The organism is Clostridium sp., assembly GCF_036569345.1.
GTDB lineage: Bacteria > Bacillota > Clostridia > Clostridiales > Clostridiaceae > Clostridium_AD.
In genome coordinates this window covers 1-54,301 of record NZ_DATCQT010000047.1, presented here as the reverse complement: position 1 = coordinate 54,301, position 54,301 = coordinate 1, and the positions used below count along the sequence as shown (strand labels likewise).

48 protein-coding genes and 2 pseudogenes are annotated in these 54,301 nt (G+C 31.6%); 44 read left to right on the top strand and 6 right to left on the bottom strand.

Annotated features, from left to right (window positions below):
* Positions 1-376: pseudogene (locus VIM70_RS04575) on the top strand (pyruvate:ferredoxin (flavodoxin) oxidoreductase); the annotation flags it as partial.
* Positions 377-579: 203 nt separating this feature from the next.
* On the opposite strand, the gene hcp (VIM70_RS04570) reads toward VIM70_RS04575, so the two are convergent.
* Complete coding sequence (gene hcp, locus VIM70_RS04570) at positions 580-2,226, bottom strand: hydroxylamine reductase (protein WP_331944549.1); 1,647 nt, start codon at positions 2,224-2,226, stop codon at positions 580-582.
* A 301-nt stretch (positions 2,227-2,527) separates the two neighbouring features.
* Between hcp (VIM70_RS04570) and VIM70_RS04565 the strand changes: the two genes are divergently transcribed.
* The 9 genes from VIM70_RS04565 to asrC all read left to right on the top strand — a co-directional run bounded on the left by VIM70_RS04565 (position 2,528) and on the right by asrC (position 11,806).
* On the top strand, positions 2,528-3,751 hold the full coding sequence (locus VIM70_RS04565) for an NAD(P)/FAD-dependent oxidoreductase (protein ID WP_331944548.1): 1,224 nt from the start codon (positions 2,528-2,530) through the stop codon (positions 3,749-3,751).
* Between the two features lie 108 nt (positions 3,752-3,859).
* Complete coding sequence (locus tag VIM70_RS04560) at positions 3,860-5,047, top strand: anaerobic nitric oxide reductase flavorubredoxin (protein WP_331944547.1); 1,188 nt, start codon at positions 3,860-3,862, stop codon at positions 5,045-5,047.
* A gap of 24 nt (positions 5,048-5,071) precedes the next feature.
* On the top strand, positions 5,072-5,260 hold the full coding sequence (locus VIM70_RS04555; protein ID WP_331944546.1) for a ferredoxin: 189 nt from the start codon (positions 5,072-5,074) through the stop codon (positions 5,258-5,260).
* Positions 5,261-5,444: 184 nt separating this feature from the next.
* A complete protein-coding gene (gene hcp / locus VIM70_RS04550; RefSeq protein ID WP_331944545.1) occupies positions 5,445-7,163 on the top strand; it encodes a hydroxylamine reductase in 1,719 nt (572 codons plus the stop codon).
* A 134-nt stretch (positions 7,164-7,297) separates the two neighbouring features.
* Complete coding sequence (locus VIM70_RS04545) at positions 7,298-8,065, top strand: formate/nitrite transporter family protein (protein WP_331944544.1); 768 nt, start codon at positions 7,298-7,300, stop codon at positions 8,063-8,065.
* Positions 8,066-8,253: 188 nt separating this feature from the next.
* Positions 8,254-8,940: a Crp/Fnr family transcriptional regulator gene (locus VIM70_RS04540; RefSeq protein WP_331944543.1), complete on the top strand. Its 687-nt coding sequence runs from the start codon at positions 8,254-8,256 to the stop codon at positions 8,938-8,940.
* Between the two features lie 105 nt (positions 8,941-9,045).
* Complete coding sequence (gene asrA, locus VIM70_RS04535) at positions 9,046-10,053, top strand: anaerobic sulfite reductase subunit AsrA (RefSeq protein WP_331944542.1); 1,008 nt, start codon at positions 9,046-9,048, stop codon at positions 10,051-10,053.
* A complete protein-coding gene (gene asrB, locus VIM70_RS04530) occupies positions 10,054-10,845 on the top strand; it encodes an anaerobic sulfite reductase subunit AsrB (protein WP_331944541.1) in 792 nt (263 codons plus the stop codon).
* A gap of 13 nt (positions 10,846-10,858) precedes the next feature.
* Entirely contained in the window at positions 10,859-11,806 is a 948-nt protein-coding gene (gene asrC, locus VIM70_RS04525) for a sulfite reductase subunit C (protein ID WP_331944540.1), read from the top strand.
* A 173-nt stretch (positions 11,807-11,979) separates the two neighbouring features.
* Here the strand turns inward: asrC and VIM70_RS04520 are convergent, their stop codons facing one another.
* Positions 11,980-12,735: a DUF438 domain-containing protein gene (locus VIM70_RS04520; protein ID WP_331944539.1), complete on the bottom strand. Its 756-nt coding sequence runs from the start codon at positions 12,733-12,735 to the stop codon at positions 11,980-11,982.
* 192 nt (positions 12,736-12,927) lie between these two features.
* Positions 12,928-13,638 (bottom strand): Crp/Fnr family transcriptional regulator, encoded by a 711-nt coding sequence (locus tag VIM70_RS04515; RefSeq protein ID WP_331944538.1) that lies wholly within the window; start codon positions 13,636-13,638, stop codon positions 12,928-12,930.
* A gap of 96 nt (positions 13,639-13,734) precedes the next feature.
* Between VIM70_RS04515 and VIM70_RS04510 the strand changes: the two genes are divergently transcribed.
* From VIM70_RS04510 to ilvD, 4 genes are all read left to right on the top strand, one after another.
* Positions 13,735-14,058: an ice-binding family protein gene (locus VIM70_RS04510; RefSeq protein WP_331944536.1), complete on the top strand. Its 324-nt coding sequence runs from the start codon at positions 13,735-13,737 to the stop codon at positions 14,056-14,058.
* Between the two features lie 281 nt (positions 14,059-14,339).
* A complete protein-coding gene (locus VIM70_RS04505) occupies positions 14,340-15,203 on the top strand; it encodes a YitT family protein (RefSeq protein WP_331944534.1) in 864 nt (287 codons plus the stop codon).
* A gap of 102 nt (positions 15,204-15,305) precedes the next feature.
* Positions 15,306-15,992: a FadR/GntR family transcriptional regulator gene (locus tag VIM70_RS04500; RefSeq protein WP_331944532.1), complete on the top strand. Its 687-nt coding sequence runs from the start codon at positions 15,306-15,308 to the stop codon at positions 15,990-15,992.
* A 141-nt stretch (positions 15,993-16,133) separates the two neighbouring features.
* A complete protein-coding gene (ilvD, locus tag VIM70_RS04495; protein ID WP_331944530.1) occupies positions 16,134-17,804 on the top strand; it encodes a dihydroxy-acid dehydratase in 1,671 nt (556 codons plus the stop codon).
* Between the two features lie 101 nt (positions 17,805-17,905).
* On the opposite strand, the gene VIM70_RS04490 is transcribed toward ilvD, so the two are convergent.
* The gene (locus tag VIM70_RS04490; RefSeq protein ID WP_331944528.1) at positions 17,906-18,460 is read right to left on the bottom strand and encodes a flavodoxin family protein; all 555 of its coding nucleotides are present in this window, start codon (positions 18,458-18,460) and stop codon (positions 17,906-17,908) included.
* Positions 18,461-18,768: 308 nt separating this feature from the next.
* Here VIM70_RS04490 and VIM70_RS04485 point away from each other — a divergent pair, with 308 nt between their 5' ends.
* The 23 genes from VIM70_RS04485 to VIM70_RS04375 all read left to right on the top strand — a co-directional run bounded on the left by VIM70_RS04485 (position 18,769) and on the right by VIM70_RS04375 (position 42,973).
* Positions 18,769-19,056, top strand: a complete 288-nt coding sequence (locus VIM70_RS04485) for a SoxR reducing system RseC family protein (RefSeq protein ID WP_331944526.1) — start codon at positions 18,769-18,771, stop codon at positions 19,054-19,056.
* Between the two features lie 62 nt (positions 19,057-19,118).
* A complete protein-coding gene (locus VIM70_RS04480; protein WP_331944524.1) occupies positions 19,119-20,036 on the top strand; it encodes an LD-carboxypeptidase in 918 nt (305 codons plus the stop codon).
* Between the two features lie 400 nt (positions 20,037-20,436).
* Entirely contained in the window at positions 20,437-22,221 is a 1,785-nt protein-coding gene (locus tag VIM70_RS04475; RefSeq protein ID WP_331944522.1) for an N-acetylmuramoyl-L-alanine amidase, read from the top strand.
* Positions 22,222-22,353: 132 nt separating this feature from the next.
* Positions 22,354-23,718 carry an FAD-dependent oxidoreductase gene (locus VIM70_RS04470; RefSeq protein ID WP_331944520.1) on the top strand — a complete coding sequence of 455 codons (1,365 nt, stop codon included), beginning with the start codon at positions 22,354-22,356 and terminating at the stop codon, positions 23,716-23,718.
* A 202-nt stretch (positions 23,719-23,920) separates the two neighbouring features.
* Entirely contained in the window at positions 23,921-24,886 is a 966-nt protein-coding gene (locus VIM70_RS04465) for a helix-turn-helix transcriptional regulator (RefSeq protein WP_331944518.1), read from the top strand.
* Positions 24,887-25,109: 223 nt separating this feature from the next.
* On the top strand, positions 25,110-25,928 hold the full coding sequence (gene modA / locus VIM70_RS04460) for a molybdate ABC transporter substrate-binding protein (protein ID WP_331944516.1): 819 nt from the start codon (positions 25,110-25,112) through the stop codon (positions 25,926-25,928).
* Between the two features lie 17 nt (positions 25,929-25,945).
* Positions 25,946-26,629 carry a molybdate ABC transporter permease subunit gene (modB, locus tag VIM70_RS04455; RefSeq protein WP_331944514.1) on the top strand — a complete coding sequence of 228 codons (684 nt, stop codon included), beginning with the start codon at positions 25,946-25,948 and terminating at the stop codon, positions 26,627-26,629.
* 2 nt (positions 26,630-26,631) lie between these two features.
* Complete coding sequence (locus VIM70_RS04450) at positions 26,632-27,705, top strand: sulfate/molybdate ABC transporter ATP-binding protein (RefSeq protein ID WP_331944512.1); 1,074 nt, start codon at positions 26,632-26,634, stop codon at positions 27,703-27,705.
* A 193-nt stretch (positions 27,706-27,898) separates the two neighbouring features.
* Positions 27,899-28,084, top strand: coding sequence for a hypothetical protein (locus VIM70_RS04445; protein ID WP_331944510.1), 186 nt, complete (start codon positions 27,899-27,901; stop codon positions 28,082-28,084).
* A gap of 775 nt (positions 28,085-28,859) precedes the next feature.
* On the top strand, positions 28,860-29,681 hold the full coding sequence (gene nifH, locus VIM70_RS04440; protein WP_331944508.1) for a nitrogenase iron protein: 822 nt from the start codon (positions 28,860-28,862) through the stop codon (positions 29,679-29,681).
* Between the two features lie 158 nt (positions 29,682-29,839).
* Positions 29,840-30,166 carry a P-II family nitrogen regulator gene (locus VIM70_RS04435; RefSeq protein WP_331944506.1) on the top strand — a complete coding sequence of 109 codons (327 nt, stop codon included), beginning with the start codon at positions 29,840-29,842 and terminating at the stop codon, positions 30,164-30,166.
* A 14-nt stretch (positions 30,167-30,180) separates the two neighbouring features.
* On the top strand, positions 30,181-30,564 hold the full coding sequence (locus VIM70_RS04430; RefSeq protein ID WP_331944504.1) for a P-II family nitrogen regulator: 384 nt from the start codon (positions 30,181-30,183) through the stop codon (positions 30,562-30,564).
* Between the two features lie 23 nt (positions 30,565-30,587).
* Positions 30,588-32,183, top strand: a complete 1,596-nt coding sequence (nifD, locus tag VIM70_RS04425) for a nitrogenase molybdenum-iron protein alpha chain (protein WP_331944502.1) — start codon at positions 30,588-30,590, stop codon at positions 32,181-32,183.
* Positions 32,183-33,553, top strand: a complete 1,371-nt coding sequence (gene nifK / locus VIM70_RS04420; protein WP_331944500.1) for a nitrogenase molybdenum-iron protein subunit beta — start codon at positions 32,183-32,185, stop codon at positions 33,551-33,553. Before nifD ends, nifK begins: the two co-directional genes overlap by 1 nt.
* 24 nt (positions 33,554-33,577) lie before the next feature.
* Positions 33,578-34,903 (top strand): nitrogenase iron-molybdenum cofactor biosynthesis protein NifE, encoded by a 1,326-nt coding sequence (nifE, locus tag VIM70_RS04415; RefSeq protein WP_331944498.1) that lies wholly within the window; start codon positions 33,578-33,580, stop codon positions 34,901-34,903.
* A gap of 16 nt (positions 34,904-34,919) precedes the next feature.
* Positions 34,920-37,544 carry a nitrogenase cofactor biosynthesis protein NifB gene (gene nifB, locus VIM70_RS04410; RefSeq protein ID WP_331944496.1) on the top strand — a complete coding sequence of 875 codons (2,625 nt, stop codon included), beginning with the start codon at positions 34,920-34,922 and terminating at the stop codon, positions 37,542-37,544.
* On the top strand, positions 37,541-37,849 hold the full coding sequence (locus tag VIM70_RS04405) for a 2Fe-2S ferredoxin (protein ID WP_331944494.1): 309 nt from the start codon (positions 37,541-37,543) through the stop codon (positions 37,847-37,849). The genes nifB and VIM70_RS04405 overlap by 4 nt, the downstream gene beginning before the upstream one ends.
* A gap of 38 nt (positions 37,850-37,887) precedes the next feature.
* Positions 37,888-38,937: a homocitrate synthase/isopropylmalate synthase family protein gene (locus tag VIM70_RS04400; RefSeq protein WP_331944492.1), complete on the top strand. Its 1,050-nt coding sequence runs from the start codon at positions 37,888-37,890 to the stop codon at positions 38,935-38,937.
* Complete coding sequence (locus tag VIM70_RS04395; protein WP_331944490.1) at positions 38,921-39,655, top strand: homocitrate synthase; 735 nt, start codon at positions 38,921-38,923, stop codon at positions 39,653-39,655. The genes VIM70_RS04400 and VIM70_RS04395 overlap by 17 nt, the downstream gene beginning before the upstream one ends.
* An 88-nt stretch (positions 39,656-39,743) precedes the next feature.
* On the top strand, positions 39,744-40,370 hold the full coding sequence (gene anfO / locus VIM70_RS04390; protein WP_331944488.1) for a Fe-only nitrogenase accessory protein AnfO: 627 nt from the start codon (positions 39,744-39,746) through the stop codon (positions 40,368-40,370).
* A 36-nt stretch (positions 40,371-40,406) separates the two neighbouring features.
* Positions 40,407-41,234: a hypothetical protein gene (locus VIM70_RS04385; protein ID WP_331944486.1), complete on the top strand. Its 828-nt coding sequence runs from the start codon at positions 40,407-40,409 to the stop codon at positions 41,232-41,234.
* A 126-nt stretch (positions 41,235-41,360) separates the two neighbouring features.
* Positions 41,361-42,332, top strand: coding sequence for an aromatic acid exporter family protein (locus VIM70_RS04380; RefSeq protein ID WP_331944484.1), 972 nt, complete (start codon positions 41,361-41,363; stop codon positions 42,330-42,332).
* A 182-nt stretch (positions 42,333-42,514) separates the two neighbouring features.
* Positions 42,515-42,973: a hypothetical protein gene (locus VIM70_RS04375; RefSeq protein WP_331944482.1), complete on the top strand. Its 459-nt coding sequence runs from the start codon at positions 42,515-42,517 to the stop codon at positions 42,971-42,973.
* Between the two features lie 37 nt (positions 42,974-43,010).
* Here VIM70_RS04375 and VIM70_RS04370 read toward each other — a convergent pair whose 3' ends face one another.
* Positions 43,011-44,360, bottom strand: a complete 1,350-nt coding sequence (locus VIM70_RS04370) for a hypothetical protein (RefSeq protein WP_331944480.1) — start codon at positions 44,358-44,360, stop codon at positions 43,011-43,013.
* A 101-nt stretch (positions 44,361-44,461) separates the two neighbouring features.
* On the bottom strand, positions 44,462-45,364 hold the full coding sequence (locus VIM70_RS04365) for a glycyl-radical enzyme activating protein (RefSeq protein WP_331944478.1): 903 nt from the start codon (positions 45,362-45,364) through the stop codon (positions 44,462-44,464).
* A gap of 253 nt (positions 45,365-45,617) precedes the next feature.
* On the opposite strand from VIM70_RS04365, the gene VIM70_RS04360 reads away from it, so the two are divergent.
* The 7 genes and pseudogenes from VIM70_RS04360 (at position 45,618) to VIM70_RS04330 (ending at position 54,132) form a co-directional block, all read left to right on the top strand.
* Positions 45,618-46,367: a DeoR/GlpR family DNA-binding transcription regulator gene (locus tag VIM70_RS04360; RefSeq protein WP_331944476.1), complete on the top strand. Its 750-nt coding sequence runs from the start codon at positions 45,618-45,620 to the stop codon at positions 46,365-46,367.
* A gap of 14 nt (positions 46,368-46,381) precedes the next feature.
* Positions 46,382-48,450: pseudogene (locus tag VIM70_RS04355) on the top strand (formate C-acetyltransferase/glycerol dehydratase family glycyl radical enzyme).
* 20 nt (positions 48,451-48,470) lie between these two features.
* Positions 48,471-49,151, top strand: a complete 681-nt coding sequence (locus VIM70_RS04350) for a fructose-6-phosphate aldolase (RefSeq protein ID WP_331944474.1) — start codon at positions 48,471-48,473, stop codon at positions 49,149-49,151.
* Positions 49,152-49,368: 217 nt separating this feature from the next.
* Complete coding sequence (zwf, locus tag VIM70_RS04345) at positions 49,369-50,895, top strand: glucose-6-phosphate dehydrogenase (RefSeq protein WP_331944472.1); 1,527 nt, start codon at positions 49,369-49,371, stop codon at positions 50,893-50,895.
* 11 nt (positions 50,896-50,906) lie between these two features.
* A complete protein-coding gene (locus tag VIM70_RS04340) occupies positions 50,907-51,533 on the top strand; it encodes a cyclase family protein (protein ID WP_331944470.1) in 627 nt (208 codons plus the stop codon).
* Positions 51,534-51,581: 48 nt separating this feature from the next.
* The gene (locus tag VIM70_RS04335) at positions 51,582-52,235 is read left to right on the top strand and encodes an aspartate/glutamate racemase family protein (protein ID WP_331944468.1); all 654 of its coding nucleotides are present in this window, start codon (positions 51,582-51,584) and stop codon (positions 52,233-52,235) included.
* A gap of 124 nt (positions 52,236-52,359) precedes the next feature.
* The gene (locus tag VIM70_RS04330) at positions 52,360-54,132 is read left to right on the top strand and encodes an aminopeptidase P family protein (RefSeq protein ID WP_331944466.1); all 1,773 of its coding nucleotides are present in this window, start codon (positions 52,360-52,362) and stop codon (positions 54,130-54,132) included.
* Positions 54,133-54,301 lie beyond the last annotated feature (169 nt).

Sequence of the window (54,301 nt, the reverse complement as noted above, 5' to 3'; positions counted from 1 at the left end):
AGCTCAAACATTAAAAGCTATAAAAGAAGCAGAAGCATATAAAGGACCATCACTTATAATAGCATATGCTCCATGTATCAATCACGGTCTTAAAGTTGGAATGGGTTGTACACAACTTGAAACTAAGAGAGCTGTTGAATCAGGATATTGGGCTATGTATAGATTTAATCCAGCTTTAAAAGAAGCAGGAAAAAATCCATTTACATTAGACTCTAAAGAACCAACTACTTCATTTAGAGAATATCTAATGGGTGAAGTAAGATATTCTTCACTAGCAAAAACATTCCCAGAAATAGCAGAAGAATTATTTGTTAAAACAGAAAAAGATGCTACGGAAAGATTAGCTGGATACAAAAAACTAGCTAACCAAGAATAATTAAAAGAAATAAAAAATAGTTAAAAGTAAAAGGGACTCCTTCAAGGGGTTCCTTTTGTTTGTGCTGGGACTTCAAGTAACTTTACTTCAAAATAAAAGATAGTAGAAATAAAAATTATAAATATAAAGGCTAATTCTAAAGGCATTTAACTACCTTTAGAATTAGCCTATGTTTTAAACTATAATTTTGATATCTATATCGTTTATCCGAGTATTTGTTTTAAATCAGCTTCTGGTGTACTTATAGGTTTAATATCAAAATTATCAACTAGGAATTGTAATACATTAGGGCTTAAGAAAGCTGGTAGTGTTGGTCCTAGGTAAATTCCTTTTACACCTAGTGATAGTAAGGCCAACAAGTCTGCAACAGCCTTTTGTTCATACCAAGTTATAATCAGTGTTAGTGGTAGATCATTAATGGTGCATTTAAATGCATCAGCTAGTGCGGAAGCTATTCTAACAGCAGAATATGCATCGTTGCATTGACCTATATCTAGCAATCTTGGGAGTCCAGCTACTTCACCAAACTCTAATTTGTTAAAACGGTATTTTCCACAAGCTAAAGTTAGAATAATACAATCTTTTGGAACTAGCTGAGCAAATTCAGTATAATAATTTCTTCCTGTTTTTGCTCCGTCACATCCTCCAATCAAGAAAAAGTGCTTAATTTTTCCTTCCTTAACTGCATTAATGATTGTATCAGCATGACTTAAAGTTGCTTTATGACCAAATCCAACTAGTATTTCCTTAACTTCTTCATCTTTTTCAAAGCCACCAAGTGCTAGAGCTTTCTTTATTATTTCAGAGAAGTCTTTATGACCATTAACATCAGCAGGTATATGTTTTATACCATCCCAGCCAACAACACTTGTTGAGAAAATTCTATCTTTATAAGAATCTTTTGGTTTTATTAAGCAGTTTGTTGTCATTAAAATGCACCCAGGAATACCATCAAATTCCTTTTGTTGATTTTGCCAAGCTCCTCCAAAGTTACCTACTAAATGTGCATATTTATTTAACTTAGGATATCCATGAGAAGGGAGCATCTCGCCGTGGGTATAAATATTTATTCCCTTTCCTTCTGTTTGTTCAAGGAGCATTTGAAGGTCCCTTAAATCATGACCAGAAATCACGATAAATGGTCCTTTTTTAATGTTTACATTAACCTTTTGAGGTGACGGAGAGCTATATTTTTCAGTATTAGCTTTATCTAATACCTCCATAACTTTAACACTCATCTCTCCAGTTTTAAGTAAGTACTTGATAAGATCTTGAAGATTTAAACTATTATCAGTTAATGCTGCAAGAGCTATAAAATAAAACTCATCTACTTCATCACTGTTATATTCTATAAATCTAGCTTGGTGTGCATAAGCAGCAATACCCTTTAATCCATATTTTATAGTTTCTCTTACGGAACGGATATCAGCATCTAATTTTTCATCATACATAATGCCTGCTTTTTTAGCATCTTCAAGAATTTGTTCTTTAGAATCACTTAAATTATATAAAGCCTCTGCAGTATTTACTTTTTCATTTGAAGTTTTCTTCCTAATTTCTTCTTTGATTACTTGAGATTTTTTAAGCATATCAATATGGGCATTAGGATCAAAGTTTACATTAGTTAATGTCATAAACAATGAATTTTCCATAAATGATACCCAAGATTTAGGTAGTTTCTCACCTTTGGTTAAAAGTTCAGTAGCATAACAACTTATTCCTTTTAGCTGATAGATTAACAAATCTTGCATTGCTGCAATCTCTGGTGTTTTTCCACAGACGCCTATGTTAGTGCAACCTTTTCCACCTGCAGTTTGTTCGCATTGAAAACAAAACATTTTTCCTTGCATAAGTAACCCTCCTAAATTTTATAAATATTTGAATATCTAAATACTTGTTGAAAATTTAAATTGATAATGAATCAATTTTTAAGAAAATTATGGTATGCTTACACCTTACCATTACAATAAATATCTTTCAACAGTTTTAGAAAGTTAACCTTTTGTACATTTTTAATGTGTTTATATTTGACTTAAATCACATTAAAAACAGGTCGTAATGGATATAATATTATTTAAAGGATGATTAAATGATTTTGTAATTAAAATTAAAGTTATGAAATTAGCTGAGAAGTTAACAATTATAGTGGGGGTGGTTAGACTGAGTAATAATATAGTTATAATAGGTGGTGGCGTTGCAGCTATAAGTGCAATAAAGGCAATTCGAGAGACCGACATCGACACAAATATATTCATATTTCAAAATGAAAGATATTATCCGTATTACAGGATAAAGTTAACAAAAGGCTTATTGGATAGCCTTGAAGAGGAAAAGATAATGCTTCAGAAAAAAGATTGGTACGAATTAAATAATGTAAAGTTATTTCTTAACAAAGAAGTTATTGGGATTGACACAACTAAGAGTGAAATTATTTTGGATGATGGAAATAGATTTGGTTATAATAAGTTATTATTGGCTAATGGTTCAAAAAACTTTATGCCATCTATTGATGGTATTGATAAGGAAAATGTTTATACAATAAGAAAATTGGATAATATACGAGATATAAAAGATAATATTTACGATAAAAAAACTATATTGAATGTGGGAGGCGGAGTGCAAGGAATAGAAACCGCGTGGAGTCTTAATCAGCATGGTAAAGATGCTATTATAGCCGAGTTTCAAGAAAGATTAATGCCTCGCCAGCTAGATAAAAGGGCATCTGAGATTCTTAAAACTGCAATTGAAGGTTTTAAAACTAAAGTACTTTTAAAGACACAGATAGTAAAAATTCTTGGAGGAAACAAGGTAAAAGGCGTAAAAACAATGGATGAAAAAACTATTGACTGTGATATGGTAATTTTTTCTGTTGGTATAAGAGCTAATAAGGAATTATTAGAGAGTACACCAATAAAAACCAATAATGGGATTGTAGTTAATGAGAGGATGGAAACTAATATAGAGAATGTGTATGCAGCAGGGGATGTAGCAGAGTTAAATGGAAAAATAGTGGGACTTTGGAACATTGCTATAGAGCAAGGGAAGACAGCTGGATATAATATTGTTGGTAGACATGCAGTATACAATGGTATTGTGCCAGTTACAATATTAAATGCATTTAATACTGCCCTTTTCTCCATGGGTGAGATTGATGAGAAGCTATGCGATAGGGCAATAACAGATGAGAGCTCTGATAGTTTGTCTTATAAGAGATTATTTATTAGAGATAATAAAATAATAGGTGCCATTGTAATAGGTGATAATAAGTATTCTGCCCTATTAAAGAATGCCATAGAAAAGAGGATTGTATTTTTAAGCATAGATTTATTAAATGCAGGAGTAAATGATTTACTAATGAAATTAAAAAATAACTGAAGGAAATGAAGCAATATATGTTACTGAAATTATATTTGCGAAGCACTATCATAAACTTATAAACAATCGTAAATAGCACTTATATATGCAAAAGATGGAGGGAATTAAATGAGTTTTAAAATAAGTGATACTGTAACCTGGGTTGGAAAGATTGATTGGGAGTTAAGAACATTCCATGGTGAAGAATACTCTACACATAAAGGTTCTTCATATAATTCATATTTAATTAAAGATGAAAAGACAGTGCTAATTGATACTGTTTGGCAACCATTCTCTAAAGAATTTATAACCAATCTAAAAAATGAGGTTGATTTAAACAAAATTGATTATATAATTATGAACCACTCGGAAAGTGATCATAGTGGTGCCCTTACAGATTTAATGAAAGAGATACCTAACACCCCGATTTATTGTACAAAAAGTGGTGCGAAAATAATAAAGGGACATTATCATCAAGAGTGGAACTTTGTAGAAGTAAAAACTGGAGATACGTTAGATATAGGTAAAAACAAACTGACATTTGTAGAAGCAAAGATGCTTCATTGGCCTGATACTATGTTTACCTATTTATCCGGTGAAAACATTCTATTTAGTAACGATGCATTTGGACAGCATTATGCCTCAGAGTTTATGTATAATGATAAAGTTGATCAGGCAGAATTATATCAAGAAGCAACAAAATATTATGCAAATATTTTAACCCCATTTAGCAAATTCGTTGTAAGAAAAATAGAAGAGATATTAAGTTTTAATTTATCCGTTGATATGATATGTCCTAGTCATGGCATAATATGGAGAGATAATCCACTACAAATAGTAAATAAATATATGGAATGGGCAAAGGGTTATCAGGAAAATCAGATCACAATAATTTATGATACTATGTGGAATGATACAAGAAGGATGGCTGAAGCCATAGCAGAAGGTGTAAAAAGTTCAAATAATGATATTACAATTAAGATTTTCAATTCATCTAAAAGTGATAAAAATGATATTATTACAGAAGTGTTTAAATCAAAGATGGTGATTGTTGGTTCATCAACAATAAATAAAGGTATATTATCTTCAACAGCGGCAATACTAGAAATGATTAAAGGACTTGAATTTAAAGGAAAGAAAGCAGCAGCCTTTGGTAGTTATGGATGGAGTGGAGAGTCTACAAAATTAATTACTGAGGAATTAAATAAGTCAGGATTTGAAATATTAAATGAAGGAATAAGAGAATTGTGGAATCCAGATGAAGATGGATTAAACAGATGCAGAGATTTTGGAAGGAATGTTATAGAAAAAATCTAATTAATTTAAAGGAGGTTAATTTTTATGAAAGGTTTTGTTGATAAGGATACATGTATAGGGTGTGGATTATGTCCTGCTGTATGCCCTGAAATTTTTGAGATGGATGATGATGGAAAGGCTGTAGCTTCGGAAAATGAAATTGAAGAAAAACTAATTGAGAGCGCTAAAGATGCTGAAGAACAGTGTCCAGTGAATGCCATAACAATTGAATAACCATTAGCATTATTTTTATTTGGTAGCACCGGCGTAAGCTGGTGCTACTTTTTATATTAAACATATTTAAAGAAAATCAATCTAGTAACATATGTTACCGACAATATAAAAACAAACTAGTATACTAATCTCATAACACAAGCACAAGTAGTGCTTATAAAAGAAAAAATGGAGGATGATTTATATGGCTATGTTTTGTTTTCAATGTCAAGAAGCAGCTAATTGCAAAGGATGTACGGTAAAGGGAGTTTGTGGTAAAACTGAAGACCTTGCAAAGGCTCAGGACTTACTAATTTATATAACTAAAGGAATATCAATATACAGTGTACGTGCTAGAGAGAATGGTATAGTCAATAAGGAAGTAGATAATTTCATAATGGAAAGTTTATTTGCAACTATAACAAATGCAAATTTTGATAGAAATGTATTTATAACAAGAATAAGAAAAGGCTTAAGTTTAAGGGAAGAAGTAAAACAGCAACTTCTTAAAGCTGGAATTAAATTAAGTGATAAAGGTGAAAATTCTAATTGGCTTAAGAAAATATTTAATACATTTGGATTTGGAAAGGAAGAAGAATTGAATTTACCTGATGCGGCGGTTTGGTTTTCTAATGACTTAAAAGAATTTGATGAAAAAGCAGGAAAAGTAGGTGTATTATCAACTCAGAATGAGGATGTAAGATCTTTAAGAGAACTACTTATATACGGACTCAAAGGCATGGCTGCATATGCTAAGCATGCCAATAACCTTGGATATGACGACGAAGGACTTCATGCATTCACTCAAAAGGGGTTAGCTTCTACTTTAAACGATACTTTGAGTGTTGATGAACTTGTGGCTTTAGTACTTGAATGTGGTAAGTACGGTGTTGATGCAATGGCATTACTCGACAAGGCTAATACTTCTAGTTACGGGAATCCTGAAATAACAAAAGTTAATATAGGAGTTAAAACTAATCCTGGTATATTAATTAGTGGACATGATTTAAAAGATATGGAAGAGTTATTAAAACAAACGGAAGGCACTGGAATAGATATTTATACTCATAGTGAAATGCTCCCAGCTAATTATTATCCTGCTTTTAAAAAGTACAAGCACTTGGTAGGTAATTATGGAAATGCATGGTGGAAGCAAAATGAAGAATTTGAAAGCTTCAACGGACCAATACTTATGACTACAAACTGTATTGTAACTCCAAAAGCATCTTATAAAGATAGAATATACACCACAGGAGTGACAGGCTTTCCAGGTGTTAAACACATAGCAGATGGAATAAATGGAAATGCAAAAGATTTTTCTTCAATAATTAAACAAGCTAAAAAATGTGCAGCTCCTGTTGAGATTGAAAAGGGTGAAATAGTAGGAGGTTTTGCTCATAACCAAGTAATAGCTCTTGCGGACAAGATTGTAGACGCCGTTAAAAGTGGAGCAATAAAAAGATTTTTCGTAATGGCTGGCTGTGATGGAAGAATGAAGAGCCGCGATTACTACACAGAATTTGCTAAGAAATTACCAAAAGATGCAGTTATACTTACAGCAGGTTGCGCAAAATATAAATATAATAAATTGAATTTAGGAGATATCGGTGGAATTCCAAGAGTATTAGATGCAGGTCAATGTAATGATTCATATTCATTAGTAGTGATAGCACTTAAATTAAAAGAAGTATTTGGATTAGATGATATAAATGAACTTCCAATTTCTTATAATATTGCATGGTACGAGCAAAAGGCTGTTATAGTTTTACTTGCACTATTACATTTAGGGGTTAAAAATATTCATCTAGGACCAACATTGCCAGCATTTTTATCGCCAAACGTTGTAAAAGTATTGGTTGACAGTTTCGGCATTGGTGGAATAAGTAATGTGGATGATGATATAAAGATGTTCATGGGAGAATAACCATTAAGACAAAAACTGTATTGAAATTTATAATACAGTTTTTGTTTTTTAGACAATATGTGATATTAGTCACATACTTTCTTTTTTTATATTGATAAAGTGTGAATATACTTTATTTAAGGAGATGATATATTTTGTTTAGTGAAGAAATTAACAAAGTTTCTATATCAGCAGTAAAAAAGTCTGAACTCTTAAAGAAAAGCAAAATGAGGTACCTCATTGCGTCGGCTTTGGCTGGTGTTTATGTGGGATTTGGAATTTTATTGATATTTACTATTGGTGGATTATTATCACAAGCTGAGTCTCCTGCCACAAAAATTATTATGGGGGCATCCTTCGGTATTGCATTAAGTCTTGTAATAATGGCGGGTTCTGAACTTTTTACTGGAAATAACATGATTATGACTATAGGATCTCTAGAAAAGAAAGTTTCATGGTTAGATTCAATGAATATTTGGATTTATAGCTTTATAGGTAATTTTGTAGGGTCGGTAATGCTCGCGGTAATATTTGTGGGTGCTGGACTTGCAAAAGGAAGTACAGGATCCTTCATTTTGAAAACATCAGCATTGAAAATGGCAACTCCAAGTATGGAGTTATTCTTAAAAGGTTTACTTTGTAATATGTTAGTCTGTTTAGCCGTATGGTGTGCTATTAAATTAAAGGACGAGACGGCTAAACTTATAATGATTTTCTGGTGCCTTTTCGCATTTATAACTACAGGCTTTGAACATAGCATTGCAAATATGACTTTGCTTTCTACAGCACTTATGATTCCTCACACAACAGCTATAACTATAGGGGGATTAGCACACAATTTAATTTGGGTAACATTAGGCAATTTTGTAGGTGGTGCTGTATTTATTGGAGCGGCATATTGGTTTATATCAAAAGAAAAATAAAATAATAAAAGTATATATTACTAATTATGTTTAATTGAGCAGGACTTAATAAACTTAGAGATATATACTTTCTTTTTTGTATAATTTTATAATTCATTGTTATATAATAAGAATATTAGTTATAAAAATATAATTTAGGTTCTTACAACAATGAGATCTTAAAATGAAATCATAAGGAGAAGTTAAAAATGCCACAAGTGACGTTTAGGCAATTAAAAGATCTTCCTTTACTAGAAAGTATCGAGGATAAAACTCTAGAGCTCATGAGAGAGAAAGTTCTCGTAAAAAAATTAAAAAAGTCACAGATGTTGTTTGCAGAAAGAGAATGTATAAACAATATATATATAGTACTAGAAGGCAAGGTTACCATGTACAGGTTATCGGAAAAAGGTCAAAAGAGAGTTGTCTATATCTTAAACAAAGGTGAGATGATAAATGAGGTAATTTTCGATAATTATTCTAGCTCTATTAATTGTGAAGGTTTTGAGGACAATAAAGTTATAAGCATATCAAAAGTAGACTTATTAAATATCATGCAACATGATTTTAAGCTAACAGAAGTTATATTGTACTCTATGAGTAAAAAAATAAGAAGATTGTATAGACAAATTAAAAATACAGTGCCTACTAAAATGGACAAAAGGGTGGCCGCCAAGCTTTGGAAATTGTCTAAAGACTATGGAGTGGAAACTGAAGAGGGCGTTTTAATAGATGTTAAGATAAGCATAACCTATTTAGCGGATATGTTAGGTAGTTCTAGGGAAACCATTTCAAGGGCAGTAAAAGAGCTTGAAGGAATGGGCATGGTTAAAATCTATCATAGGAATTTCATAGTGAATAGAGAAAAGTTAAATCAATATTTTAAGAGTGTGTGATGAAAATCACATGCTCTTTTTGTTATTTAAAATACAATGTAAGTAGAAAGTTTTAAATCCGGTTTTTATAGGGGCAAAATTTATTATATAAAGGAGGATGCATTTATGAGCTTTAAATTAAAAATAGAGAAGTTTGATGAATACCTTGAAACATTAAGTCAGGAATATAAGGTATATGCACCAGTAATAATTAAGGGTAAAGGAACCTTTGCAGACACAGATACTATTAGGTACAAGGAAATAGAGAGTATAAAGGAGGTTGAGTTTGATTTAAAATCTACTTTTTCTCCTAAAGAAATATTACTTCCGATTACTCAAACATTATTTTACTTTACTGAAAACGAATGCACAGAGCCGAAATGTCATGAAAAGAAAATATTAATATTTTTAAGAAGTTGTGATATTCATGCAATGAGGCGGCTAGATGAAATTTATTTAAAAAATGGAAATGAGGATTATTATTATAAAGTTATAAGAGATAAAGTTAAATATGTACTTATGGGTTGTAGTGAAAGTTTCGAAAATTGTTTTTGCGTTAGTATGGGATCAAATAAAACAGAAGATTACGATATGTATACTAAAATACAAGATGATGAGGTTTTTGTAAATTGTAAATCCGAAGAATTAATGAATTACTTTAATTCAAATAAATTAAGTGCCCAGGATGTAAAACCTGAATTTGTTTCAGAAAATGAAATAAAGGTTACCATCCCTGAAAATCTAGATCAAAGAGTTTTTAAGTCGAAGATGTGGGATGAATACTCCTCAAGATGCATTGCCTGTGGTAGGTGCAATTTTGTCTGTGGTACATGTGGTTGTTTTACTATGCAAGATATTTTCTATAAGGAAAATAAAAATGCAGGAGAAAGAAGACGTGTATGGTCATCTTGTCAAGTAGACGGATTTAGTGACATGGCAGGTGGACATGGTTTTAGAAAGGATAAAAAGGATAGAATGAGATTCAAAATTATGCACAAGGTATATGATTTTAAAAAGAGAGCTGGATATCATATGTGTATAGGTTGTGGTAGATGCGATGATATATGCCCTGAATATATTTCTTTCTCTAGTTGTGTTAATAAATTAAATAAAGCTATGGATGAGGTGGAGTAAATGAAAAATATATATATACCTTTTAAATCAAAGATACTTAATATAAAAAAACATACAGAGACTGATTATACTTTTAGAATGGAGTTCAAAGGTTATGTAAAACCAGGTCAATTCTTTGAAGTATCTATACCGAAATTTGGGGAATCACCTATATCTGTTAGTGAAATAGGTGAAGGGTATGTGGATCTTACAATAAGACGTGTTGGCACTGTTACAGATGTGATTCATAGCTTTTTTGTAGGAGGGACATTGTTTTTAAGAGGACCGTACGGAAATTGGTTTGACGTTAATATATATAAAAATAAAGAAATTATTGTAGCAGCAGGTGGAACAGGGCTTGCACCTGTTAAAGGTGTAGTAGATTATTTTGTGAAAAATCCAAAAGAGTGTAAAGACTTCAATTTAATGGCGGGGTTTAAGTCACCAAGTGATATTTTATTTAAAGAAAATTTTAAAGTCTGGGAGAAAAGTATAAATGTAACATTAACTGTAGATAGTGCGGATCAGGGTTACCTTGGTACTGTGGGGCTCATAACAAAATATATTGATGGCATTCCAGTTGATAATATGGATGAAGTACAAGTTATAGTAGTAGGACCTCCAATGATGCTTAAATTCACTGTAGCTGGGTTTATAAAAAAAGGCGTAAAAGAAAAAAATATATGGGTATCATATGAGAGAAAGATGTGTTGTGGGGTTGGTAAATGTGGTCACTGCAAAATTGATGATACGTATATATGTTTAGATGGACCTGTTTTTAACTATTTGGATGCAGTTCATCTAGTAGATTAAGGGGGAGTAAATTATGGATATAAATACTAAATTGCTTAAAAAGAATGCATTTAGAATAACTAAAAAAAGAGGTAAAACTGCAATAAGAATAAGAGTACCAGGTGGTCATATTGAAGCTAAACATTTAGCGGTGATTCAAGAGGTAGCAGAAACTTACGGAGATGGAAATATTCATATATCTATAAGGCAGGGTTTCGAGATAGCTAACATTGATATAGATAAAATACCAGAGGTTAATAAGATGATTCAACCGGTTATAGATGGTCTTGAAATAAATCAGATATCACCAAATACAGGATACTCAGCTGCAGGTACTAGAAATGTATCAGCATGCATTGGGTCAAATGTTTGTCCATTCGCGAATTATAATACTACTGAGTTTGCAAAAAAGATTGAAAAAGAAATCTTTCCTAATGATTATCATGTGAAGGTAGCTTTAACAGGTTGTCCTAATGACTGTATTAAAGCTAGAATGCAGGATTTTGGAATTATAGGGATGACTGAGCCTCAATACGAATCCTACAGATGCATAAGTTGTAAAACTTGCGTAACTAACTGTAAACTAAGAGCTGGTGATGCACTTAAAATTGAAAATTTTAAAGTAGTACGTGATCATGATAAATGTATTGGTTGTGGAGAATGCGTTGGGAAATGCCCAACAGGGGCCTGGAGTAGAAGTCATGAGAAATATTATAAACTTGTTATAATGGGAAGAACAGGTAAGAAAAGCCCTAGACTTGCACAAGATTTCATAAAGTGGGTGGATGAGGAAAGTATAATTAAAATAATAAAAAACACTTATTCATACATTGAAAAATATATAAATAGTGATGCTCCTGGGGGAAAAGAACACATAGGGTATATTGTGGATAGAACAGGATACCCAGTATTTAAGGAATGGGTTTTAAAAGATGTAACGCTTGGAGATAAAGCTGAAGTTAAACAATACATTAATTGGTAATAAAAAAAGTATTCAGTAGAATTTCTCTGCATACTTTTTATTTTACAATATTTTAACTCAATAATAAAGGACGTAAAAATGTCAGGGTTTAACTTATGTCCACAAAAAAATCACTCGTGAATTTTAATTCAGAAGTGATTTTTTTCGCATTAATATCCTTATGAAAAATTTTCCTATACTTTAGGTGTGAATCCACAATATCCTATTTCATCACATCTTCGCTTCATATCCTGCCATATCTCTTTTCCTTTAATAGATTCTATTGCTGTAGGGTATAGAATATAGTTTTCCTTAAATATGTGATCTCTTAAGTTAAATATAATATATTTCGCTGTCTCATCTACTTTTTCTTTAAATTCATTGAAGTTTAATTTAGAAACCTCTTCGGCCGCAACTTTTAACAAATTTTTCTTGACTCTCAAATCCTCATGTTCCATTCTCATAATTCTAGTTGGGCCAGTAATCTCTCTGTTTTCCATCTCAGTAAACAACACTTTCTCTTCCCTTTGGTGGTGATTTTCTGCATCCAATATATTACTTGCGACAGTCTTTAATTTTTCAATTTCGTCTAAAGCGTTATCATAGTTTTCAGCCTTTTGAATTTTTAAATTAATCTCTTCAAGTTGTGTCAAGAATTCAAGAATTTTATCATGCTCAGCAATAAGGGTATACACAACATGCCCTGGCTCTATTTTTGTTTTAATTTTATCAAGTTCGCCTTTTAAAACTTCCATGTGAATATCACAAAGATGTCTTAAATCTTGAGGCTTCATTCCTGTTTCTATTAAATTTTGTTCTGCAATTGAAAGTTCGATAGGGCTTATATTTGAAACAATGTCTAAAGCTTCTTTTCTTAAAGATTCTGTTACACCTTCTTGATTTAATTTTTGCAAAACTTGGGTCAATTTTTCTATTTTTTTATTATTCATCCTTAAAATCTCCTCTATAAATTTATTTTTTTAAATTTAATATTCTTATGCCATAATTCTACTCGGTTTTGCCTAATAGAAATATGATTTAAATCAAAGTTTAAAAATAAATACATAAGTTTCAATTAGTGGCCCTATAAATAAAAAAAACCTAAAAGCTTATATAATAAACTCTAGGTTGATTTGTAATTCTTATTCTACATATGACTTTAATACATCTAACTGCTTTATAATTAGTACTTTATTACCCTTAAGGCTGATAATACCTAATTCTTCAAATATACTGAGCTTTCTACTCACAGTTTCTCTTGTTACTCCAGCATAACTCGCCATCTCTTCCCTATTTATAGGTAATTTAATTTGCAAGCCTTGACTTGAAGAAGTGCCATACTTTTCAGCAAATTCTAAGAGCATAGATGCAATTCTTATTTCTGCATCATTAGTTGCTAGATTTTGGGCAAGGTTCTCAGTCTGAGCTAGACGTTTTGTAATAACTTGCAATAATTTTAAAGATATTTCTGGATTATTCATGATAATTTTATTTATATCTTGTTTGGTCAATGTGCATATTTTAACATCTGATATAGCATAAGCATCAAAATTATATGTTTCATCACTACTGAACAAACTTAATTCTCCAAAGAAATCTCCATTAGAGAAGATATGGACTATTTGTTCTTTACCATCTTTTGTTAACTTAGATATTTTTACTTGGCCTTCATTAATAATAAATAATGTATCTGATTTTTCTCCTTGGCTACACAACATATCTCCTTTTTTATAGAGTTTATGTCCTGTCATATCAATGATTTTTATAAGTTCTTCTTCGGAGAGAAATGAAAATATGGGTACTTTCTTAGCACATAGGTTATGACTACAATTTCCACAACTACATTCTTTCATATATTTATCACCTACCATTTATTATCATAACATCTTTAATTTAGTTCGGTCAAATAAGAATAAGGAAAAATAAAAAAACTTATTCTAAGACGTACATTGACTCCAGGTACTTATGATGTAGATGGTACATTTCAGATAACAGGCAAACTTACTCTAGATGCTAAAGGTGACCCAAATGGGGTATTTGTGTCTACTATTTCAAAAGAAAACCCAATGTTTGGAAAGGGTAAACAACTGGGTAAAGACTATTTCGAGATAATGGAAGGGGTAAAAATGTTTTTTTATGATTCTGACTCGATAAAACAAGAATTTGGAAAATATGGACTGATAGAATTTTCAGAAATTGATGAGCCACATAAGAATAAGGAAAATAAACCTCCATTTAAATTTATAATGGTAAAATGTCAAAAAGAACTATAAAAACAATTATCTAAAAAATCAAATATTGGAAATCAAAAAATACCTCAAATCGTAGGATACAAAAACTATGTTTTGGGGTATTTTTCTGTACCCGTTTAATCTTCTTTAAAGATGAAGCTAAATATATCTTTAATGGTGGGCGGTACAAAATAACAATATGACTGTATATTGATATAAAGAAGTATTAGTTGTATTTAGAAGGGAAATTGGATATAGGCCATTTATTAGCATATTTAAAATAATAGTAAAGTTAATAAAACAATAAAAAGGGGCATGTTAGTATGGAAGTTACCACAACACGTAATAAGCAAAATATAAAGAATGCAATTTTTGTGATTGTAGGGTGCTTAATATCGGCTATTGGTGTAAATATGTTTTTAGTTAATGCGAAACTATTTAGTGGAGGGGTATCGGGTTTAGCAATTTTAATACAATATGCCTTTAAGATTCCAGCAGGATATACTGTACTATTAGCTAATATACCTTTATTAATATTAAGTTATATGAAATTAAACAAAAGATTTACCATATATAGTCTGATTGGGACTGTTTCATTATCATTGTTTTTAGTATTGACTAAAAATTTAAGCAGTATTCTTATAGTACACGATGCAATTCTATTTTGCGTATATGGAGGGGTACTTATTGGCGTAGGAGCAGGACTTGCATACTCAAACCACGGTTCAGAGGGTGGCATGAACATTATAGTGATGTTGGTTAAAAAAAAATATGATAGTTTCGATGTAGGGCAATTAGGCTTTATAGTAAACTGTATTATAGTATTTTTAGGAATGCTAATAAATGGAATAACCATTGCTTTATACACATTGATGAGCATGTATATAACAGCTTTTGTTACTGATAAGATAATTCATGGTTTATCAAGAAAAAAGGTGTTACTTATAATTACAGAAAAAGAAGCTGAGGTTTGTGGGTATATAACAAATTCTAAACACCGTGGAGCTACAATATTAAATGGTAATGATCTTTCAGGTAAAGAAAGAAAAGTTATTTACTGCATAGTTCATGTATCAAAATTACCAGAGTTTAAATATTCGGTTCAGAAAATAGACGAGGATGCTTTGATTTCAATATTAGATGCTTCAGAAGTTGATGGTAAAGGATTTAATTCAAATATTTTATAGTTACTATAAAAATATGGATTTATTTTAGACATCAGACATCTCTATTGAAAAACTATATCTTTTATTATATGATATAAGAATAGTTTTAAAGGAGGTTGCTGTATGATAAGGAAAGATAAAAGTTTATCACAAAGCGTTGCTGATGATATTCTTGCAATGATTAATATAGATAAAAAGTATGATATTGGAGATAAATTACCAAATGAAAATGAACTATCTAATGAACTAAAAGTAAGTAGAACCACTCTGCGAGAGGGTATTCGTATTTTAACTACCCACAATATACTTGAAATTAAGAGAGGTAAAGGAACATTTGTAACAAACAATGAGAAGCTCAATGGGGATTTTGGATTAGAAGAGTTTTCAACTTTTAAGATGAATGTTAAAGATCTGTATGAAATGAGATTAATATTCGAACCGCAAACTGCATACTATGCAGCAATTCGTGCAACAGATAAAGAACTTGAGAGAATTCTATATTACGGTAAATTAGAAGAAGAAAAAATTTTAAATAAAGTTGATCGTACTGAGGCTGAGCAAGCATTTCACAAATCTATTGCAAAAGCAACTCATAATGAGTTCATGAATAAGTTAATGCCCATACTTTATAAAGCCATTGATAAGGGCGTCATTTTATCCTATGAAAATGAAACTATAATTGGAGATACACTAAATGACCATCATATGATTATGGAATTTTTAGAGGCCCGAGATTCAGAGGGAGCAAAAACAGCCATGAAACTTCATATTTTACGTGCTATGCGAGGTTTAGGAATATATAATGAATAAAATTAAGTGCTAATTCTTTATAATATAAGAGTTGGCATTTATTTTTTAGAAAAAGCAAATTACAATATTGACAATAGACATCATACAACATACAATTAAAATATACAACTAACTATTATAATAAAAAAAGGTGGTAATGTTATGAGAAGTGATGTAGTAACAAAAGGGACAAGCAGAGCACCTCAACGTGCACTATTTAATGCTTTAGGTTTCACAAAAGAAGAAATGGAGAGACCTCTTGTAGGTATTGTTAGTTCAAAAAATGATATCGTGCCAGGTCATATGAATTTAGATAAAATCGTAGAAGCTGTAAAAATTGGTGTAGCAATGGCGGGAGGCACTCCAATTGTTTTCCCTGCAATTGCTGTATGTGATGGAATTGCCATGGGACATCAAGGGATGAAGTATTCACTTGCTACAAGAGATTTAATTGCGGACTCAACAGAAGCAATGGCTATGGCACATGCTTTTGATGCATTAGTGATGGTACCTAACTGTGATAAAAATGTACCAGGACTTTTGATGGCAGCTGCAAGAGTTAATGTGCCTTGTATTTTTGTAAGTGGTGGGCCTATGCTTGCAGGGAAAATTGATGGATGTAAAACAAGCTTTTCGAGCATTGCTGAGGCAGTTGGCGAGTTTAATGTTGGTAAAATTACTGAGGAAAAATTAGAAGAATTTGAAAATAAGTGTTGTCCTACCTGTGGTTCTTGCTCTGGTATGTATACAGCAAATAGTATGAATTGCTTAACAGAAGTTCTAGGAATGGGACTTGGTGGTAATGGAACTATCCCAGCAGTTTATTCTGAGAGAATAAGACTTGCAAAACATGCTGGCATGAAAATCATGGAATTAATAGACAAGAATATAAGACCAAGAGATATAATGACAGAAGGGGCATTTAAAAATGCTTTAACTATGGATATGGCCCTTGGGTGTAGTACAAACAGTATGCTTCATCTTCCAGCAATTGCGCATGAGGTTGGTATTGAATTAAATGTTGATATGGCAAATGCTATTAGTGATAAGACGCCGAATCTTTGTCACCTTGCACCCGCAGGACATACCTATGTTGAGGATTTAAATGAGGCAGGTGGCGTTTACGCTGTTATGAATGAGATAAATAAATTAAATTTATTAAACACAGATTTGATTACATGCACAGGTAAAACTGTTGCAGAAAATATTAAAGGATGCGAAATAAAAGATACAGCGGTAATTAGACCTATAACAAATCCTTATAGTGTTACTGGCGGTATTGCAGTACTTAAAGGAAATCTTGCTCCAGATTCATGCGTTGTAAAACGTTCTGCGGTTTCACCTGAAATGCTAAAACATGAAGGACCAGCAAGAGTGTTTGAGTGTGAAGAGGATGCTATAAGCGCTATAAATTCGGATGAAATTGTTCCAGGAGACGTTATAGTTATTCGCTATGAAGGTCCTAAGGGTGGCCCTGGAATGAGAGAAATGCTTAATCCAACATCTGCAATTATGGGACGTGGGCTCGGTAATAGCGTAGCTCTTATAACAGATGGACGTTTTAGTGGCGCGACCCGTGGTGCTGCAATTGGGCATGTTTCTCCGGAAGCTGCAGTTGGTGGAAACATCGCTTTAATTGAAGAGGGTGATATTATATCAATAGATATAGATGCTAATTCTATTAACTTTAAAGTTAGTGATGAAGAACTTAAAATAAGAAAAGCAAACTGGAAACCAAGACTTCCTAAAATTACAACAGGTTATCTTGCAAGGTATGCTGCTTTGGTTTCATCTGGCAACAAAGGTGCTATTTTAGAAATTCCTAAGGGTTAACATTAAAAATGATATACTTATAAAAAAAATGGCTAGTACCATTAAGAACAAGCAATATAATATTGCATTTAATGGTACTAGCTATTATTTTTTATTTATTTTTAAATATTTAGGCTTTTGACCATACTTTTTGCAGCTTCTCTTATGGTAGTTAGCTTGTAATCTCTGTTTCTTTGAGTTACCCCTATAAAATCATATTTTATACCTTTTATATGATCTACGAACCTCTCAAAGGAAGCAAGGGTGGAAATGCATCCGTTACCAGTTCCTCCAGGAGCAGCGACACATATAAAGGGTTTGCCAGCTAAATTATTTTTAGCTCCACTTGTTGCTTCGCAACGCCTAAGCCTATCAATAAATGCCTTTAGTGACTCACTCATATCACCCCAATAAACTGGTGTAATAATTATGTAACCATCTGCCTGGGACATTGCTCCATGTAGCTTTTGAAAATCATCTTGTACCTGACATGTATGGGTGGATTTGCATGTACCCCATCCGCTTCCACAAGCATGACAGGATGGAATGTTTAATGTGTTAAGACTTACTATTGATGAATTAGCTGTGCTCATTTCTACGCCTACTTTAGCTTCATTGCCACACGCAGCTGTTAAACCATCATTGTTAGGACTAGAAGTAATTATCATTATTTTCATTTAAACCCCTCCATAATAAGATTAATAGTGTAAAACTATCTTTGATTTATTTTTCTTTTACCTCCTTATTTTAGTACATTAGGTGATTAGTAGCAAATAAAACGTCATTTTGAGGGTATATGTATACATTATGTATCATGTTTTTTGAACGACTTAATTTAATGTTTTTAAGTTGTTGTTTTTTCATCGTATAGCATATATACTTAAAGGAGATTATAGTAAATATTTTAATTCTTTTTACTAATAATAAAAATAATTTTTTAAAATATATTTTTAATAAACAAACTTTTATTTGAAAGGAGATTGTTATGCAAACAAATCAATCGGAAAATAGTAAAGAAAAAACGACTTTGAAAAAGAAAAAGACTAATATGTTATTAGCATCTTTTATGTTATTTGTTTTCCCAATAATAGCTGTGTTTATTGGAGTGTTTTTAGGGCAATATGTAGGAAAATTAATTGGAGCACCTATTCAGATTTCTCGTATTGTTGGAGGGATAATTGGTTTTGGATTAGCAATTGTATCAATTAAATTATTTGATAAACATGCTGTAATAGATGATGAAGAAGAGAAACTTGAGTGGGAAGATTTATAGGTCTTAATTAAATGAAATAAAATTTTAAATGTCTATTATATTAATTCAAGGAAGTGTTGATAATGCTGGGAAAAAGACTATGTCTAGGAGATACTATTGGGCTTATTTCTCCTGCTAGCCCAGAAAATATTGAAGCAATAAAAAAAGGAATTTTATTTTTAAAAAATCAAGGGTTCAACGTAATAGAGGGAACTCACATAAATGATAAATGGGGATATCTAGCTGGCAAGGACACAGATAGAGCAGCTGATGTTATGGAAATGTTTAAAAACGATTCAGTAGATATGATACTTTGTATAAGAGGTGGATATGGAACAAGTCGAATACTCCCATATTTAGATTTTGATGTGATAAAAAAGCATCCAAAAATATTTGCAGGTTTTAGTGATATAACTGTATTTCTAAATTCATTTTATCAAAAATGTGGTCTTACAACCTTTCATAGCCCAATGGGTACTTCTAATTTAGAAGATAATGAAACATTTAAAAGTTTTATGTTCACATTAATGGAAGGATATAAACCTTATACAATTAAAAATCCAGTTGAATTTAAAACTAATTGTATAACTCCAGGAATAGCTGAGGGTAATCTTATAGGTGGTAATCTTGCATTAATATGCAACTCACTTGGGACTCCCTATAAAATTGATATGAAAGATAAAATACTTTTTATAGAGGATGTCGGTGAAGCACCGTATAGAATTGATAGAATGCTAACACAACTCCTTTTAGCTGAAAAACTTCAACAATGCAAGGGAATTATTTTAGGTCAATTTAAAGATTGCAATTTACCACACTATGAAAGAAGTCTTACCTTAGAGGAAGTTTTAAGTGATAGATTATATGATTTAAACATTCCTATGTTTTCTGGATTCTGTTCAGGTCATGACTATCCAAAGCTCACACTTCCAATTGGAGCAAGGGTGAAAATGGATGCTCAAAAGGGAATAATTTATGTAATGGAAGCTGTAGTGGAGTAATTTGAAAAACTGTATATTAAAAACTTTGATAGGATGGGGTTTCGCAAAATTATAACATTGTGAGACTGTGTATAAGATAGATTTTCTAAAAATGTAATCACTATAGTAGTTAGATTCTAAGCTGCTATAGTGATTTTTTTATGTCGCCATAAATACAGTTAAAACAAGTGGTTTTGCTAGTTTAAGCAAGTTACCATACCATCTATAAAGTAGATACTTAGAACTTAAATGTATTTTTGAAAAACATTAAAAAATATTTATAATTTATTGTGGTGAGAATAAAAATAGAGTATAATTAATTGAGAATTAATACCATAATATACATGTATACTTAAATTAATCTAAAAAACGATATAAATAACAAATAGATATAAAATTATAAAAATTTAGGGGGGGTAATATGAAAAATATATTTAAAGCATTTATGATTATATGTTTAGCTTTCGCGTTTTGTATTCCTATGCAAACAATAGTAAAGGCAAGTACATATACAAATGTGGATTCAAAAGAAAATGTGGTACTTAGTAAACCTTGGACAGTGAGTTTTAATAAGTCGTTAAGTGCAACCACTGTGAATACAACAAATATCAAGGTTGTAGGAGAAGATAATAATGACGTAGATATTAAAGTTAGTCTAGCTAATGACAATAAAAATGTAATAGTTCAATCTATCAAAAACTATGAAGCTGACAAGACATATACATTAATAGTGGGTGAAAATGTTAAGTCTTCCGATGGAAAATTTCTTCCTAGTGAAGTTCGAATGGATTTTATTACTGAAAGTGCACCTACAAAACCCAGTGAGTTAACTGTATGCATTGATCCAGGTCAATACTATAAAGTAATTACTGGTTCAACTGGCATTAAGGCTAAAGATATAAATTTAAGTGTGGCGTTAAAACTAGGTAATATACTTAAAACAAGAGGATTTAATGTAGTATATACAAGAAGTACTGATTCAGTACCTTGGACCGTAAGTGGTGAGGATGATGCAAAAGCACTAATAGCTAAAAATGCAAAGGCTGATGTACTTTTAAGTATAAATACTAATTCATATTCAACAGACACTACTGCAAACGGAATTGAAACATATTACGCATCTGATGTAAGTAATAATGAGCTGTTAGCAAATTCTATGCAAACTGAGCTAATTAAAGCAACACAGGCTAGTGATAGGGGAATAAAAGTAGGAAGTACTGAAATATTAAATAAGACAAGCTGTCCGGCGGTAGTTATGGATTTAGGATTTATAAGCAATCCACAAGAAGAAATATTATTAAGTAGTGATAAGTATCAAAACAATCTTGCAAAGGCTATGGCTAATGGGTTAATGAACTATGCTGGATTTGCGAATACAGATACTAATTATGCCTCTTTCGTAACAATATCTTCAGTACCAGATATAACAGCAAGTTTAGTGGTGGGGGGTACTTATTTATTACCTTCAACTGTAACTGCAACTATGAATGATGGTTCAAAACAAGCCGTTTCAGTAGTATGGCCTACAACAGTTAATACAACCAAGGCAGGAACTATTACTTATTATGGAACTATGAGTGGAACGACCACGACGGTTAAAGCTATAATTACTGTAAAGGCGGCAACGACCACAGCAAAGTACAAAATAGTACTTGACGCAGGGCATGGAGGATATGATGCTGGAGCAGTAGGACCAACAGGTGTTTTGGAGAAAACTGTAAATCTTGCAATTACTTTAAAAGTGGGAGCAGTATTAACCAAAAATGGTGTTCAAACCATATACACAAGAACAAGTGACACTGTAAGTTGGACCAGCAATGTAACCCAAAATCTTCAAGCAATATGTGATATATCTAATAATGCTAAACCAGATTATTTTGTAAGTATTCATGCGAATAGTGGCGTTTCTTCAGCTAGTGGCACCGAGACTTATACTTATGTGGGGAGTGCGGCTGCAACGAAGCTTGCTCAGGCTGTTCAAACTGAAATAGTTAAAGCAACTGGATCAACAGATAGGGGTCTTAAAACTGCAAATTATTATGTTTTGAAAAATACAGATGCAACGGCAATACTTATAGAAACAGGATTTATATCAAATCCTGCACAAGAAAAACTATTAAATAACGCAGCATACCAAACTAAAGTAGCTAATGCAATTGCAAAGGGTATTCTTAATACTTTAGGAATAACTAATATAGTATATTAAAGGATAGGGTTATTCATGTAATGTACGCTAATCTATGGTAAAATAAAAGCTTGTAAATTAAAAATTTACAAGCTTTTATTTATTAGTTACTAAAGATTTGTTACACGTCAAAGTTACGAGGGGATTAAATATATGTATGATATAACAATAGTTGGTGCGGGAGTTAGTGGGATTTTTCTTGCATATACATTACTTTTAGAAGAAAGCAAAATGAAAATACTGATGATAGAAAAAGGAAAGAAATTTATAGATAGAGTATGTCCAATTGAAAGCAAGGAATCCGATAGATGTATCCAATGTAATATATGCAATAGGATTCAAGGGTTTGGTGGTATGGGAAGGTCAGAGGGTAAGTTTAATTACACAAATGACTTTGGGGGACAACTAGGTGAGAAAATAGGAAATAAAGCTGCAATGGACCTTATGGAAGAGGTGGATAATATATTATGTTTATTTGGTGGGGATAAAGCTCCTTTATATAGTACGAAAAACGAAGAACTTACAAGACGGGCAAAAGAGGAAAAATATAGTATTCTAACTACGAGGGTAAGACATTTAGGAACTAACTTGTCTGGCGAAATCTTAAAAAAGATATATTTATATCTAAAGGATAAGATTGAAATAAAGTTTGAGACGGATATAATTTCTATAACTAAAGTTAATGGCATATTTAATTTAAATACTTCTCAAAATATTTTTTATTCACAAAAAGTTGTATTAGCTACAGGTATAAGTGGAGGAGAAAAATTTCTACAATATTGTAAAGACTTTAATATAAAGCCATGTAGAGAAAGGGTAGATTTAGGAATAAGGGTTGAAATGAACGGAGATCAACTAGACACTATTCTTGGAAATTCTTTTGAAACTAAGATTAGTTACAAGTGTGATGAATTTGAAGCTATAACTTATTGTATGAATCCAAAAGGTAAAATAATTAAAAAGTATCAAGAAGGTCTTGTAATGCCAGATGGGCAAAATCATACTGAAACAGATAGTCCGAGTTGCAATCTGAATTTCACCGTTTTCGTACCATCCTACTTTTCTTGTTACAATGAAGCAAAGGATTATGCTAGAAGTATAATAAAATCTATAAATAAAGAAAGAGGAAGAATAGTAGTTCAAAAATTTGAGGATTTATTAGAAAATAGGATTACAACATGGGAGCAACTTACTAATAATAGCATTAAGATGTCCCTTGCATGTGAAGGCGCAAATTTATATAATGAAATTCCAAAAATCTATATAGATGCTTTATTAACAATTTTTAAATCAATGGAGGAGCTAACAGGTAGAAAAATTTCCGCGGGTACTTTATTATATGGGATTGATGCAAAATTCTATGAACCTGAGATTGACACAGATAAATGTTTTGAGAGTAAGCAGGATGGTCTTTATGTTTTAGGCGATTGTTCTGGAGTAACATATTCTTTATCTCAGGCGGCTGCAAGCGGAGTGTATCTTGGTAGATGTCTTTTAAAAATGGTAGTAAATAATTAATAAGTGTGAAATAAAACGAATAAAGAGAAATTGAAAGTAATAGTTGTAGAGCTTAATTATTGACTTTTGTAATAACATAAGTATAAAATATAGTTAAAACATTAATGAGTAGTTATATATTTCCTTAATAAGTAAAATTGGTTTGATAAGGTTTTGTTTAGTTGAGCTAAATCAAAAGGCCATATATAGGGAGGTCAAAAAAGTGGAGAAAGATTCTGCATTAACGCCAATAGAGGTCGCGGAGCTGCTTAAAATTTCAAAGAATACTGTTTATGAATTGGTGAAAAGAGGAGAACTTAATTCTTACAGAGTTGGTAACAAGGTAAGAATAGAGATGAAGGATATAGAAGAGTATAAGAATAGATCTAAAAAACTTCAAATTACTAAGCAAAGTAATGATGATTTAGTAAATACATATACGCCAATCATAAGTCCATATGAATCAGAAAAAATTCAAAAAAGTTATGGGTTTGTCATTTGTGGTCAGGATATTATGCTTGATATACTATCCAGGCATTTACAACAGCACACTAGAGGGGTTCAAGCACTTAGATCTTACATTGGAAGTTATAATGGGTTATATGCTCTTTATCATGGTAATGTGCAGGTTGCTACAGCTCATTTATGGGATGGAGAAACAGGACAGTATAATATACCTTATGTAAAAAGAATGCTTCCTGGAATACCAGCAATTATAGTGCATCTAGCTTACAGGATGCAAGGCATTTATGTTCAAAAGGGTAATCCTAAAGCAGTAAAAGGATGGGAAGATTTAAGACGTCCTGACATAACTATAATAAACCGCGAGATAGGCAGTGGGACAAGAATATTACTTGATGAGCATTTAAAAAAGCTTAGGATAACTGGAAATAGTATACCTGGATATGATAGAGAATGTTTTTCACATCTTGCAGTAGCAAGCACGGTTGCAAGAGGCGGAGCAGATATTGCTATTGGAAATGAAAAGGTGAGCCAGCAAGTAGATGGAATTGACTTTATACCATTGCAAACAGAAAGCTATGAGCTTGTTATTAAGAAAGAAGATATTGATAAGCCACATTTCCAGGCGGTACTTCAAATTCTTCGCTCTAAGGAGTTTAAGCTTGAACTAGAGGGTATTGGTGGATATGATTTAAAAGATTTAGGAAAAATAACTGCAGAAACATAATCAATATAAAGTGATTTAGCAAACATTGCTGGATCACTTTTTATTTGGTCATTTATATTTTAAAATAAGTATTGAAATTCTTTTAGAATTGAGATACAATAAAAAACAAATAAACATAACAAAACATAACAAAACATTACATAAAATACAATGTATTAAACTTTTGATACAATTTGTTATGTTTTAACTGCAAGTGATTAAAAAAAGATTATAGGGGGAAAAAATGAAAAAACAGTTACAACTTTTATTAACTACGGTCCTACTTACAGTTACATTAGCTATGACGGGTTGCGCTCAGAAGACTAAAACACCAACACCGGCACCAGCAGCTACGCCAAAAACAGTTACTTTAACAATTTCAGCTGCAGCTAGTTTAACAAAAGCTATGGGTGAAATAAAGACACTTTATAAAACAGAAAAGCCGAATGTTACAATAAATTATAATTTTGCCGCTTCAGGTGTTCTTCAGAAACAAATAGAACAAGGTGCTGATGTCGATTTGTTTTTTTCAGCGGGTACAAAACAAATGGATGCCTTGAAAGCAAAAAGTTTACTAATAGACACTACTAATGTTAATTTGTTAGGAAACACAGTAGTTCTTGTAACTAAAAATGATTCTACATTAGGTATTACTGGTTTTAAGGATTTAGCAACTGATAAAGTTAAGAAAGTAGCATTAGGAGAACCAAAAACAGTTCCAGTAGGGCAATATTCAGAGGAAATATTGACAACTTTAGGTATTCTTGATAAAGTTAAAACAAAAGTTGTTTATGCAAAAGACGTTAAGGAAGTTTTGACTTGGGTTGAAAGCGGAAATGTAGATGCAGGAATAGTATATGCCACTGATGCTAAAACTTCTCAAAAAGTAAAGGTTGTAGAAATTGCAGGCAAGGAATTATACAAAACTCCAGTAGTTTATCCAGCAGCTGTAATTAAAGCTAGCAAAAATGCAGAGGATACTAAAGCATTTTTGAAATTTTTATCTAGTGACAAAGCAAAAGAAGTCTTTGTAAAGTATGGTTTTGATTTTCTTTTGAAATAAGTTAGGAGTTGAATTCTATGTCAGAATTTTCACCATTATGGATTTCTATAAAAACAGCTTTTACAGCTACTTTTATAGTGTTTTTCATAGGAATTGCAGCAGCTTGGTTTATGGCAGGTTATAAAGGACGTGCCAGAGGAATTCTAGATGGAATTTTGACATTACCAATGGTACTTCCTCCAACGGTTTTGGGTTTTATACTACTTATGATTATTGGAAAGAATTATCCTATTGGTAAATTACTAAATGGATTTGGAATCACATTAATATTCACATGGTATGCTACAGTTATAGCTGCAACTGTAGTATCTTTTCCTCTAATGTATAGGACATGCGTAGGTGCTTTTCGTCAAATTGATGTTAATGTTCTTAATGCAGCTAGAACACTAGGAGCTAGTGAATGGAAAATATTTTGGAAGGTAGCAGTACCTCTCGCTTGGCCAGGAATTGCGGCAGGTACTGTGTTGTCTTTTGCAAGGGCACTTGGAGAATTTGGAGCAACAATGATGATTGCTGGGAGCATTCCTGGTAAAACTGAAACAATTCCCATTGCAATATATTTTGCAGTGCTTGCAGGAGAAAATGGTAATGCAATTAAATGGGTAGTATTAATATTTATAATATCATTAGGCGTTATGGTATTTAGTGATAAATGGGCTGAAAAGCAAACATTTTTAGTATCCTCTGCAAGGAGGAAATAATTATGGCTTTAGAAGTAAATATTACGAAAAAGTTACCAGGTTTTGAGCTTAGAGTTGAGTTTGAAGCAGAAGATGATATTTTAGGATTCTTAGGAGCATCTGGATCAGGTAAAAGCATGACGCTGAGATGTATTGCAGGAATTGTTACCCCAGATACAGGAAGAATAGTATTAAATGGACGTGTGTTATTCGATTTAGAAAAAAAAATAAATCTTCCCATTAGAGATAGGAAAGTAGGATTTCTTTTTCAGAATTATGCTCTGTTTCCTAATATGACAGTGGAGCAAAATATTGGTTTCGGACTTCCTAAAAACATTTCTAAAGATGAAAAAAAATATAAGATTCAAAAGAAAATTATAGATTTACAGCTTAATGGTATGGAAAAAAGATACCCTTATCAATTATCAGGAGGCCAACAACAAAGGGTTGCACTTGCAAGAGTCCTTGTTGTGGATCCAGAGATAATACTTCTTGATGAACCTTTTTCAGCACTGGATGAGCATCTTAGAAATAATATGATTATACAACTTAAAGAGGATCTATTGAAATTCAAGGGTACCTCAATTTTTGTCACTCATAACATGGAAGAAGCATATCAATTATGCGAAAATATAATTATAATTAAAAGCGGGAGTATTGATGCGGCTGGGCATAAGGATGATATATTTAATAAGCCACCAACACTTTATTCTGCAAAGTTAACAGGTTGTAAAAATGTTTCTAAAGCTAAAAAAATTGGAAATAATATAATAGAAGCTGTTGATTGGAAATGTAGAATTACTTTTAACTATGAAATAGAGGACGATATAACATACCTTGGAATTAGGGCTCATTATTTAGAAATTAGTGAAGAAGATGAAACTATAAACACTTTTAACTTCTGGGTTGTTTTTACTACTGAAACTTTATTTAGAACGAAAGTATACCTTAAATCTAGTGAACCTATAGAAAATGAAAAAGAATATGATATAATGTGGGATATTTCTAAGGAAGAGTGGGATAGAATTAAAAACAAACCTCTTCCCTTAAAAATAAGAATTAACCCAGAAAAGGTTATACAAATCAAGGCAGATTAGGATTTAGAATTAAATAAAAAAAGAGCAAAATAATTATTTACTTATTTTAGCTCTTTTTTTATGCCCAAATCGTGAACTTGAACATTTTGGTTTAAGGTACTTCAACTCAAGGAGATTGAATTATACATTTATAGTCAATAATAAATTTAGACACTATTTTAGGGTGAATAAATTTAAAGGCGGTTTTATTATTATGGATAAACATAGCCAAGGCATTGCCAAATCTAATTCCTCTTTAAGTTCAAAGTCTTATCAGAACGAAAATTCAAGCATTTTAAAACCTACTGGAATATGTGAAGGCGGATTGAAGTTACCACAGGTTATGACAGATGATGATTTAATTAAGCGACTTTTTCCTGAATATATACATTCTTCTTAAAAGCTCTCATGGCGAGAGCTTTATTTATTTTAATTATCAATTAATATTAAGAGAATGATTTCTTGAAATATAAACAAAAAAAGTGAAAAACGGTTTCATTTATAAATGGATAAGAGTGGCAACGGTTTCAACATGAAAAAATGACGAATATGTTATTTTATTTTAAAAAAACACCATAAACGCTTGACTATATGATGAAAAAACAGTAATATAAATAAAAATAAACGAATACAAATATGACTGATTTAAAAAATAAATAATTCATTTTTTATAAAATTACAATAAAAGCCTTAGTTTTTGAAACAATGTTTATTTTATTTTAGATAAATAATTTTATAGGGACAAACTATTAAAAAACAAACATTTATACTAGAAAATTTAAAAATAGTATGGATTATATTCAAGTTTCGAACAGAAATTGAGCATATTAGACGAATAAAGTTCGTAATTATCTAGTTTTAGTGATTGATTAGTAAATTATCATTTTATGGATGTTAATATTTAAAAGTCTGAATTCAAATGTATCGACTTAATTGCTAAACTCAAATTTTGAATAATATGAATTAATTGATTTCAAAAAAATCAATTTTAACAAAATGAAGCATACAATTATAAAATATTAAATCTGAGTAAAATGAATTAATTAAATTTAAAAAAATCATTATTGATTACAATTAATTAATTCAATTATGAATTCCAGCTTCAATTAATTTGGTAAATACTTTGCCAAAATAACATTGGTAAAGAATTATATATATATGAGGAGGGCTTTAAAATGAGACAAGTAGCAATATACGGAAAAGGTGGTATTGGAAAATCTACCACAACTCAAAACTTAACAGCAGGTCTTGCAGAAATGGGAAAACAAATTATGGTGGTTGGATGTGATCCAAAAGCGGATTCAACTAGACTTCTCTTAGGTGGTTTAGCGCAGAAAAGTGTTCTTGATACATTAAGAGAAGAGGGTGATGATGTTGATCTTGAATCAATATTAAAGCCTGGTTATAGAAATATAAGATGTGTTGAATCAGGTGGTCCTGAACCTGGTGTTGGTTGTGCAGGAAGAGGAATTATTACTTCAATTAATATGCTTGAAAGTTTAGGAGCATATACTGATGATTTAGATTATGTGTTTTACGATGTATTAGGTGATGTTGTCTGTGGAGGATTTGCAATGCCAATGCGTGAAGGAAAAGCTCAAGAAATATATATAGTAGCTAGTGGTGAAATGATGGCATTATATGCAGCAAATAATATTGCAAAAGGTGTACTTAAATATGCAAATAGTTCTGGAATAAGACTCGGTGGTATTATCTGTAACAGTAGAAATGTTGATAAGGAATTAGATCTTTTAAAAGCATTTGCAGAGGAACTTGGAAGTCAGTTAATATATTTTGTACCAAGAGACAATATGGTTCAAAGAGCTGAAATACACAAACAAACTGTAATAGAATTTGATCCAGAAGCAGGACAAGCAGAAGAATATAGACAACTTGCTAAAGCAATAGATGAAAATAAAATGTTTGTTATTCCAAAACCAATGGCTCAAGAAAGACTAGAAGAAATATTAATGGAACATGGGTTAATGGATATCTAATTAGAAGGAGTTATTATGGATAAGATTACGTTAAGTAAAAGTAAATCAAATAAAAACTTGCAATTCAACAAGTTTACGGCACATTGAATTGCAAGTCAAAAAAAATACTTTTAAAAGTATCCACACTTATTATATCAAATAGATAGGGGGAGTCAAGTATGTTAATGATTAAGGCTATAATTAGAGCAGAAAAAGTAGGTATTGTTCTCTCAGAGTTATGCGATGCTGGTTTTCCGGCAGTAACAAAAGTAGATGTTGTAGGGCGTGGTAAGCAAAGAGGAGTTAAGGTTGGAGATGTTTATTATGATGAACTTCCAAAGGAAATGCTTATGCTAGTAGTTAGCGATAATGATAAAGATGATGTTGTAAAAATTATAGTAAGAAGTTCGAAAACAGGAGTAAAAGGTGCTTTTGGTGATGGTAAGATTTTTGTTAGTAAAGTAGATGAAGTTTATACCATAAGCTCTGGAAATTCTGCATTATAAGGAGGGCCAATATTATGAAGGAAATAACAGCGATTATTCGAATGGATATGGTTAATAAAACTAAAGAAGCTCTTCTTAAACTGGGAGTCCCTTCTATGACTGCTGTAAAAGTTATGGGGAGAGGAAAGAAAAAAATAGCCTATGAACTATTTCAAAATGCTTTTGATGAGAATGATGAACTTCCAAAAATACTTGCAGAGCAATTGTCTGAGGTGCACAGATTAATGCCAAAGAGAATGCTAATACTAGGTGTTTTGGATAAAGACGTGAAAGCTATAGTGGATACAATTGTAGAAGTAAACCAAAATGGTAACCCGGGAAATGGAAAGATTTTTGTTTCAGAGGTAGAAGATGTCATTACGGTAAGAACGGGTCAAACTGGAGTAGAAGCCGTTTAATAAAATGAAGAGAGGTGAAGTATATGAAAGAATTTATGGATAAGGTTCTGGAGAAATACCCTGCAAAAACTTTTAAAAACAGAAAAGAACATATAGTTATTAAAAAAAATGATGAAGTGCAAAAGATAACAGCCAATACTAGAACAATTCCAGGTATGATCACAAATCGAGGATGTTGTTATGCTGGTTGTAAAGGAGTTGTACTTGGTCCTATAAAGGATATGATTCATATAGTTCATGGTCCTATCGGTTGTTCTTATTATACTTGGGGTACAAGACGTAATAAAGCAAAAACTGAACCCGGTATGCAAAACTATATAGAATACTGTTTTTCAACTGATATGCAAGAAAGTGACATCATTTTCGGTGGTGAAAAGAAACTAAGACAGGCTATTACAGAAGCTGTGGAGATATTTAGTCCCAGAGCTATAACAATTTCAGCTACATGCCCAGTTGGATTAATTGGTGATGATATAAATGCAGTTGCTGTTTGGGCAGAAAAAACTTATGGAATTCAGGTTTTATCATTTAATTGTGAAGGATATAAAGGAGTAAGTCAGTCTGCTGGCCATCATATTGCTAACAATAATTTAATGAGAAGTGTAATTGGGACAGGTACTAAAGTGCCTACTAAAAAACATTCAATAAATATTTTAGGTGAGTATAACATCGGTGGAGACGGATGGGAAATTGCTAGAGTACTTAAAAAAATAGGTTATGATATTGTTTGCGTTATGACTGGAGATGGAAGTTATGAGGATATAAAAAATGCTCATACTGCTGAAGTTAATATAGTTCAATGCCATAGATCTATAAATTATATAGCTGAGATGATGGAAACAAAATATGGAATACCTTGGATAAAAGTTAATTTCATAGGTGTTACTGGTACTGTTCAAACTCTAAGAGATTTAGCATTATTTTTCGGTGAACCAGAGCTTATAGAAAAAACAGAAAAAATAATTGCGGAGGAAATAGCTGAAATCGAAGGAGAAATGCAATATTACAAATCAAGACTTGAAGGAAAAACAGCATTTTTATATGTTGGAGGTTCAAGATCTCATCATTATCAAACAATTTTGAAGGATTTAGGTGTTGAAACTGTTGTTTCTGGTTATGAGTTTGCTCACAGAGATGATTATGAGGGTAGAGAAGTTATTCCAACTATAAAACTTGATGCAGACAGTAAAAATATTGAGCATATGACAGTTGAAAAGGATGAAAAGAATTACAGAATGATTTTATCACCAGAGAAGTATGCAGAGCTTGCAAAGGTAATACCACTTGCAAAATATGATGGACTAATCAAAGATGAGAATGATGATACTGTAATAATAGATGATTTAAATCATTATGAAACTGAGCAGCTAATAAAAAAATTAAAGCCTGACATGTTCTTTTCAGGTATTAAGGATAAGTATGTAGTCCAAAAGATGGGAGTAACATCTAAGCAATTACATTCGTATGATTATTCAGGACCATACGCTGGGTTTAAGGGTGCAGTAGTTTTTGCTAGAGAAGTTACATCTGGTGTTCACACCCCTGCTTGGAGATTCGTAACACCACCATGGAAAGTAGAACCGCTACTCGAAGGAAAAGTTGTTGGAGGTGATGAGTAATGTTAGATTTAACCACAAAAAAAATAGTAGAAAGAAAAGCTTTAAGAATTAATCCTGCAAAAACTTGTCAACCAATTGGGGCTATGTATGCAGCACTTGGTGTTCATGGTTGTTTGCCTCATAGTCATGGTTCTCAAGGATGTTGTGCTTTTCATAGAATGCAACTTACAAGGCATTTTAAAGAGCCGATAATGGCATCGACTAGTGCATTCACTGAAGGTGCATCAGTTTTTGGTGGAGGATCAAACATGAAAACTGCAGTGAAAAATATATTTGAGCTTTATAACCCAGATATAATAGCAGTTCATACTACCTGTTTATCAGAAACCATCGGAGATGATCTTAAAACTATAATTTCTCAATGTCAGGGAGATGTACCGGAGGGCAAATATGTAATTCATGCTAATACACCAAGTTACGCAGGTTCACATGTAACAGGATTCTCTAGTATGGTAAAAGCTTTTGTTACCTACTTGTCTGTAAATAGTGGTGTTAAGAATGGCAAGATTAATATGCTTCCTGGTTTTGTACAACCAGGTGATATGAAAGAAATAAAAAGAATTCTTAGTGTTATGGAAATTGATAATATTCTTTTCCCAGATACTAGTGGAGTGTTAGATGCACCTATGACGGGTACTTTTGAAATGTATCCTTTAGGTGGAACTAAAGTTAAGGACATTATTGATGCCGGAAATTCTAAGTTATCAATAGCGCTTGGTACATTTACTGGCGAAGCTGCTGCGATAGAATTAGAAAAAAAATGCAAAGTTCCAATGAAAACTTTGAGTACACCTATTGGAATTGAAGCTACAGACAGATTAATTACAGAACTAGCGCTTTTAACACATAAAGATGTTCCTACATCAATAGAAGAAGAAAGAGGACAATTAGTTGATTTAATGTTAGACAGTCAAGCCTATTTTAATGGTAAAAAAGTTGCTATTTACGGAGATCCAGACACTGTTATAGGTCTAACAGAATTTGTAATTAGCTTAGGCATGATTCCGAAATATGTTATTTCAGGAACGCCTGGAGATGCTTTTGCAAGACAGGTTAATGTTATATTTGATAAAAATGAATTAAAGGATTCCGTGGTTAAGGGATCAGCAGATTTGTTTGAGCTTCACCAATGGATGAAAAATGAGCCTGTTGATTTATTAATTGGTAATACTCATGGTAAATTTATTGCAAGAGCTGAGGATGTACCATTCGTAAGGGTAGGTTTTCCAATACTCGATAGATATGCACATCAGTATTTTCCAATAGTTGGATATAAGGGCGGAATTAGATTAATTGAAATGATGTTAAATGTTATATTAGACAAAATAGATAGAACTTGCCCTGAAGAAGATTTTGAACTAGTAATGTAATGAAATATTTGTGGAGGTGATTATATGGAATCAAAACTACTTAAAGGAAGAGAAGACTCAGTATGTTATAACTCTAAAAATAAAGACAAAAAGATGAAATGTGACGGCAATAGTGTATCTGGTTCTGTAAGTCAGAGAGCTTGTGTATACACCGGTGCAAGGGTTGTATTAAATCCTATAACAGATGCTTTTCACTTGGTTCACGGACCTATAGGTTGCGCTGCGTATACTTGGGATATAAGGGGGAGTTTATCTAGTGATTCTCAGAATTACAGGAATAGTTACTCCACAGATATTAGAGAAAGAGATGTTATATTTGGGGGTGAAAAAAAACTTGCTGCTGCTATTGATGAAATAGTAGCGGCCCATTCCCCTAAATTAATATTTGTATATTCAACATGTATTGTTGGAGTAATCGGTGATGATATTGAAGCTGTCTGTAAAGCGGCTGAGAAAAAATATGATATTCGAGTAATTCCAGTTAAAGCTCCTGGTTTTTCAGGGAATAAAGCAGTAGGTTATAGAGCTGCTTGTAATGCATTATTAAATCTTATGGGAGAAAATAATGATCCTAAAGTAAGCGGTATAAACATTTTAGGTGATTTTAATTTAGCCGGAGAAATGTGGATTATGAAAAGTTATTTGAAAAGAATAGGTGTTAATGTGGTTGCAAGAATCACAGGTGATAGCACATATGATGAAATAAAAAAGGCTCCTACAGCTAATTTAAACATTGTACAGTGTGCTGGTTCTATGCATTATCTTGCCAATCAGATGAAGGAGAAATTTGGAATACCATATATAAATGTTAGCTTTTTAGGGCTTGAAGATATTAAAGCCTCTTTAACTAATATTGCTGAGTTTACTAAAAATGAAGATGTAATTCAAAAATCAAAACAATTAATTTATGAAGAAGAAAAAGAAATTGAAGACATATTAAGTTATTATAAAAAAAGATTAACAGGCAAAAAAGTTGCAATATATGTAGGCGGTGGATTTAAGGCCATTTCACTTATAAAACAATTTAGAGAATTTGGAATTGAAACTGTTATGGTAGGTACTCAAACAGGAAAAGAAGAGGAATACGATATTATTAAGGAAATAACTTCTGAGGGAACAGTAATATTAGATGATACTAACCCAGCAGAATTAGAAAAATTTATTCTTGAGAAAAATGCAGATATTTTAGTTGGAGGAGTTAAAGAAAGACCACTAGCATATAAATTAGGCATTGCCTTTTGTGACCATAATCATGAAAGAAAGCATGCTCTATCTGGATTTGTTGGAGCAGTTAACTTTGCGAGAGAAATAGATTTAACGATAAATAGTCCAGTTTGGAAACTTATATAAAGCAGGAGGTGTTAATATGACAATCAAAAACTCTGTAAATCTTAGTGTAAACCCTTGCAAGATGTGTATGCCACTAGGTGGAGTAATGGCACTTAAGGGAATTGAAAATAGTATGGTGATACTCCATGGATCTCAAGGGTGCAGTACTTATATAAGGCGTCACATGGCGACTCACTTTAATGAACCAATAGATATAGCATCGTCATCACTTACTGAAGACGGAACAATATATGGCGGAGCCAAAAATCTAAAATTGGGACTTGCAAATATAATTAAATTATATAACCCTAAGATTATTGGAGTTTTAACAACCTGTCTTGCAGAAACTATAGGGGAAGACATTGGACGTATAATTATAGAGTTTCAAGAAGAAAATCAAAGCTCTAAGGATATTAAGATTATTCCAATATCAACACCTGCTTATGCTGGTACTCAGTCTGAAGGGTACTATAAAACACTTAGGAGACTCGTTGAAGCAATGAGTGGCGACAATATAAAACACAATAAAATAAATATAATTTCTGCAAATATAAATCCAGGGGACATAAGGCAACTAAAATATATTTTAGATACTTTTGGAGTGGAATATACATTATTACCAGATGTGTCTGATACATTGGATGCAGGATACACTAAAGAGTATAGTAAGATTCCAGCGGGAGGCACTAGTCTTAGTGATATAGCATTAATGGGAGGGGCATGCGCAACTATAGAAATGGATAAAGCATCAGAGATAGGTTCTACTGCGGGTGATTATTTACTAGAAGCCTTTGGAGTACCATTATATAAATGTGCTGTTCCTATGGGAATAAAAGCAACAGATGTTTTTATTGATTTAATATCTAAAGTTAGTAAAAAACCTATTCCAAAAGTATTAGAACGAGAGCGAGGACGTTACTTAGATGGAGTAATAGATTCTCATAAATATAATGGAGAAGGAAGAGTTGTCATTTTTGGAGAACCAGAAATTGTTTATGCAGTCACTGCAATATGTGTTGAAAATGGTATTAAACCTCTATTAATAGCTACTGGCTCTAAAAACAAGATTTTAGTGAATAATCTAAAAGAACTTACAAAGGATCTTGAGACGTTGCCTATTATAATAGACGACACCGATTTTGAAATTATTGAAAAATACTGCAGGTCACTCAATATTAATTTATTAATTGGAGATTCAAATGGAAGAAGGCTTGAAGAAAAGTTAGGAATTAAACTTATAAGAATTGGATTTCCTATTCATGATAGGGTTGGCGCTCAAAGAGCTGTTAATATAGGGTATTTTGGTTCATTAAGATTTTTAGATGAAATCACTAATGCTCTCCTAGAAAAAAAGGAAAGGGGCTATAGAAAAGATATGTATGATAAATATTATGATAATGAAAAAGCTGAAGTTTTGGCTCCCGAACTTTTGGGCACTACGTTGGTTAAGAAAGTAATTAGTATGGAAGAGAGAACAAAAAGTCACCCATGTTTTAATAATTGTGCACATGACAATGCCAGGTTGCATATACCTGTAGCTCCAGCTTGTAATATTAGTTGCAATTATTGCAGCCGTAAGTTTGATTGTGTAAATGAAAGTAGACCAGGAGTTACGAGTACAATATTATCTCCGGTGCAGGCACTAGAGAGATTTAAGGAGTATAAGAGTAAACTTAAAAATCTAACAGTAGTTGGAATTGCAGGACCTGGAGATGCATTGGCAAATTTTGATGTTGTAAAAGAATCTATTAAGCTTATTAAAAAGGAAAGCCCAGAAATTACATTTTGTTTATCAACTAATGGATTAATGTTACCTTTTTATGCAAATGAAATATTAGAACTTGGTGTTTCCCATATTACTATTACAATAAACACAGTAGATCCAGAAATAGGTGTAAAACTTTATAAGGAAATTAACTATCTTGGGGTAAAATATACTGGAACTTCCGGTGCTTCTATATTATTGCAAAATCAATTATCAGGTCTCAAATACCTTACTTCAAAAGGCCTTGTTTGCAAGGTAAACATAGTTTATGTAAAAGGGGTTAATGATATAGGAATTGAAGATACTGTTAAAAAAGTTAAAGAATGCGGAGCTTTTATGACCAATATTATGCCAATGATAAATGCACCAGGTAGTGTGTTTGAAGATATTATAACAGTTAATGATAAAGAGCTGCTAGTTATGAGAAAGAAATGTGAAGTAGATCTTAAACAAATGTATCACTGTAAACAATGTAGAGCAGATGCAGTAGGAACACTTGGAAATGATTTATCGCAAAAGGGGGTAAGTGTTAAGGAGTCAAAAAATGATGATGTTAAACCTATTAGATTTGCGGTAGCATCAAAAACAGGGCTTAATGTAGATCAACATTTTGGACATGCTACAGAATTATATATATACGATTTTGAGGGTGGAGACGCCAAGTTTATTGAAAAGAGAGACGTACCTAAATACTGCATTAGCAAAGATTGTGACGATGACCACGAGGATAAGATTGACAATATAATAAAAACAATTGAAGACTGTTCTGGAGTACTCGCTCTTAGAATTGGAGATGTTCCTAAGTTAAAACTTCAAAAGAAAAATATAAAAGTATATCTACTATGTGATGAAATTAGAAATGGAATCAGAAAAATTGTAGGGGAGGCAGTGTCATGATAAAACCAGAGTTTCATATTTTTGTCTGTACAAGTTCTAGAATAAATGGAACACAAAAGGGGTACTGCCATTCAAATGAGTCCACTGAAATTGTAACGAATTTTCTGGAAGCTATTGAAGAGAATGACATCAGTGACAAGGTAATGGTATCTAATACAGGATGCCTCGGATTGTGTAATGATGGCCCAATAGTTATTATTTATCCTGAAGGTACATGGTATGGCAAGGTGACACCAGATGACGTTGAAGAAATTGTAGAATCACATTTACTTAATGGAAATATTGTAAAAAGATTGGAAATATAAAAAACTGAATAATAAAATGTAAATGGGGGGTGTTATTAATGTCTATAGTTATTAACGGGAAAGAAAAATATATTATTGATAGGACATTAATAAACATTACTTTGAAAAACTTTAATGAAAATGAATTAGGGAAGTTCATTATAAATCTAAAAAAGCTAGGAGTAGATTTTTTTGAGATTGACGAGAGGACGTTTGATATTTTAGGGCCTCTGATAAAATCAGGGGTTTTTATTTTTAGGGTTTATAAAATTGATCAATTAGAAAAATGCAAAAGAAATGGAATAGAATACATTATAGTAAAACAAGAGGATTTAGAGTTTATTAAAATTAATTATATAGAAGAAAACTATGATTTTAAAATTATATTAGAAATAGATGTTAGTTTATATGTTGGTAATTATATGCAAAATATATCTAAGAACATAGATAATAGACTTTTTTCTGTAAGATTTAAAGGCGAAAGTAATTGGTATTTTGATAATTCTAATGGAGAAAATTATAATGTGAGTACAAATATATATGCTAGTAATAAATTTTCTATGGCAACTGCTGTAGGTTTTCAGGCTATGATTGTGGGATTTGACTCTATAACAACCACATTTTGTGGAAAGGATGGAACTTTTGGTACAACCGCTTTAGAAGAAATATTAGTTGCTTTAAAAGTAATTTTGGATCAAGAAATAAGTGGAGAGATTTCTCTTTTATCAGAGATGAGGTTGCAATATGAAAAAACAACCTATAGTAAGTTACCTAACAATAAACCTGTGATTGGTTTAGATATATTTAAATATGAATCTGGAGTACATGTTGCTGGGATAGAAAAAAATCCAGTAACCTATGAACCTTTTATACCTGAACTTGTTGGTATGGAGCGAAAGCTTGCTTTAGGTAAACATTCTGGTAAAAATTCCATCACTTGTAAGATGAAAGAGCTTGGCATTGATAATAAATATAATGCATATGAGATTATTAGCATACTAGAGCAGGTCAAAGATAAAAGCATATCAAATAAAACGGAACTTTCAGATAAGGACTTTATAGACATATGCAGAGGAATTAAGGGGTTATGTTATGTACAAAATTGTTGATACAACGCTAAGAGATGGTGAGCAAATGGCCGGGGTTGAGTTAGGGTTTAATGATAAAATTGAATTTGCTAAAATTATAGATTCAAAAGATGTATATCAAATTGAAGCTGGAACTCCTGCTATGGGTGGGGATGAAAAAAAGAGTATTGAAAAATTAATGAGCCTAGGTCTCGAAAGTAAGATTTCAGCATGGAATAGAATGAATATAAATGATATAAATCATTCCATTGATTGCAGGGTTGATATCGTGCATATATCAGTACCAGTCTCTGACATACAAATACAATGGAAACTTGGAAAGGATAGAATTTGGGTTATTAATGAAATGAAGAAAAGTGTTTATTACGCTAAAGAAAAGGGACTCCAGGTTGTAGTGGGACTTGAGGATGCATCAAGAACTTCAATGGATTTTTTATTACATGTTATTAAACAAGCTAAGGAACTTGGTGTTGAACGGGTTAGATATGCGGATACTGTTGGTATATTATATCCAGCAAAAACTTTTAAACTAATTACTGAAATTAGACAAAATATTGATATTTCTATAGAATTTCATGCACACAATGATTTTGGCATGGCCGTTGCAAATTCGGTTGCAGCAGTTATGGCTGGAGCTGAATTTGTAGATTCTACATTTGGTGGAATAGGAGAAAGGGCAGGTAATTGTGATTATGTTAAATTAATAAATGCCTTAAATAAAAATAAAGAAACAATATAAAGAGATAAAATTTAATATTTTATTAAAATAAGGAGGTTAATTTACTGAATTGATGATACAATTATTGGTTTGATAAATAGAAAATTTTATGGAGATTGCAGTATTTCAAGATATTAGTGGTAAAACACAATCATTCCTTGAACCGGGTATAATTAAAGTTTATTCAGGTCAAATGGGAGAATGGAAGATAATTAAAGAAATTATATTTAGGATTGATAATATAGTTGGTTTAAAAGCAATTCGTGAAAGCATAAAAAATATGGCAGAAGCCCTAGGAGATTGCAAAATTTTTGTAGGAAGAGAAATAAAAGGTATTCCATATCATGTTCTTGATGGAATGGAATTTAACACTTGGGAAATAGAAGGTACTCCTAAAGAATTCTTGGAGTTTGTGTTTAAAAAGGAAGAAGAGGAAGCAAAATCTAACACCTCAGCAAAAACACAGAATAAACTACCTCAGATAGAACAATTTGAAGATGGGAATTATTTCGTGAACTTAAAAAGCATTCAGGAAAACAGTGTTAACATTACATCAAAAGGAATATTGATACCCTTTCTTCGAATTACTACTTTTTATCAACTTAAAATAATATGTGATCATATTCCACATTGGTTCGTTGATGAATTTGATAAATTAAATTTGGAAATGGAGAGTGAAGTTATTAATAAAAATGAATTTAGAGTAACAGTTTATCCTAAGGGTTGCAAAGAATAGTGGATAGTATAAATGTTTTATTTTGGAGATGATAAAATGGAAGAATTTTGGACTAAATATGGTCGACTTAAGGGTATAAGTAGTATTGAATTTTACACCGAAGGTCTTATAAAAGAATGCAAATTGAACGAATATTCCGAAATAAACACAATTTATGGAAATTTGGTTCCTCAATATGACGAAGCAGAAGTAAGACGAAAATACAAAAGATCACTGTCTTTTTATGAAAATGGAGAAGTTAAACGTATTTTCCCTTTAAATGGCAAGATAACTGCCTATTGGACTGAACAAAATGAATATAAACTTGCAGAAGAATTTAATTTCAATTTTGAATTTGGAGTCTTTAAAAAGAAAATTATTGGCATTAATTTTTATGAATCGGGTTCGGTTAAGAGCTTAACCTTATGGCCAAGGGATTTTATTGATATGGTAACACCCTGTGGTATTATTGAAACTCGAATTGGATTTTCATTATATCCAAATGGAGCTATTAGATCCTGTGAACCCAGAAAACATACACTTATAAATACTATTATTGGAGAACTGCATGCATTTGATTTGGGAGCCATTGGCCTTAATGGAGACAGAAACTCTTTGAATTTTAATGAGGACGGAACAGTTAAATCCTTACGCACATCAACAGATAAAATAACTATTAAAGGTATAGATGGACAGCTAAAAGTACATGAACCAGGAGTAAGGCCAAATAATTTTAACAATTTAATAATGGATGTGATACCATTAAAAATTGAATTTTATGAGGGTAAAATAAAAATTGATGATAATGAGTATAGTTTAATAAATAATTTTTTTCATATTGATAAATTTGAAAGGAGTTTTTTATTGAAGGTTAAAAAGGAATAATTATAAAGATTTGTTTTATTTTGATTTTTTTCTTGTTAGTTATTGTCAAAAAATATAAATAAGATATAATTAAGTAAAAGTATTATTAATAACCAGATTATCATGGTGGTAGGAGAAAACTAAGAAATGGTAAATTATTTACAATCAAAAACAGTTAAGATAACAATGTCTGCCACAATAGCAGTGATTATATCGAATTATATGGGATTAGAGTTTGGAGCAACTTCAGGTATAATTGCAATACTAAGTATTCAAGATACCAAGAAAGAATCTCTATTAGTGGGTAGCAAAAGAATTTTTGCATCAACCATAGCTATACTTTTATCATTTATGTTATACATTTTACTTGGAAACAATCCTATTGTATTCGGATTATTTTTGCTTATATTTATTCCAGTAACTAATGTTATGAAAATAAGTGAGGGAATGGTTATTGGTGCAGTATTATCAACACATCTTTTAACAAGTACTAATATTAATGTTTCTTGGATTATCAATGAGTTTAAGTTAACTATAATAGGCATTGGTATAGCAATGATATTTAATTTATACACAAAATCGTTAGAGGAAAGCTTTGCGAATAATAAAAAAAAGATAGAAGAACAATTTCGATTAATATTATCAAATATGGCATCAAGTTTAGTTACGCAAGCTGTATCAATTCATGATCAAGATATAATATTGGGTGTTGAAGAATTAATTAAAAATACTAAATTGATGGCACAAATAATAAATAATAATCATTTATTTAAGATCAATAATTATTATGTAGGGTATATAGACATGAGAATGATACAATTAGATGCTGTAAAAAGAATGAAAAGACATTTTTCAAGGGTTTATATGACCTATGAGCAAACTAAAATTTTATCTGAATTTACTAATGATGTTGCAATTAATATTCATGAAGATAATGATTGCATCGAACTTATTAATAAGCTTATTTTGCTTAGAAAATATTATGAAATGATGGAACTACCTAGAGACAGAAATGAATTTGAAAATAGGGCATTATTATTTCAATTTTTGAATGATTTAGAGGATTTTTTAATTATTAAAAAGGAATTTAAACAATATTATCAAAATAATAATTATTAACTAATTAGTAGCAAATTGATAACATATTCATAACATCTATATACTATAATAATGATATATTATAAAAATGATATATTATAAAAATGAAATTAATCTATTTTATAATATGACTTTTACACATAAGGACTTTGAAAGTTTTAGTTTTATTAATCTAATAATTTATTAGAAAGGTGAGGATTAAAATGAAAGAAGAAGAATTGTTATATAATGTGATTTTCCCTGAAGATGATGATCCTAATCATATTAACTATGGATATTTTGTAGGGAAAAGTAAAAAAAGTGTGGATAAATTGAAAGCTATTATAAATGAAAGTCAACTAAACCCAATATTAATTTGTGATGGCAATAAAGAAAATACTTTTTTCGCTAAAGTTTTTGAGAGTGAAGTAGATAGATTTTTGAAAATTGTAAGTGATCTTAAATTTAAACAAATTAAGATTAATAGTTGTCATATGAAAGAAGTAAAATCTATGTTTGAAGAAGAAATATTGGATAACAGAAAAAAGGGGAAAAAACCAGCTAAATACCTATTACCACAGAGATTTAATAGAGGTAAAAGAGACTGGAAATTACCAGATGTACTAGAGTTCAATTCAGTAAATGAAAACAAACCAAACTTAAAGGAAGTAATTAATCTATAAAGATGAAGATGTTTATTTAAAAGTATGGAATTGAATTTTACAACTTTATATCAGTAAACAATGTAGTATCAAAATGACCATAATAGTTTTGTATGGAATAATTAAAATCATTATAAAATATTAATCCATCTGTAAGCATGGTTTCAGAGCCATTATCATATTTCCAGATGGATACTTTTTCATTTTTATCACTACGGAAAAATAGGATTTCATTGTTGTTTATATAAGTTGGCGAAAAATCAAAATAATTTGGGTTATTCGTAAGCTGTTTTATTTGTTTTGTATTTGTATTAACACTAAAAATATGGTGATTTCCGCTAGAAAACCATTTAGCAAAGCCTCCAATTCCTTCCTTTTGGCTTTTGGAAGATGCATATAAAATGCTTTTTCCATCACTTAAGTAATAAGGTGTCATGGATGCTTCGCCCTTTGGAGAGAGGGTCTGAAATTTACCGGTTAAAACATTTAAAACAACTAAATTTTTGTTATTACCCATTTCTCTCCCACCGCCGTAGATTAATGCTAAATATCTGCTGTTTTTGGGGTTTGGGGATAGGTTATCTTTGTAAGCTAACGAAATTATGTTTGGATTTGTATATTCTATTAATTTATTATTTAAGATATCGTAAACGGCTAAAGGTACCCCGTCTGCTGCCAGGGAGCCTGCATGTGGATGCTCCCATATATATAGATACTTATTATCATTTGATATGCCAGTTATGATAGGATACATTCCTAAATCACTACCTGTATCTATTTTACTTGGTATTGATTTCACAACTACTTTTTTATCCTTTGTGACAGGGCTAAATAATAATATTCCGAAATCATCTCTATAATCATATCCATCTTTTTTATAGTATAGGTACTGTTCTGCATACATTCTTCCTTTATTGTCTAAAGTAATGTTTTGGTAATTGTATTCATCATGAAGATAAGGGGTGCTATTTTTATTTATCACATCATAAACATATAAGCCACCAGATATAGGCGAGTATAACAAAGTATTTATATCTTTCCATGAAAAAGATAACTCAGAAATATTTTCTGCTACTTTAATATGATCTAGTTTATCAGTTGTAATATACAAAACTTTATCCTTAAGATATGAAACGTATTTTTTATTTGGAGATATAAGGGGACGTGTAAATGTGCCTTCACTATCTAATGTGATATTTTCTGATTTATTATTTAAGGAAACCAAAAGCAACTCGTTTTTTCTTACTACCACAATATTCATTTCTTTAATGTACGAAAGCATTTTAGATGTTTTAGTGTTTTTGTCGCCTATATTAATTTTTGATTTACATCCCATTGTAATACAAAGAGTAATTAGCAATAATATTGTGATTACTAATCTTTCTACATTTATTTTTAGATCTACCATGTTTTCATACCTCCAATCTATATTTCATATTACCATCGTATCTTTTTAAATATCATTCCCTGATTTCTATTAATATATTGAAAAATAAAAAACAGCCTAAATTATATTGTACAATTTAGACCGTTTTTAATAAAAATATCTTTATAATCCTTTAAATCTTCTTCATGTAGTTGGTGAACATTTGCAAACTTGTAGTCCTTATTCAATAAGGAATATTTTTTTTGCCCAAATTGATGGAAAGGTAATAGATTTACTGTAGTGGCACCAACTTCTTTTAATAGATTGCAGAAACCTTGTGCATCCTCCAAACTATTATTGATACCAGGTATAACGGGGATGCGTATAATAACATCTTTCTTTTTTGTAATTGCAGTTTTTAAGTTTAGAATAATTCTCTCGTTGTGAACATTAGTATTAGCATAATGTTTTTGGCTATCATAATGTTTTATGTCAAATAAAATGGAATCAATATTTTCAATAAAAGTTTCAAAAATCTTAGGAGTGTCATATCCTGTAGTTTCACAGGCGGTATGAATACCTTTCTCTTTTAAAATTTTTAGTAAAGCAATAACAAATTCATATTGCATCAAGGCCTCACCACCAGACAATGTAACGCCTCCACCGGACTCCTCATAAAAGTCTTTATCTTTCATAACCTCCTCTATTACGTAATGGAGACTCAGGTTTTCTCCAAGCATTGTAAGCGCTCTTTGAGGACAAATATTAACACAGCATAAACACCCTATGCATTTATTACTATTAAAATTAAGTCTATCATCTATGATAGCAATATTTTTTTGTGTGCAGATTTCCAAGCATTTTAAGCAACTATCGCAATTGTGTTCATCAAAGGATAGCTGTGGACCTGTATATTGTGACTCAGGGTTACTGCACCAAAGACATTTTAAAGGACAGCCCTTAAAAAATACTACGGTACGAATACCTGGTCCATCGTGAATGCTATATTTTTGTATATTGAATATGCAAGCAGTTAAATTATTCATTTTAAGACTCCTTATATATTTTCTTTTATTAATTGTATACTAAATTTATATTAGCATAGACATATTTCAAAGTAAATACTTCATTGAAAACTATTTAGATTACGAATGAAACTTTTTATTGACTAAACCATGATTTTTGATATAATTAGATTATGAATATAAGATAATTTATTTCATTCGGAACTATTTTCTTTCTTTTCGAAACAAATTGTGATATAATTTGGATAATATTAAGAAAGAAAGGAAGATTTCAATGATTAAAAGACAAACAAAATTACTGGAAATCGTAAATGAATATGGTCGTATTGAGGTTACTTCACTATCAGAAAAACTTGAGGTATCACAAGTTACCGTACGTAAGGATTTGGCACTACTTGAAGAAAAAGGACTTTTAAATAGGGAACATGGGTTTGCTGTAATGGTTAGCAGTGACGATATTAGTAACCGTTTGGCTTTTAACTATAATGTGAAATATAAAATCGCTTTAGAAGCTGCAAAATTAGTTGAAGATGGTGAAACGGTTATGATTGAATCTGGGTCTTGCTGTGCGCTACTTGCAAAGGAACTTGCAACAAATAAGCGAGATGTTACTATAATCACAAATTCAGCATTCATTGCAGCATATATTAGAGAATGTCCTCATGTAAAGGTGGTTTTGCTTGGTGGGGATTATCAGACGGAAAGCCAAGTTGTTGTTGGCCCGATTACCCGCACATGTATTGAAAGTTTTTATGTTGATAAGCTGTTTCTTGGAACAGATGGGTTTACGCAAAAATCAGGATTTACAGGCAAAAATCATATGAGAGCCGAAACAGTGCGTGTAATGGCTGAAAATGCAAATAAAGTCATTGTGTTAACTGAATCTATAAAATTTTCTAAACAAGGTGTGGTAGTTCAGTTTAAAACTAGAGAGGTTTCTATTCTTGTTACTGATAGTAATATACCAAAGGAAATAGTAAATTTATTAAAACAAGATAATATAGATGTAAAAATAGTGTTATAAAAGGAGGAAATATAATGAGCTACTTTGGAAAATTAACAACAAGAATGCAAGATTTTCGTGAAGATTTATTAAATGCAAAACCTATGGTTTGTGTAGAACGTGCAAAACTTGTAACGGAAAGTTACAAGTTACATTCAGACAAACCAATGGTTTTGCGTAGAGCTTTAATGCTTGAGAATGTGCTCGAAAACATGAGCATATATATTGAACCACAAACACTAGTGAGGAAAAGCTTTCTTCTTTAGATTTAACTGACTATAAAAACTTAAATAAGTCCTATTTTTATAGAGGTATTATTATTGTAATAAATTCAGTAGTTGCTTTTGCTAAGCGTTATGCAGACCTTGCTTTAGAAAATGCTCAAATTGAGCAAAATGAAAATCGTAGGACAGAACTTTTGAAGATGAGTGATATTTTAAATAAAGTTCTACTCCATGGTGCTGATAACTTGCAGGAGGCTATTCAATCTATGTGGATGGTGCATTTATGCTTGCAAATTGAGTCTAATGGTCACTCACTTTCTTATGGTAGAATGGATCAATTTTTGTATCCATTTTATAAAAAGGATACAAGCGATGGAATTGTTACAAAAGATTCTGCTTGTGAACTGCTAACCAATTTATGGCTAAAAACATATACCATTAATAAAATTCGTTCTTGGGGCCATACTCAATTTAGTGCTGGCAGTCCACTTTACCAAAATGTTACTATTGGAGGTCAAACAAGAGATAAAAAAGATGCAGTTAACCCACTATCTTATTTAATTTTAAAAAGTGTAGCACAAGTTAAACTTCCACAACCGAATTTAACTGTTCGTTACCACAGTGGCCTTGATAATGCCTTTATGAGTGAATGCGTTGAGCTAGTTAGGTTAGGTACAGGCATGCCAGCTTTTAACAATGATGAGATTATCATTCCTAGCTTTATTCAAAAGGGTGTTTCGGTAGAAGACGCATATAATTATAGTGCTATTGGTTGCGTTGAGGTTGCCATTCCAGGGAAATGGGGTTATCGTTGCACAGGCATGAGTTTCTTAAACTTTGTTAAGAGCTTTATGATTGCATTAAATGACGGAGTTGATATTGAAAGTGGAATCAAAGTTTGCCAGGGGGTCGGTCATTTTAGAGATATGGAAAGCTTTGACCAAGTTCTAAAAGCATGGGATAAAATTATCCGAGAGTTTACACGTCACAGCGTTATTATTGATAGCTGTGCAGATGTAGTACTTGAGCAAGATGCTGCGGATATTCTATGTTCTGCTTTAGTTGATGATTGCATTGACCGTGGATTAACTCTAAAAGAAGGTGGTGCAGTTTATGACTTTATTAGTGGGCTACAGGTTGGAATTGCAAATCTAGGAGACTCTCTTGCTGCTATTAAAAAATGCGTATTTGAAGATAAGACATTTACCCAGTCAGAGTTATGGGATGCTTTAGTAAATAACTTCGACGGGGAGGAGGGTAAGAGAATTCAAGATGTTTTAATAAACGATGTTCCGAAATATGGAAATGATGATGATTATATAGACCTATTACTAAAAGATGCATATCAGGTATATATTGATGAGATTAGTAAATACCACAACACTAGGCATGGTCGTGGCCCTATTGGGGGAGTATATTATGCAGGAACATCTTCAATTTCTGCAAATGTGCCACAAGGAGCATCAACAACAGCAACACCAGACGGGAGACTTGCATACACTCCACTTGCGGAAGGGTGCTCTCCAAGTCATGCAATGGATAAGAATGGGCCAACAGCTGTATTTAAATCAGTATCTAAATTACCAACTGATAAAATTACAGGGGGAGTACTTCTAAACCAAAAGATTAATCCACAAATGCTTGAAAAAGAGGAAGATAGGATGAAACTTGTTATGCTAATACGTACTTTCTTCAACCGTTTGCATGGTTTCCATGTTCAATATAATGTTGTTTCAAGAGAAGTTTTAGTAGATGCGCAAAATCATCCAGATGATCATCGTGATTTAATAGTACGTGTTGCAGGCTATAGTGCATTCTTTAATGTACTATCAAAACAAACTCAAGACGACATAATTGAGCGTACTGAACACAAAATATAATAGAAAAGGAGATTTTTTAAATGGAGTATATGTTTGATACAGTAAATATAGAGGATATTAGACATTATAGTGAGTTTTTCAAAATCACAGGTATTACTAGTAATCCTAGTATTATTAAACTAGAGGGTAAAATTAATTTCTTCAAACACTTTAAAGAAATTAGAAGAATTATTGGAAATGATAAATCGCTACATATACAAGTGATTGCAGAGGACTATGAGGGTATTATGGCAGAGGCTGATGCTATTATAAAAAATGTTGATGATAAGGTATTTATTAAAGTTCCAGTGACAGAACAAGGTTTAAAAGCAATTCGTGCCTTAAAAGCAAAAGGGATTGGGGTTACTGCAACTGCTATTTATACCAAAGTTCAAGGGCTTCTTGCTATGGAGGCTGGTGCAGACTTTATTGCTCCTTACTATAACCGTATGGAGAATATGGACATTGACCCAAAGGAAGTTATTACAACTTTCGCTGGGATGATTAAGGAATACCATTACTCAACCATAATACTTGCTGCAAGTTTTAAAAATATGGGTCAAGTAAATACAGCATTTGAGTGTGGGGCACAAACAGCGACTGTTCAACCTGCACTTCTGCATAATGCTCTAAAAATGCCTGTAATTAAAAAGGCTGTAGAGGATTTTGCTGATGACTGGGAAACTATATTCGGCAAAGGTGTATCTATTGTAGATTTGTAGGACAAAATAAAGTCAACTTGTAAATAATTTTACAAGTTGACTTTTTTTTATAAATATAGAGATTCTAATTGAAATTATACACATCCATGGGTTTGTGGTATATTATTCATATGTGAATTTTCTTAAAATTCAATTAATAAAGAATGCAACAAATAAACAAAAGACGAATATAATAAATAGCATATTGCAAAAGCGATTAGAGGAAGGAGAACTTTAAATGGAGATAGATATGAATAGTGAACTTTCTTGTATATTTGTAATATTTGGAGGAACTGGTGATCTTACAAAAAGAAAACTTATTCCTGCTATTTTTAGTTTGATGTATGAGGGGAATTTACATGATAATTTTATAATTGTTTCTATAGGAAGACGAGAAAAGACAAATGAGCAATATAGGGCTGAAATGTATGAATTTACGAAGAAATTTTCGAGATTTTCTTTAAATAATACCTTATGGAATAAGTTTAGTAAGAAAATTTTCTATAAAAACTTTGATTTTACAACAGATAATGATGGTTATAAAGAACTAGATTCATTTTTAGGAAAAATGGATTCTAAATATTCAACTGGAGGTAAAAGATTATATTATTTAGCTGTTGCACCAGAGTTTTTCGAAGGAATAATCAGAAATTTAAAGAATAATGAGATGGTTATGAAACCCAATGGTTGGCAGAGGATAATGGTTGAAAAGCCTTTCGGATCAAGCCTAGAAAGCGCTAGAATCTTAAATCATAATATATCGAAGCTTATATCTGAAGAGGATATATTCAGAATAGATCACTATTTGGGAAAAGAAATGATCCAAAATATATTAGCAATAAGGTTTGGTAACTCATTATTTGAACCTCTATGGAATGCAAATTATATTGATAATATTCAAATTACGTCCTATGAACTTCTTGGAGTTGAGAATAGAGGCGTGTATTACGAAAATGCAGGTATTTTAAAAGATATGCTTCAGAACCATTTATTACAAATGTTAACTATGATTGCAATGGAACCACCAGTTGACTTTGACCCTGAATCTATAAGAGATGAAAAAGTTAAAGTACTACGATCACTCAGACCTTTTACCGTGGAGTCTGTTAATGGAAATATTGTAAGAGGTCAATACGGAGAGGGAACTATAGGTGGTGTGAAAGTGGTAGGTTATAGGCAAGAAGACAGAGTATCCCTTAGCTCAAATACAGATACATTTATAGCCCTTAAGACTTATATTGATAATTTTAGGTTAGGAGGGGTACCAATATATATAAGGGCAGGAAAAAGGATGGATACTAAAAAAACTGAGATAGTTATTCAATTTAAAAAACTTCCAGGAATTAATTATTATAAGGAGTTTAATCAAATTGGTCATAATCTTTTAGTTTTAAAAATTCAACCAGAGGAAGGCTTTTTTTTTCAGATAAATGCTAAAAAACCTGGTAATGAATTTAAAATGGAAAAGGTGGAACTTGATTATTGTCAAAGCTGTAAGTATGTCAATGATTCACCGGAGGCCTATGAGCGGCTATTACTTGAAGCAATTAGAAATAATTCATCGCTCTTTACAAGGTGGGATGAACTTGAATATTCGTGGAAGTTCATCGAGAGCATTGAAAAAGCATTAGAAAGCATCGAAAAGGAAGTTGAAAATAATATATCTAATTATCCTAATTACTCAGCAGGAACATCAGGACCGGAGAAAGCAATAGCTTTAATTGAAAAAGATGGCAGACAGTGGTTTAGCGCGACACCCAATTAAGGAGGAGTAACATGATCATATATGATATTTCAATGACTATTGAAAAAAAAATGGGAGTATATAAAAATAAAGAGGAAAAAAGACCAATAATTAAATTCGAAAGAAAAATTCCAAAGGATACCATTAATGAATCAAGTTTGTATATGAATTTACATACAGGAACACATATTGATGCCCCATTTCATGTAGATGATATTGGTGACACCATTGATGTAATTGATTTAAATAAATTAATTACTAAGTGTAGAGTAATAGATTTAACAAGAGTAGTAGATGGGATAACAAAAGAGGAGCTTATTGATAAAAACATACAACCTGGTGAATTCTTATTGCTCAAAACTAGAAACTCATTTACAGAAGAATTTGATCCAGAGTTTGTATATGTTGAAAAAAGTGGAGCAGAGTATCTAGCAAAAAAAGAAATAAGTGGAGTAGCAATAGATTCTTTTGGAATAGAGAGATCACAACCGGGTCATGAAACTCATAAGATACTTTTTAATAAGGGCATAACTATAATAGAAGGTGTAAGGTTAAAAGAAATTGGGGAAGGTGAATATTTCATGTGCGCACTACCACTCAAAATTAAGGGCGCAGATGGTGCGCCAGCTAGGATAGTTTTAATACAAGACTTAATATAAGTGATTAGTACAATATTAGATCAAAAAAAATTATGAGAGGTAATGAATATGAATAATAATAAAGTTGCTGTTATTGCAGGAACTCCTGTGGATACTCAAATGGGGATAGAATTTTTAAAATTAAAAGGAATAAAGGCATTAGGATATCCGGTATCAACATGCCCGCAGGAACAATCGAGAATTCAAATTTTATCTCCTTTTGAACTTGAGAAGCAAATTACTAATATAATAAATAAAATAAAAAATGAAAACATGTGCACAATAATGGTTTATTGCAATTCCATAAGTGCTGCAGTTGATATGGACAAGTTGTCTAAAGAAAATAATATAAAAATAATTACTCCATTTGATGTTTATAAAAAAATTGCTTCCAATTATAATACTATTGGCGTTATGACAGCAAATAATCAAAGTTCAGCGGGTATTGAAAGAGTTATGCAAAAGATGAATCCTGATTGTAACGTTATTGGAATGGGAATACTTCCACTTGTTGTTGCTATAGAAAATGGTATATCTGCTGAAGAAATAGTTGAAAAATTTGGCTTAAGAAATGTTATGAAATTTTACGAGGTTATAAAAATAGATGTCCTCATTCTTGGATGTACTCACTTTCCTTATCTATATGATGAATTAAAAAAGTATGTCTCTTTTCCAATTATTGATCCAGCAGAGCTTATGTATAAAATGATAATTATAAAATAATAATTTTATTCTATTTGTGTTATGATAAAGAGTGTAATATAAAATATTACATGGAAATCCTTACATAATATTAGCAGTAAAGCTTGCAAAAAAAGTAAGATTAAAATTTAATGAGGTGAATAGAATGTGTATAAAAGAAAGAATCAAAGATCTAAGAAATGAAATGAGAGAAAGAGGTATAGATGCGTACATTGTACCTAGTTCAGATCCACACCAAAGTGAATATGTAGCAGAGCATTATGCTGCTAGAACCTTTATAACAGGATTCACAGGTTCCGCTGGTACCGCAATTGTAACTCTTAAGGAAGCTATCTTATGGACAGATGGAAGATATTTTATTCAAGCCGAAAGTGAACTTAAAGGTACAGGTGTTACACTATTTAAAATGGGAGAAACTGGCGTCCAAACTGTTGAGGCATTTCTGAGAGAGACCCTTGACATGGGTGCAAAAGTTGCTTTTGATGGCAAGGTAATTTCCATAGAGTATTTTAGAAATTTAAAGAAAGCTTTAGAAAAGAAAGAATTTTCCTACAAAGTTGATGAGGATTTAATAGATAAAATATGGAAGGATAGGCCAGCAAGGCCTTGCAGTCAGGTGATTTTGCATGATGCACGGTTTGCGGGAAAATCAAGAGAGATAAAGCTTGAGCAGGTAGCTCACGAAATGAAGGCTATGGGAGCTACCTATTATGTTATATCAGGACTTGATGACATAGCATGGCTATTAAATATTAGAGGAAGAGATGTAGCATGTAATCCTTTAACAATAGCATACTTATTAGTAACGGATGGAAAATGTTATTTATTTATTGATGATAGAAAAATTGATTCATTAGTTAGAACCCAGCTTGAAAAAGCTAATGTAGAAATAATGCCCTATGATAGTATAGAAATTTTTTTGAGACAGATTAAAGTTGGAACAATACTTCTTGACCCATCAAAAAATAGCACTTGGATATATAGTGCTATAAATATTAAAATTATAGAAGCTATGGATATAACTACAAGATTTAAAGCTATAAAAAATGATATCCAAATTCAAAATATTAGAAATATTATGATACGTGACGGCGTTGCTATGGTTAAATTTATAAGTTGGATGAAAAAAACCATAAAATCTCGTAATATTACTGAAATAGAAGCATCAGATAAAATTTGTGAAATAAGAAAAACTGGAGAAAATTTTTATGATTTAAGTTTTAAATCTATTTCAGCTTATGGAGCAAATGCGTCTATGCCTCACTATTCTGCTACAGAAAAAAATCATGCGACTATTAAACCAAAGGGCCTTTATTTATTAGATTCTGGTGCTCAATATTTAGATGGAACAACAGATATTACAAGGACTTTAGCAGTAGGTCCCTTAACAATTGAGGAGAAAACAGATTTCACTCTAGTACTAAGGGGCATGATTAATTTAACGATGCAGAGATTTTTATATGGGACTACTGGTTCAAATTTAGATATTATAGCTAGGATTCCACTTTGGAATGCAGGTATGGATTTTAAACATGGAACAGGACATGGAGTAGGGTTCTTTTTAAATGTTCATGAAGGTCCACATAGAATATCTATTGTTCCTAATACTGTCAAACTTGATAAAGGAATGGTAGTGTCAAATGAACCAGGGGTTTATAAGGCAGGAAAACATGGCATAAGAATAGAAAATTTAGTTGTTGTCCAAGAGGATGAAAAAACCCAATACGGTGGTCAATTTATGAAGTTTGAGACATTAACACTATGCCCGATAGACTTAGAAGCTGTAGATGTTACGTTATTAACGCATGACGAAAAGACTTGGCTAAATAATTATCATAGAACGGTGTTTGAAAAACTTTCACCTTATCTTAAGGGCGAAGAACTAGAATACTTAAATGGATCAACAAGAGCAATATAAATATAAAATTAATGAATTAATAAGAGAAGGGGCTGTCTCAAAATAGAAATTAATTTCTATTTTAAGATAGTTCTTTTTTTCTCCTACAAATACAAAAGTGGATTCCGAGGAATCCACTTTTGGTGTATAATTTAAGCATGATTAATAAAAAAATTACACAAAAGAATTA

Bases quoted from the DNA above. Each gene is read 5' to 3' on its own strand.
- hcp (WP_331944549.1), bottom strand. From the start codon at position 2,226: ATGCAAGGAAAAATGTTTTGTTTTCAATGCGAACAAACTGCAGGTGGA.
- VIM70_RS04560 (WP_331944547.1), top strand. From the start codon at position 3,860: ATGAGTTTTAAAATAAGTGATACTGTAACCTGGGTTGGAAAGATTGAT.
- VIM70_RS04555 (WP_331944546.1), top strand. From the start codon at position 5,072: ATGAAAGGTTTTGTTGATAAGGATACATGTATAGGGTGTGGATTATGT.
- hcp (WP_331944545.1), top strand. From the start codon at position 5,445: ATGGCTATGTTTTGTTTTCAATGTCAAGAAGCAGCTAATTGCAAAGGA.
- VIM70_RS04540 (WP_331944543.1), top strand. From the start codon at position 8,254: ATGCCACAAGTGACGTTTAGGCAATTAAAAGATCTTCCTTTACTAGAA.
- asrA (WP_331944542.1), top strand. From the start codon at position 9,046: ATGAGCTTTAAATTAAAAATAGAGAAGTTTGATGAATACCTTGAAACA.
- asrB (WP_331944541.1), top strand. From the start codon at position 10,054: ATGAAAAATATATATATACCTTTTAAATCAAAGATACTTAATATAAAA.
- asrC (WP_331944540.1), top strand. From the start codon at position 10,859: ATGGATATAAATACTAAATTGCTTAAAAAGAATGCATTTAGAATAACT.
- VIM70_RS04520 (WP_331944539.1), bottom strand. From the start codon at position 12,735: ATGAATAATAAAAAAATAGAAAAATTGACCCAAGTTTTGCAAAAATTA.
- VIM70_RS04515 (WP_331944538.1), bottom strand. From the start codon at position 13,638: ATGAAAGAATGTAGTTGTGGAAATTGTAGTCATAACCTATGTGCTAAG.
- VIM70_RS04505 (WP_331944534.1), top strand. From the start codon at position 14,340: ATGGAAGTTACCACAACACGTAATAAGCAAAATATAAAGAATGCAATT.
- VIM70_RS04500 (WP_331944532.1), top strand. From the start codon at position 15,306: ATGATAAGGAAAGATAAAAGTTTATCACAAAGCGTTGCTGATGATATT.
- ilvD (WP_331944530.1), top strand. From the start codon at position 16,134: ATGAGAAGTGATGTAGTAACAAAAGGGACAAGCAGAGCACCTCAACGT.
- VIM70_RS04490 (WP_331944528.1), bottom strand. From the start codon at position 18,460: ATGAAAATAATGATAATTACTTCTAGTCCTAACAATGATGGTTTAACA.
- VIM70_RS04485 (WP_331944526.1), top strand. From the start codon at position 18,769: ATGCAAACAAATCAATCGGAAAATAGTAAAGAAAAAACGACTTTGAAA.
- VIM70_RS04480 (WP_331944524.1), top strand. From the start codon at position 19,119: ATGCTGGGAAAAAGACTATGTCTAGGAGATACTATTGGGCTTATTTCT.
- VIM70_RS04475 (WP_331944522.1), top strand. From the start codon at position 20,437: ATGAAAAATATATTTAAAGCATTTATGATTATATGTTTAGCTTTCGCG.
- VIM70_RS04470 (WP_331944520.1), top strand. From the start codon at position 22,354: ATGTATGATATAACAATAGTTGGTGCGGGAGTTAGTGGGATTTTTCTT.
- modA (WP_331944516.1), top strand. From the start codon at position 25,110: ATGAAAAAACAGTTACAACTTTTATTAACTACGGTCCTACTTACAGTT.
- modB (WP_331944514.1), top strand. From the start codon at position 25,946: ATGTCAGAATTTTCACCATTATGGATTTCTATAAAAACAGCTTTTACA.
- VIM70_RS04450 (WP_331944512.1), top strand. From the start codon at position 26,632: ATGGCTTTAGAAGTAAATATTACGAAAAAGTTACCAGGTTTTGAGCTT.
- VIM70_RS04445 (WP_331944510.1), top strand. From the start codon at position 27,899: ATGGATAAACATAGCCAAGGCATTGCCAAATCTAATTCCTCTTTAAGT.
- nifH (WP_331944508.1), top strand. From the start codon at position 28,860: ATGAGACAAGTAGCAATATACGGAAAAGGTGGTATTGGAAAATCTACC.
- VIM70_RS04435 (WP_331944506.1), top strand. From the start codon at position 29,840: ATGTTAATGATTAAGGCTATAATTAGAGCAGAAAAAGTAGGTATTGTT.
- VIM70_RS04430 (WP_331944504.1), top strand. From the start codon at position 30,181: ATGAAGGAAATAACAGCGATTATTCGAATGGATATGGTTAATAAAACT.
- nifD (WP_331944502.1), top strand. From the start codon at position 30,588: ATGAAAGAATTTATGGATAAGGTTCTGGAGAAATACCCTGCAAAAACT.
- nifK (WP_331944500.1), top strand. From the start codon at position 32,183: ATGTTAGATTTAACCACAAAAAAAATAGTAGAAAGAAAAGCTTTAAGA.
- nifE (WP_331944498.1), top strand. From the start codon at position 33,578: ATGGAATCAAAACTACTTAAAGGAAGAGAAGACTCAGTATGTTATAAC.
- nifB (WP_331944496.1), top strand. From the start codon at position 34,920: ATGACAATCAAAAACTCTGTAAATCTTAGTGTAAACCCTTGCAAGATG.
- VIM70_RS04405 (WP_331944494.1), top strand. From the start codon at position 37,541: ATGATAAAACCAGAGTTTCATATTTTTGTCTGTACAAGTTCTAGAATA.
- VIM70_RS04400 (WP_331944492.1), top strand. From the start codon at position 37,888: ATGTCTATAGTTATTAACGGGAAAGAAAAATATATTATTGATAGGACA.
- VIM70_RS04395 (WP_331944490.1), top strand. From the start codon at position 38,921: ATGTACAAAATTGTTGATACAACGCTAAGAGATGGTGAGCAAATGGCC.
- anfO (WP_331944488.1), top strand. From the start codon at position 39,744: ATGGAGATTGCAGTATTTCAAGATATTAGTGGTAAAACACAATCATTC.
- VIM70_RS04385 (WP_331944486.1), top strand. From the start codon at position 40,407: ATGGAAGAATTTTGGACTAAATATGGTCGACTTAAGGGTATAAGTAGT.
- VIM70_RS04380 (WP_331944484.1), top strand. From the start codon at position 41,361: ATGGTAAATTATTTACAATCAAAAACAGTTAAGATAACAATGTCTGCC.
- VIM70_RS04375 (WP_331944482.1), top strand. From the start codon at position 42,515: ATGAAAGAAGAAGAATTGTTATATAATGTGATTTTCCCTGAAGATGAT.
- VIM70_RS04370 (WP_331944480.1), bottom strand. From the start codon at position 44,360: ATGGTAGATCTAAAAATAAATGTAGAAAGATTAGTAATCACAATATTA.
- VIM70_RS04365 (WP_331944478.1), bottom strand. From the start codon at position 45,364: ATGAATAATTTAACTGCTTGCATATTCAATATACAAAAATATAGCATT.
- VIM70_RS04360 (WP_331944476.1), top strand. From the start codon at position 45,618: ATGATTAAAAGACAAACAAAATTACTGGAAATCGTAAATGAATATGGT.
- VIM70_RS04350 (WP_331944474.1), top strand. From the start codon at position 48,471: ATGGAGTATATGTTTGATACAGTAAATATAGAGGATATTAGACATTAT.
- zwf (WP_331944472.1), top strand. From the start codon at position 49,369: ATGGAGATAGATATGAATAGTGAACTTTCTTGTATATTTGTAATATTT.
- VIM70_RS04340 (WP_331944470.1), top strand. From the start codon at position 50,907: ATGATCATATATGATATTTCAATGACTATTGAAAAAAAAATGGGAGTA.
- VIM70_RS04335 (WP_331944468.1), top strand. From the start codon at position 51,582: ATGAATAATAATAAAGTTGCTGTTATTGCAGGAACTCCTGTGGATACT.
- VIM70_RS04330 (WP_331944466.1), top strand. From the start codon at position 52,360: ATGTGTATAAAAGAAAGAATCAAAGATCTAAGAAATGAAATGAGAGAA.